This is a genomic window from Altibacter sp. (assembly GCF_019913785.1).
Classification (GTDB): domain Bacteria; phylum Bacteroidota; class Bacteroidia; order Flavobacteriales; family Flavobacteriaceae; genus Altibacter.
Window position 1 is genome coordinate 1 of sequence record NZ_JAIOHK010000072.1, and the last position, 57,671, is coordinate 57,671.

At 40.1% G+C, this 57,671-nt stretch carries 45 protein-coding genes (1 of these 45 running past the window's edge); 5 read left to right on the forward strand and 40 right to left on the reverse strand.

The features are described from left to right. Positions 1-654 (forward strand): hypothetical protein (locus K8F54_RS12605; protein ID WP_290791489.1); only part of this gene is annotated, 654 nt, incomplete at its 5' end. Here K8F54_RS12605 and tsaB read toward each other — a convergent pair. From tsaB to cyoE, 11 genes are all read right to left on the reverse strand, one after another. Next, on the reverse strand, positions 641-1,297 hold the full coding sequence (gene tsaB / locus K8F54_RS12610) for a tRNA (adenosine(37)-N6)-threonylcarbamoyltransferase complex dimerization subunit type 1 TsaB (RefSeq protein WP_290791491.1): 657 nt from the start codon (positions 1,295-1,297) through the stop codon (positions 641-643). The two genes, K8F54_RS12605 and tsaB, sit on opposite strands and share 14 nt — an antisense overlap. After that, on the reverse strand, positions 1,297-2,589 hold the full coding sequence (locus tag K8F54_RS12615; protein WP_290791493.1) for an efflux RND transporter periplasmic adaptor subunit: 1,293 nt from the start codon (positions 2,587-2,589) through the stop codon (positions 1,297-1,299). The genes tsaB and K8F54_RS12615 overlap by 1 nt, the downstream gene beginning before the upstream one ends. 2 nt (positions 2,590-2,591) lie before the next feature. Then, entirely contained in the window at positions 2,592-3,917 is a 1,326-nt protein-coding gene (locus K8F54_RS12620) for a TolC family protein (RefSeq protein ID WP_290791495.1), read from the reverse strand. Between the two features lie 92 nt (positions 3,918-4,009). Continuing rightward, positions 4,010-4,237, reverse strand: a complete 228-nt coding sequence (locus tag K8F54_RS12625) for a hypothetical protein (protein ID WP_290791497.1) — start codon at positions 4,235-4,237, stop codon at positions 4,010-4,012. Between the two features lie 4 nt (positions 4,238-4,241). Beyond that, the gene (locus K8F54_RS12630) at positions 4,242-4,772 is read right to left on the reverse strand and encodes a DUF420 domain-containing protein (RefSeq protein ID WP_290791499.1); all 531 of its coding nucleotides are present in this window, start codon (positions 4,770-4,772) and stop codon (positions 4,242-4,244) included. A 2-nt stretch (positions 4,773-4,774) separates the two neighbouring features. Beyond that, positions 4,775-5,395, reverse strand: a complete 621-nt coding sequence (locus K8F54_RS12635; RefSeq protein ID WP_290791501.1) for an SCO family protein — start codon at positions 5,393-5,395, stop codon at positions 4,775-4,777. Positions 5,396-5,404: 9 nt separating this feature from the next. Then, positions 5,405-6,070: a hypothetical protein gene (locus K8F54_RS12640; protein WP_290791503.1), complete on the reverse strand. Its 666-nt coding sequence runs from the start codon at positions 6,068-6,070 to the stop codon at positions 5,405-5,407. Positions 6,071-6,189: 119 nt separating this feature from the next. Further along, positions 6,190-6,573, reverse strand: coding sequence for a cytochrome C oxidase subunit IV family protein (locus K8F54_RS12645; protein WP_290791505.1), 384 nt, complete (start codon positions 6,571-6,573; stop codon positions 6,190-6,192). A gap of 16 nt (positions 6,574-6,589) precedes the next feature. Continuing rightward, positions 6,590-7,570, reverse strand: a complete 981-nt coding sequence (locus tag K8F54_RS12650) for a cytochrome c oxidase subunit 3 (protein ID WP_290791507.1) — start codon at positions 7,568-7,570, stop codon at positions 6,590-6,592. A 135-nt stretch (positions 7,571-7,705) separates the two neighbouring features. Beyond that, positions 7,706-8,287, reverse strand: coding sequence for a cytochrome c oxidase subunit 3 (locus tag K8F54_RS12655; protein ID WP_290791509.1), 582 nt, complete (start codon positions 8,285-8,287; stop codon positions 7,706-7,708). Next, positions 8,287-9,186: a heme o synthase gene (gene cyoE / locus K8F54_RS12660; protein WP_290791511.1), complete on the reverse strand. Its 900-nt coding sequence runs from the start codon at positions 9,184-9,186 to the stop codon at positions 8,287-8,289. The genes K8F54_RS12655 and cyoE overlap by 1 nt, the downstream gene beginning before the upstream one ends. 118 nt (positions 9,187-9,304) lie before the next feature. Between cyoE and K8F54_RS12665 the strand changes: the two genes are divergently transcribed. After that, entirely contained in the window at positions 9,305-10,288 is a 984-nt protein-coding gene (locus K8F54_RS12665; RefSeq protein WP_290791513.1) for an MBL fold metallo-hydrolase, read from the forward strand. Between the two features lie 18 nt (positions 10,289-10,306). On the opposite strand, the gene K8F54_RS12670 is transcribed toward K8F54_RS12665, so the two are convergent. The 20 genes from K8F54_RS12670 to K8F54_RS12760 all read right to left on the reverse strand — a co-directional run bounded on the left by K8F54_RS12670 (position 10,307) and on the right by K8F54_RS12760 (position 41,225). After that, positions 10,307-12,472 (reverse strand): gliding motility protein RemB, encoded by a 2,166-nt coding sequence (locus K8F54_RS12670; protein ID WP_363299825.1) that lies wholly within the window; start codon positions 12,470-12,472, stop codon positions 10,307-10,309. Between the two features lie 40 nt (positions 12,473-12,512). Further along, on the reverse strand, positions 12,513-13,310 hold the full coding sequence (locus tag K8F54_RS12675; protein WP_290791515.1) for an energy transducer TonB: 798 nt from the start codon (positions 13,308-13,310) through the stop codon (positions 12,513-12,515). Positions 13,311-13,416: 106 nt separating this feature from the next. Further along, on the reverse strand, positions 13,417-14,133 hold the full coding sequence (locus K8F54_RS12680) for an energy transducer TonB (protein ID WP_290791517.1): 717 nt from the start codon (positions 14,131-14,133) through the stop codon (positions 13,417-13,419). Between the two features lie 238 nt (positions 14,134-14,371). Further along, a complete protein-coding gene (locus tag K8F54_RS12685) occupies positions 14,372-15,106 on the reverse strand; it encodes an energy transducer TonB (RefSeq protein ID WP_290791519.1) in 735 nt (244 codons plus the stop codon). Then, positions 15,078-15,521 (reverse strand): VanZ family protein, encoded by a 444-nt coding sequence (locus tag K8F54_RS13960; protein WP_363299828.1) that lies wholly within the window; start codon positions 15,519-15,521, stop codon positions 15,078-15,080. The genes K8F54_RS12685 and K8F54_RS13960 overlap by 29 nt, the downstream gene beginning before the upstream one ends. Next, positions 15,487-15,867: a glycine cleavage system protein GcvH gene (gene gcvH, locus K8F54_RS12690; protein WP_290791521.1), complete on the reverse strand. Its 381-nt coding sequence runs from the start codon at positions 15,865-15,867 to the stop codon at positions 15,487-15,489. The genes K8F54_RS13960 and gcvH overlap by 35 nt, the downstream gene beginning before the upstream one ends. A gap of 27 nt (positions 15,868-15,894) precedes the next feature. Then, on the reverse strand, positions 15,895-23,076 hold the full coding sequence (gene sprA, locus K8F54_RS12695; protein WP_290791659.1) for a cell surface protein SprA: 7,182 nt from the start codon (positions 23,074-23,076) through the stop codon (positions 15,895-15,897). Between the two features lie 66 nt (positions 23,077-23,142). Beyond that, positions 23,143-23,724, reverse strand: a complete 582-nt coding sequence (gene ruvA / locus K8F54_RS12700) for a Holliday junction branch migration protein RuvA (protein WP_290791523.1) — start codon at positions 23,722-23,724, stop codon at positions 23,143-23,145. A gap of 77 nt (positions 23,725-23,801) precedes the next feature. Further along, complete coding sequence (locus K8F54_RS12705) at positions 23,802-26,102, reverse strand: NADP-dependent malic enzyme (RefSeq protein WP_290791525.1); 2,301 nt, start codon at positions 26,100-26,102, stop codon at positions 23,802-23,804. Positions 26,103-26,163: 61 nt separating this feature from the next. Further along, complete coding sequence (gene queG, locus K8F54_RS12710; protein ID WP_290791661.1) at positions 26,164-27,087, reverse strand: tRNA epoxyqueuosine(34) reductase QueG; 924 nt, start codon at positions 27,085-27,087, stop codon at positions 26,164-26,166. A 70-nt stretch (positions 27,088-27,157) separates the two neighbouring features. Next, on the reverse strand, positions 27,158-28,405 hold the full coding sequence (locus tag K8F54_RS12715) for a hypothetical protein (protein WP_290791527.1): 1,248 nt from the start codon (positions 28,403-28,405) through the stop codon (positions 27,158-27,160). A 221-nt stretch (positions 28,406-28,626) separates the two neighbouring features. Further along, positions 28,627-29,649, reverse strand: coding sequence for a Holliday junction branch migration DNA helicase RuvB (ruvB, locus tag K8F54_RS12720; protein ID WP_290791529.1), 1,023 nt, complete (start codon positions 29,647-29,649; stop codon positions 28,627-28,629). Between the two features lie 249 nt (positions 29,650-29,898). Continuing rightward, the gene (locus tag K8F54_RS12725) at positions 29,899-31,725 is read right to left on the reverse strand and encodes a cbb3-type cytochrome c oxidase subunit I (RefSeq protein ID WP_290791531.1); all 1,827 of its coding nucleotides are present in this window, start codon (positions 31,723-31,725) and stop codon (positions 29,899-29,901) included. An 18-nt stretch (positions 31,726-31,743) separates the two neighbouring features. After that, positions 31,744-32,805 carry a cytochrome c oxidase subunit II gene (locus tag K8F54_RS12730; RefSeq protein WP_290791533.1) on the reverse strand — a complete coding sequence of 354 codons (1,062 nt, stop codon included), beginning with the start codon at positions 32,803-32,805 and terminating at the stop codon, positions 31,744-31,746. Between the two features lie 23 nt (positions 32,806-32,828). Continuing rightward, complete coding sequence (locus tag K8F54_RS12735; protein WP_290791535.1) at positions 32,829-34,166, reverse strand: quinol:cytochrome C oxidoreductase; 1,338 nt, start codon at positions 34,164-34,166, stop codon at positions 32,829-32,831. A 28-nt stretch (positions 34,167-34,194) separates the two neighbouring features. Further along, positions 34,195-34,851 carry a cytochrome c gene (locus K8F54_RS12740; RefSeq protein WP_290791537.1) on the reverse strand — a complete coding sequence of 219 codons (657 nt, stop codon included), beginning with the start codon at positions 34,849-34,851 and terminating at the stop codon, positions 34,195-34,197. A gap of 1 nt (position 34,852) precedes the next feature. Continuing rightward, entirely contained in the window at positions 34,853-35,389 is a 537-nt protein-coding gene (locus K8F54_RS12745) for a DUF3341 domain-containing protein (RefSeq protein WP_290791539.1), read from the reverse strand. 1 nt (position 35,390) lies between these two features. Continuing rightward, entirely contained in the window at positions 35,391-36,839 is a 1,449-nt protein-coding gene (nrfD, locus tag K8F54_RS12750; protein WP_290791541.1) for an NrfD/PsrC family molybdoenzyme membrane anchor subunit, read from the reverse strand. 25 nt (positions 36,840-36,864) lie between these two features. Beyond that, on the reverse strand, positions 36,865-39,921 hold the full coding sequence (locus K8F54_RS12755) for a TAT-variant-translocated molybdopterin oxidoreductase (RefSeq protein WP_290791543.1): 3,057 nt from the start codon (positions 39,919-39,921) through the stop codon (positions 36,865-36,867). A 26-nt stretch (positions 39,922-39,947) separates the two neighbouring features. Then, positions 39,948-41,225 (reverse strand): c-type cytochrome, encoded by a 1,278-nt coding sequence (locus K8F54_RS12760; protein WP_290791545.1) that lies wholly within the window; start codon positions 41,223-41,225, stop codon positions 39,948-39,950. Positions 41,226-41,438: 213 nt separating this feature from the next. Between K8F54_RS12760 and K8F54_RS12765 the strand changes: the two genes are divergently transcribed. Further along, on the forward strand, positions 41,439-41,834 hold the full coding sequence (locus K8F54_RS12765; RefSeq protein ID WP_290791547.1) for an SPOR domain-containing protein: 396 nt from the start codon (positions 41,439-41,441) through the stop codon (positions 41,832-41,834). A gap of 53 nt (positions 41,835-41,887) precedes the next feature. Here the strand turns inward: K8F54_RS12765 and infB are convergent, their stop codons facing one another. Genes infB through rimP form a run of 3 tightly spaced genes read right to left on the reverse strand, consistent with a single transcriptional unit; the run spans position 41,888 to position 46,355 of the window. Then, positions 41,888-44,587 (reverse strand): translation initiation factor IF-2, encoded by a 2,700-nt coding sequence (infB, locus tag K8F54_RS12770; RefSeq protein WP_290791549.1) that lies wholly within the window; start codon positions 44,585-44,587, stop codon positions 41,888-41,890. A gap of 58 nt (positions 44,588-44,645) precedes the next feature. Next, on the reverse strand, positions 44,646-45,878 hold the full coding sequence (gene nusA / locus K8F54_RS12775) for a transcription termination factor NusA (protein ID WP_290791551.1): 1,233 nt from the start codon (positions 45,876-45,878) through the stop codon (positions 44,646-44,648). Between the two features lie 9 nt (positions 45,879-45,887). Then, positions 45,888-46,355, reverse strand: coding sequence for a ribosome assembly cofactor RimP (gene rimP, locus K8F54_RS12780; protein WP_290791553.1), 468 nt, complete (start codon positions 46,353-46,355; stop codon positions 45,888-45,890). Between the two features lie 159 nt (positions 46,356-46,514). On the opposite strand from rimP, the gene K8F54_RS12785 reads away from it, so the two are divergent. Together K8F54_RS12785 and K8F54_RS12790 are read left to right on the forward strand one after the other, a co-directional pair. Then, positions 46,515-47,339, forward strand: coding sequence for a universal stress protein (locus K8F54_RS12785; RefSeq protein WP_290791555.1), 825 nt, complete (start codon positions 46,515-46,517; stop codon positions 47,337-47,339). Then, on the forward strand, positions 47,336-47,935 hold the full coding sequence (locus tag K8F54_RS12790) for a hypothetical protein (RefSeq protein WP_290791557.1): 600 nt from the start codon (positions 47,336-47,338) through the stop codon (positions 47,933-47,935). Before K8F54_RS12785 ends, K8F54_RS12790 begins: the two co-directional genes overlap by 4 nt. Positions 47,936-47,959: 24 nt before the next feature. On the opposite strand, the gene K8F54_RS12795 is transcribed toward K8F54_RS12790, so the two are convergent. The 6 genes in view from K8F54_RS12795 to K8F54_RS12820 are tightly spaced (at most 43 nt apart) and all read right to left on the reverse strand, a layout consistent with a single transcriptional unit that may run on beyond the window. Beyond that, positions 47,960-49,276 carry an AMP-binding protein gene (locus tag K8F54_RS12795; protein ID WP_290791559.1) on the reverse strand — a complete coding sequence of 439 codons (1,317 nt, stop codon included), beginning with the start codon at positions 49,274-49,276 and terminating at the stop codon, positions 47,960-47,962. Next, positions 49,273-50,958, reverse strand: a complete 1,686-nt coding sequence (locus K8F54_RS12800; RefSeq protein ID WP_290791561.1) for a C45 family autoproteolytic acyltransferase/hydolase — start codon at positions 50,956-50,958, stop codon at positions 49,273-49,275. The genes K8F54_RS12795 and K8F54_RS12800 overlap by 4 nt, the downstream gene beginning before the upstream one ends. Then, the gene (locus K8F54_RS12805; RefSeq protein ID WP_290791563.1) at positions 50,939-51,835 is read right to left on the reverse strand and encodes a cupin-like domain-containing protein; all 897 of its coding nucleotides are present in this window, start codon (positions 51,833-51,835) and stop codon (positions 50,939-50,941) included. The genes K8F54_RS12800 and K8F54_RS12805 overlap by 20 nt, the downstream gene beginning before the upstream one ends. A gap of 4 nt (positions 51,836-51,839) precedes the next feature. Beyond that, on the reverse strand, positions 51,840-53,387 hold the full coding sequence (locus K8F54_RS12810; protein ID WP_290791565.1) for an NAD(P)/FAD-dependent oxidoreductase: 1,548 nt from the start codon (positions 53,385-53,387) through the stop codon (positions 51,840-51,842). Continuing rightward, positions 53,384-56,968, reverse strand: coding sequence for a 1-acyl-sn-glycerol-3-phosphate acyltransferase (locus K8F54_RS12815; protein ID WP_290791567.1), 3,585 nt, complete (start codon positions 56,966-56,968; stop codon positions 53,384-53,386). The genes K8F54_RS12810 and K8F54_RS12815 overlap by 4 nt, the downstream gene beginning before the upstream one ends. A gap of 43 nt (positions 56,969-57,011) precedes the next feature. Beyond that, positions 57,012-57,671, reverse strand: partial view of a DUF2062 domain-containing protein gene (locus K8F54_RS12820; protein WP_290791569.1) — the 3' portion only. It continues 537 nt past the right edge of the window; the window shows 660 of its 1,197 coding nt (coding positions 538-1,197); the start codon falls outside the window, past its right edge; it ends in the stop codon at positions 57,012-57,014.

Here is a 57,671-nt window from a genome sequence, read left to right on the forward strand (position 1 = left end):
CAAGTAGAGTATTATCAATACAAAGCGAATGAACCAAATGTAGCTGTTGATATTGATCGATATCATGTTGGCACAGATATTTATATGCCGGACAATACCAACGGAACTCCGTTTCACAATGAAACATTCCAAGCTGGTGTATTATATGAAGACAATAAGATAATCTCTACAAGTCTTTTCTTTCGATATAATGCCGTGAATGATCATATTGAAGTAAAAGAAAACATTGCGGCTGAAGATACTGAAAGCCAGATCTTAATTAAAGATCCAACCGTATATGTAAAAATTGCAAATGACCTATTGATTTATAATAAGGCCTCGGAGGGTTATTTTCAAATTTTGATTCTCGGAAATAATTTCAAACTTTATAAAAAACTAACGAAAAAATACTATCCGCCCCGACTTGCCAAAAGTTCATTTGAAAAGGAGGTACTCGCAACATTTAAGGATGAGGCTATCTACTTTATAGTTACAAAAAATGAAGAATTCTACGAAATTCCCGCGACAAAAAACAAGAGAGAAAATTTCTTTGCTTCAAAAAAAATAGAACTGAAAAAATTTATTGAAAAGAGTGAACTGGATTTAAATGAAGAGAAAGACCTGATACGTGTTTTTCGATATTTTGACTCCTTTGAAGATATTAATTTGAAATAAAATCCTTCAGGTAATACGGTTCAAAATAGGCGACATCCTCGGTATCGTTTTTTTTATACTTGCTTTCCGCCAATAAAGTCATTTCTCGCGCAGATGGAAACTTTTCCTCCAAAAAAATTGCATTTGAATGGGTGCAAAGTGTTTTAAATTTTTCAACTCCATCTCCAATAAATACCACCTTTCCTTTTTCGAGGTATTCTGAAAAAGAGCCATCATTTAGGATCTCAGCCTCTGTTGTGCGAATTTCTTTCCCTTTAGAAAAAACAGCAGCATACACTTCCATTCTTCGAGCATCCAGCATAGGAACTACATAGATGGCATTCGTGATTGCTTGAAGTGCCAACGACTCTAAGGTAGGAATTGAAATTAAGGGAATGTCCAATGCAAAGCAAATACCCTTTGCTGCCGAAACCCCAATTCGAAGCCCTGTAAAAGACCCGGGGCCCTTACTTACAGCAACCGCATCAAGTGCTTCCATTTTAATGTTTGCATCTGCTAGTACTTGCGTTATAAATGGATGAAGCATTTCGGCATGTGAGTAATTTTTACTAACATCTTCTTGTATAGCAATAGCGCTCCCGTTTACCGAAAGCGCTACCGAACAATTTGTTGTTGCCGTTTCAAGGCATAGGATGCTTGCCATTAGTTTTCTTCTTCCGTATTATCCTTTTCCTCTTTTGGGACGGCGACCTCTACCTTATCACCTGACTTTAAGGTCTTGGTTACCGTATTATAAGGTCCTGTGATGACCACATCATCTTCGGAAAGACCTGAAGTAATTTCAATATTCGAATCATCCTGTATACCCGTCGTAATAACCCGAAGCTTGGCTTCGTCCCCAACCTTCACAAAAACACATTCAAACTTCTCTTCTGAAGAAGAGGTTGTTTCCTTTACAGTCAACTTCTTCGTTGCACTCGTATCCGTCTTTATAACGATTGCGCTAATTGGCACTCCAATTACTTTTTCCTTCCTGTTCGTTATAATATCAACCGTGGCGGTCATTCCGGGTCTAAAGGGAGAATAATAGTCGGGTTTCCCTTCTACAAGATCTTTGTATGATTTGGGAAGGATTCTCACTTTTACTTTAAAGTTGGTGACTTGATCTGCAGATAGCGCAGTTTGTGCCGAATTGGCTATTTCAGTAACAACTCCTTTGAACTCTCTTTTTAGATAGGCATCTACTTCAACGATGGTAGAATCACCGAGGGCAACCTTTACAATATCATTCTCATTCACATCCACCTCTACTTCCATATTGTTTAGATTAGCTACGCGAACAATCTCGGTTCCGGCCATTTGAGCAGTTCCTACAACACGTTCGCCCAACTCCACCGAAAGTTTGCTAATTGTACCACTCATGGGTGCATAAATAGAGGTTCTGGTCAAGTTGTCTTGAGATTGTTTTACGTTGGCCAATGCACTTTGCACATTGTAGAAGGCAGACTGTCTGTTGGCCTGTGCTATTTCATAATCGGCTTCAGATCGTTCCCAGTCTGCTTTCGAAATAACACCTTTTTCAAACAGTGATTTGTTCCGATTATAGACCAGTTCGGCATTTTTCAAACTGGCTTCCGCCTGAGATAACTGAGCACGAATATTTTGTAACCCCGCCTGTGACTGACTTAAGGCTGATTGTATAAGATCCGGATTGATCTTTACTAATAGATCTCCTTTTTCGACCTGTTGCCCTTCCTTAATAGGAAGTTCAATAATTTCCCCTGATACTTCCGAAGATAACATCACTTCTACTTCGGGCTGAATCTTACCTGTAGCCGCAACTGTTTCAATTATATCAATAGGTTCGATCTTAGAAATCTCTACTTCCTTAAATTGCCCACTATTGCCAAACCATCCGGCTTTTTTGCCTGCGATTAACAAAATGACTAGTACTATTACTACACTTACAATGATGATGAGTGTTTTTTTCTTCATAACTAAAATTTTAGTTCGGTTGCGGGTATTCCAAAGTACAATTCCAATACCTTAAGTTTAAAAATATATTCGAATTTCGCACGGTTCAATTCAATTTGTGTATTGTCGTATCTCAATTTTGACTGACTAAAATCGAAGGCATTGGTCAGGCCCACATCATAGCGGTCTTTTGCATATTGAAATGCTAATTCTTGTGATTCTAAGGCTGCCTGAGCCGCTTCGTATGATTTTAAAGCGCCTTTTGTATCGACATATGCCTGATAGACATTGGATTCCAGATCCAATTTTGCCTGTTCGAGCAAATATTCATTTCGCAGTAAACCAATCTTACTGCGCTGCACATTGTTTCGAACGCTTAATCCATTCAAAAAAGGTACATTGAGACGTAATCCGTAATTGATCCCATCGTTGGTATACAATTGGTCAATAAAGTCTAAAGGGTCGGTATCTGCAAAGCGAGTGTCGTATCCAAAAAAAGCGGAAAGTGTTGGATAATAAGCGCCTCTGGCTATTTGGAGGTCTTTTTTAGAAAGTTCAAGATTTTGCTCTGCTATTTTTACTTCGGAACGATTCTCTTTGGCGGCATTTATAATTTCTGAAACATCCATGGCTGAAATACCTTCGTCAATAATAGCGAATTCTTCATCGGCTATGTCAAAATTTGCATAGTCGGTTACCAATAATAGCTGTGCTAAACTAATTTTAGATATGGTGAGCGCGTTCTCTGCAATTGCGATTTGCTGAAGCTCACTCGAATTAGCAGCTTTGATTTCCAATAAATCACCACGTGGTAAAACACCCGATTCCACCAATTGATTGGTGCGCTCTATTTGCTGTAATGTTACTTCATTCTGCGCCAAAACGGCTTCCAAATTTGCCCTATTCAGTAAGATTTGTAAATAACCATTCGCAACAAATAAAGTAATATCGTCGGTCATTTTGGTAAGTCTATATTGACCTGCCAGTTTGGATATCTTAGCTCTTTGCACCTGTCTGAAATTCCGCAGACCGTCAAATATGGTATACCCGGCACTTAATCCTCCTGAAGCAGATAGCAAGGTAGTTGTTTCGGCATTTCCGGTAGTAGGGTTAAAACTTAATCCGGTACTTTTTGAAATGCTGGCACTTCCGTTAAGGGAGGGTAAAAAATTACCGTTGGCATCCCGCATTTCAATTTCAGCCAGCTCAATATCCAAGGCGCTTTGCTTTACCGAAATATTGTTTTCCAATGCGTACTGTACACATTCCTTTAGCGTCCACTTTTTACCTTGTGCGGTAATTGACAGACCAATAAAAAGGAAAAAAAGTAAGGCGGTTATTTTCTTCATACGGTTGGTAATTGCTAATTTGTCTAGTGAATTCCAAATGTGTTACAAAGTTGGGGAAAATAATCCTTAGGCACAAAAAGCTGACTAATTGTTTACTCTTGATTTCTAGCCTTTTGCCTGCTTCTATAAATGGCATAACCAATTCCACCAATTAAAAGGTAGGGGAAGATCATTAAATACAGAATCCCATTATTGATACCCTTCGCGGCTTGGCCTCCATCTTCACTTTCTAATACCGCACGACACATGGCACATTGTGCTTCCGCAGGAAGAGCTGTCCATAGCAGTACCAATAGTATAAAAAGTAGTTTTAACTTCATACAATTAATAATAAGGAGCAATCATCAAATAAACTACCACCCCAGTTATTGCCACATACAGCCAAAGTGGGAAGGTAATTTTTGCAATTTTTTTATGTGCCGTAAAATTCCCTGAAATGGCTCTTACATAGGTGATAAGCACAAAGGGTATAACCAGTATGGACAATAGAATATGGGTTATCAAAATGAAATAATACACATACTTTATAGCTCCTTCCCCTCCAAATTTGGTGGAATCTGAAGTCATATGGTAGGTGACATACATCGCCAAGAACAACACAGACAATACAATGGCTGTTTTCATGAGGCGCTCATGGGTTTTTCTATTTCCTTTTTTAATCTGAATAACAGCAATAATAAGTAGCAATGCCGTAATACCGTTAATGGTGGCATAAATTGGAGGTAAGAATCCCATGCGCTCCACACCCGGAATCCGAACCGAAAACAATACACCAACTGCCACGGGAATTAGAATGGAAAGTATCCAAACCCATACCGTATATTTTTTAGGAGTTTCCGAAAGCTGTTTTCCCATTTTTAAAGCAATTCTTTTATATCCTCTATGATCATTTGTATGCCTTCGGCTTCAAGGCCATCATAATAGATTACCGGGTTTCCGTTTTCGTCTATCCTAGAGCGAATATTGCCGTCCTGATCTATTAATGCAAAAAACCCCGAATGTTCAAATCCACCTTCCACCTGTGGTGCATCTCCAACGTATAAATTAAATCCTTGGTTTGCCAAGCTGTGAATTTTTTGTTTGTCTCCCGTTAGCAAATGCCAATTCGGATTGGTGATTTTATAGCTTTTCGCGTATTCCTTCAAGATTTTAGGAGTGTCGTACTCGGGATCGATGCTAAAAGAAGCAATAGCCACATTGGGATTGCCGTAGAATTCATTCTGAATTTTCACCATATTCTCGTTCATAATGGGGCAGATCGAGGGGCAGGTTGTGAAGAAAAATTCAACAACGTAAACCTTTCCTTTATAGTCTTCATTGGTGATGGTCTTCTCGTCTTGATTGGTAAAGCTGAAATTGGGAACCTTGCCGATGGTTGCCAGCTCTGCACCGGAAAAATGATCGACTATTTTAGGAACGGCCCAAATTCCAAATAAAAGAATAATAAAAGATATTCCTATGTACGAATAATTTTTCATCTCAGCTCCTTATATTTCTCGTTTTCCCTTTTTATATTTTTTTAATTCCATTCTATATTCAGCCAAGATCACTTTGATATCATCGCTCATTTTATTGTTGATCTCGGCCACATCTCGTGCATCAAAACCGAAAAGCAAGCCCACATCTTCATCATCATCCCTGCCTCGCAGGTTAACTTCCTTGTCAATGATAAAAACATACGGAGTGCTATAATCTGCATCTAAAGTGATATTTGATTGCAGCGACTGAAATACCTCCTCTATGGCTTCGGTACTTCCGAAAGCGAATTTCCATTTTTGAGTATCGGTTATTTCGCTCAACTTAGTTTTAAGGCTAGCTGCCTGGGACTCACTCCCCTCCGGAAGTAAAAAAACAAACTGAAAATCGGAAAATCCATGGTTCTTTTGATAGACCTTATGTGTTAGGTTATACGCGTTGGCATCTTTAGAAGTAGGGTTACTTCCGAAGAAACCCAAAACCGTTATCTTATCCTTAAATTGAACCGCAGTTCCATCTAAAGCTTTAAAAGAAGTAAGCTCCGAAACTGACGGGGTTAATACGGGAAGTTTAGCAAAGTTGTTAACTCCTGAAGCAAAAAAAATATACACGGTAATAGGCAATAAGAACAGCACGCCTAATACGACAAACTTCTTTATTTGATTGGGTTTATTCACGCTGCAAAAATACAGTCTAATTTGGGCATGACCAACCTTTGAAAGTTAATTTTTTTTGAATAGAAATGATATAAAAAAACCCTGTGTAAACAGGGTTTTAAAATAGTTCTTAGGAGCTGTTAAAAATTAAATTTTACATATCCGCTCTTATACACGTCGAAGATATAATCGCCCTCTATCAACAGAATTATAACTAAATAGCAGATCAAGAATACGGCGGTCCAAACTACAGCTCGACGCAATGATTTCTTTTCGTCGCGCATATGCATGAAATCCCATGTAATATAATATGCCTTTACCAGTGTTAATACAATGAATATCCAGTTAAGAAGTTTCATCGCTAAGAAGCGGTTTCCGGTCAATACTTCAGGCTTTATAATTCCCAACGCAACTTCTATTACAGTAACAACCGAAAGGAAGGCAAAAACCCCCCAAATCTTTGCTTCATTCGACTTGAATTTAATAAGTCCTCTAAAAATTTCTAATTTATGATCGTGTGCCATTTCCTGTTAATTATGCTTATACAAGGTAAAAGAAGGTAAATACAAATACCCAAACTAAATCTACAAAGTGCCAATAAAGCCCTACTTTTTCAACCATTTCGTAGCTTCCTCGCCGTTCGTAGGTACCAATAATAACATTAAAGAATATAATGATATTGAAAATAACTCCTGAGAATACGTGAAAACCGTGGAATCCTGTTATAAAGAAGAAGAAATCGGCAAATAATGGTGTACCGTATTCATTGTGTTTCAAATTGGCTCCTTCAACGACCAACTTTCCGTCGTTTACTACCTTATCAATAGACTCTGCTCTAGACAATACAGTTGGATGTCCGTGTTCATCAAGGTACTGCGTTCTAACTAACAAATTATCATTGGCCAAGAATCCGGCTTTTACTTCTTCGAAGGTGAAAGAGGTTTGCGTATCTTCTTGCATATACCAAACGCCGTTGCCTTCAACATGCGATTCTTTGGTAGAAGGCAATTCTATGGCAAAGTCGGCAATCGCTACACGCTCTCCATCTGTATTTAAAAACTGTACTATTTTTCCTCCTTTGGTTTCGATAGCACCGTAATCTCCTTTAATAAAGGTAGCCCATTCCCAAGCTTGAGATCCCACAAAAATCGCTCCCCCAATAATGGTAAAGAACAAATACCAGATCACTTTATTCTTCTGCATTTTATGCCCTGCATCCACGGCTAGTACCATGGTTACCGAGGAGAAAATAAGAATAAATGTCATAAACGCCACATAGTACATAGGGGCATCTACTCCGTGTAAAAACGGAAAGTGGGTAAATACTTGGTCGGCAATTGGCCAGGCATCAATAAACTTGAATCTTGAAAAGCCGTAAGAGGCTAGAAATCCTGAAAAGGTTAAGGCATCTGAAACGATGAAAAACCACATCATCATTTTTCCGTAGCTGGCGTTTAAAGGTCGGTTTCCTCCACTCCAGGTTTTTTCTTCGGTACCTGTTTTAGCAACAGTAGCTTCCATACAAAGAATTTGGTTTTAAGTAAAGCACAAAAATAGGTATTATTTTTATCTAACGAAACATCCTTAATTAATTTATCAAAATACGATCGGATTATGTCTCAATGAAGTAGGGTTAGTTCTTCAAAAATCAACATATTATCGCACAAAATAGAAAAATAAAAACAGATAAATCCACAGAATATCAACAAAATGCCAGAAAGTTGCAGCTAGTTCTATTCCAAGGGTTTTACCTTCCATATACTTTAGTTTATAATGATTATAAATTACAACAAGTAAGGATATTAAGCCCGCACCTATATGTGCCATGTGCATTAATACCACCAAATAAATAAATGAAGTGGTAATGGTACTCTCGCTACCTGTAAAGTAATAACCGTTTTCAATGATTTGGGAAAAACCTAAGAATTGAAGGTAAATAAAAATAATACCTAATACCAAGGTGGCTACCATTAGCGCCATTCCCTTTGAATTTTGTTCGCGCTGCACAGCAACCTTGGCAAAATGCACTGTGATACTACTTAAAAGAATTACCGCCAAACTTATAAAAAAGGCTTGTGGAATTTCGAAATCGGTGAGCCAGTCTGGACGTTCCTTACTCACCACATAGCCACTCGTGATACCCGCAAAGCTCATGGAGAGGCTTATAATTCCAAACCAGAGCATCATTTTTTTTGCGCGTCTTATTTTAAGCTCTTCTGTTTTATTAGTATCCTTCATTATCTTAAAAATTTATCAAGCACAAAAATTACCTGAAGTAGTGTAATATAGCTCACGCTTGCCAGCATAAGTTGTTTTGCCACTTTTTCGGTCTTCAATCGATAAAGGCGTATGGCATAATAGATAAATCCAACCCCTAATAGACCAATAATTACAGCCGATACAGGAGTAATGTACAAATTGCCGGTAACGCCCGCGGCTGGGATTAAAGACGCCAAGACCGTCCAAACAGCATAAAGTACAATCTGCAATGCTGTTCCTTTATCTCTTTTCCCATTGGGAAGCATATAGAACCCTCCTTTTTTATAATCTTCGAACAAAAACCAGCCAATAGCCCAAAAGTGAGGAAATTGCCAAAAGAACTGAATCATAAACAAGGTGCCCGGCTCAATCCCAAAATGGTTGGTAGCGGCCACCCATCCCAACATAAAAGGAATGGCTCCAGGGAATGCCCCTACAAATACAGAAAGGGGGGTTCTCGTCTTTAAAGGCGTATACAGGCTCACATACATAAAGATAGAAATAGCACCAAACATTGCCGTTTGTGGGTTAATGATATACAATACGGCAATACCTATAAGTGTCAGTACACTCGCTAAAACAAAAGCACTGGACACAGTCATTCTCCCTGCCGGAAGTGGCCTATCCTTAGTGCGATCCATCAGCCCATCCACATCGCGTTCAATGATTTGATTGTACACATTTGAAGCTCCTACCATACAATAGCCTCCTATACACAGCAATAATAGGATATAGAAATCTATCGTTTCTGCGCCCAACAAATAACCGGCCACCGAAGAGAACACCACACTTACTGAAAGGCGTACTTTTGTGATCTCAGTAAAATTTCTGATAATCGATTGTGGCACAGATTGATTTTGGCTAATTGACAAGCTCATTTTTTTAGTGCTGCAAAGATACACCTCCCACTTATTTATTCACAATTTATATTCTATATTCTTGTTATTTTATTTCAGCTTTTTTAGTAATTTGAACCCTCTAAAAAAACATACTCTCATGCGCTTAAAATCACTCATATCTATTTCGTTTTTATTCTCATTCTTTTTTATAACTGCTCAAAATGACGGAGGCGAAAAGGACGGAGTCCGACTCATTCAAGTTAAAGATAACATCTATATGATCGAAGGAAAAGGAGGAAATATAGGTCTTAGCTTCGGAAATGATGGCGTCTTTATGATCGATGACAAATTCGCAGAAGATTCCGAAGATATTTTAAAAGAAATCAAAAAGAAGGACAAGAATTTGGTTCAGTTCTTAATCAATACGCACCATCATGGCGATCACACAGGAGGAAATGCAAACATGAAAGAAGCGGGTGCTACCATAGTAGCTCATGAAAATGTACGGAAACGCCTGACCGAATCTTTTAAAAATGCGTCTAGCAAGGCAGAAGGAGATACTCGAAAGTTACCTACTATTACCTTTACTGAAGACATGACCTTTCACTATAATGGAGAAGAGATCATGATCTTTCATGTACATGATGCACATACAGACGGCGATGCTATTGTCTATTTTACAGGAAGTAATGTTATCCATACAGGAGATGTCCTTTTTAATGGCAAATATCCATTTATCGACCTTGATAACGGTGGCAGTGTGATGGGATCCATTAGAGCCTTAGAAAAAATAGCCATGTTAGCCGATGAAAATACGATAATCATACCCGGCCATGGGAATATTGCATCAAAAAACGATCTTGAAGCTACTGCAAGTATGCTTAGCGTATTATACAGGCGAGTTTCGTATCATTACGTGAATAAGAAATCGGAGGCCGAAATTATTGCGATGCGTGATTTTACGAAGCGGTATGACGAAAAAGGCTTCGGAAATGGATTTATTAGTACCGAAAAAATGCTACAAACCCTTTATAATGATGTAAAGAAAAGTCGTGGGGCAATCGATAAACGAACCTTAGAAGAGCAGCTTCAAGACAAAGTCCGTCAACAGAAGGAAAAACTAGAGAAAGATAAAAATTAATCTTCTTTCTAAAACGACTTAGAAGTCGTAGTACCAGTTAAACAAATCTGTTCTAATTCCGAAATTCACCCAAGTAGTTTGATTTTCGAATACCTGCTCCGTATCGATAGTGGGTTTAAAATCTCTAAAGATCACACTTCCGTATACTTTTAAATTGGTTGCCGGATTCAGTAAATATCCAACCTGAAGTTCGGCATGAAGAAAATCGGTGGTATTCCCTTGGGCAATTTCATTTCCTAAATCATTAACACGATTATCTTCATCACCGTAAATATCGCTACCGTAAAAGAAGGAATCTTCAGCAGTGTTAAATTCAAATCCGCGCTTGGCAACAACTATTTTTGCATCTCCAAAGATCCTTCCTCTTTGATATCTCGCTATGGCAATAAATTCAGAAAAATTTGCTCCTAAGGTATGCGCCATGGATTGATTGTTATGCCCGTAGTTTAGTACAATGGTATTGTGCGAGTAGGTAAAGGGACGAACTCTGTTATACTCACCCTGAAGATATAGATTTTTTATTCCGAAGGCATCATAGTATTTGGCGCCTATCTGATATCCTGTCTTGTTCTTATAGCTGCCATCACCGCCTAACACATCGCTGGATGAAAATTCATCGATAATCAGCTGGGCATACGCGTTCACGCGGTCTGTGAATTTAAACTTAGCACTTAGACCGATCAATGCATTCCCTCCTCTCGATCCTGTGGAAAATTCAATAGCTCGGTAAAAAATAATGGGATTGATATAATTGAAATCGAAACCACGATCATTATCGTTTTCCCATAATACCGATTCGAACAAACCGATATTTAGTCGCTTGGTGATATTGTAACTCAAATAATGATTCGCCAAGTACTTGGTGCGAAAGGAACCGTCCTGAGTCACATCCGACCGTACATCCCGCAAGGACATCCAGGTATTGGTGTATTTCAATTTCCAAAAAGTGGTATTTATTTTAAAGAAGGGATATGGACTCGCGTTATCACTCATTAACAAAGACCTATAACCATCTCCTATGAATTGTTTACCGTGTCCCAATTGGATATTAAAATAGGAAGAAGGGGTGTATGAAACATGCCCGGTCGCGATAGGATAATCGTATGAATCGGTTTTAAAGGTCTTTGCGATGCCTCGCCCGGGAATAATTGCAGGATTTCCTCCATCCGGATTGATAGATTCGGCGTATCGATTAAAATAATCTGCAAAACGGCCCTGACTTTCATAGATCACGGCAAAAAAGCTGATGTCTTTGCCAATACCTCCCTGGGTATAGACCAGTCGTGTATTGTTATAGGTGTCAATTTCTGCGTCTGTATCTTTTCCAACTTGTAAATCCACTCCGGGATCGAGCGTTAACCAATAGCCTTTCCCCTTTAGTGTCACCATGTGTTCGTTCCACCATTTTCGACCAAACCAGGAGGTCTTATTCTTTAGCAACTTTTGGTTTTCAGCCTCAAAATTATAGTACTTATTCACTTCGCTATAAATAAATGGCTTTTGTGCTGTGTGGTTATTTTGACCCACTCTGTTTAAGGCAGGATCAAACAGGCTATAGTTGTGATGTGAAAGCGGAATGTTAATATTACTGACATATTCTTCATTTGAATACGGCAGGTTTTCGATGGCATCGTATTCATTTTTTAAGGCGGCTACTGTTTCTTCCTCCGAAAGTGCCTTCGTCTTTTGTACTGTTCCTTCTGAAAAGGCTTCAAGCGCCGGTTTCTGTAATGGAATTCGAATGGGCAGTGTAAACTGCACATAGGCCGGATTACCATTATACGTTGCGGGCTTTATCTTTGGCAAGCTTTCAAAAACGCGTTTTGCTTCGTCCTTTAGCTCGTTGTAGATTCCGTCGACATACAATACCTTAAATTCCCCCTCTTTATTTACTTCAAAAAAAACGGAAAGGTTTCCGGTGTAATTTTCACTAAACACTATGTCTGGTGTTTTAAAATTGGAATAAACAAATTGTTGCAAGGTATGATTAAAACAATTCTCAAGGGCCCCTATAGATACTTCGGCGCATTCCGGAAAGACGGGATATTTTTCAAAGCTCGAAGAATTGGTTTGAGCTATTGTTATGCTAGAAATCAATAAAATCAGGAAGTGAGTCGTTTTCTTCATCGGATAGTGACATGATTTGGTGATGGAAAGATACGTTTTTTTTAGTATGTCACTCATCAAAAAAACCGCCTCTTTTTAGGAGGCGGCTGTAGCAATCTTATTCTATAATCACTGTAATGGGGACTCGGTAAAGCACTTCAACATTTCTACCTCCCTGACGCCCCGGTTGCATTTTAGGTAATTTATTCACCACGCGTGCTGCTTCTTCCGCCAAGTTCTCATCTTTTGCACGTGCCATAATATCGGTTACATTTCCAGAAGCATCGATCTTAAATTCAACATCGATCCGTTGCGGTTTCCCTGAATTATTATCTGAAGAAGTATCAATATTAAATCGGTTTCCGATAAACTTTTTGATCTTTTCAGACATACAGGCTATCTTCTCGTGGTTGGTAGCTAAGGCTTCACATCCCGGGAAAACGGGCACAAACTCTACTCCAATTATTGACTTTGGTTTATTATCCAATGGCGGAATTGCAGTCGTATTAGTTAGTGATGTGTCCACTGGAGGCGTGTCGGTAGAAGCTGTTGGGCTCTCGGTCACATTTGTAGTTAAATCACTTATCGATTTTATTTTTGTGAGGGACGTAACTTGCTTAATAGGCTGTCTTTCCAGAGGCTTTACGGGTGTCACAACAGGTTTAGGTGTTTCATCCATAATCACAATGTTATGAAAGCTTGGTTCTTCCAAATAGAAATCCTTCTTGGCAACATATGTACCGGAAGAAAAACCAATCGTACTCTCCATGACAAGAAATACTGCAAGTAGGCTAATGATGACTCCTAACTGGAAGAAAAGTCGGGAATTCCATGCAATGTTAATACGCTTTTTATCCTCTCTCTTTGAAAGCATTTTTGGTCGGTTGCTTTTAAAAATGTTTACAGATGGTTTCATAACATTTGTATTAAGGATTCATAATATCTTTATAATACAAGTGTTATGCCAAAAAAAGACCCCGAGCATTTTGCTCGGGGTCTTTATATCCTATTTTATCTAAAAACTATTCTACTTGGAATTTAATTGGCAAAGAGTACAACACCCCAACCGACTTTCCGCGTTGTTTACCAGGTGTCATTTTAGGAAGTCGCTTTATAACTCGAACCGCTTCCTCCTCTAATTTAGGGTGTGGAGCACGTGCCTGTACATCGACCACGTTTCCATTTTTGTCAATTTTAAATCGAACAAAGATTCGTTGAATTCCTTCCAATCCAAGATCCCCTGCTAAATCTCCATTGAACTCCTTTCTAACAAATTTATCAATTTGCTCAGACATGCACGCTTTCTTGGCGTTGTTACCACTTGCACTTTCACAACCCGGGTAAATTGGTACGTTTTCAATAACTGCAAATGGAACATCTGCGATTTCTTCTTCAATTGCTTCCTCGATCTCTTCGATCTCAACAATTTCTTCCTCCTGACTGGTTTCAGTAGACTCAATGATCGTCTCTTCAACTTCGTCTTCATCTTCAACAACTTCTATAACTTCAGGAGCCGGTGGCGGAGGTGGTGGAGGTGGTGGAGGTGTGATTTGTTGTGTAATTGGAATTTCTTCCTCTAACTCGTCACTCACGGCCAGGGTATCTGTCTCCAAGGACCTGTCATATGTTTTATATTCAATGGCGCCCCATGCAAGAAGGAGCATAAGGATCATCCCTAATTGAAAGAAAAGCATACTTCTTCGACTTAGATCTGCTTTTGGATTTTTCTTCGGTTCCATAATAGTGTTTTATTGTAGTTGCTAAAATATATAAAAGTATTGTAATATAAAACGAAATTTCCTTTTTAACCTATAACTATTTTCTGTCTTAGAGAAAAAAGATAAAGGCACATTAAAAAATAAAAGGCCGTCGAAAATAATCAATACAACAATTCACAAAACGCGATTGCATATGATAGTAAGACACAATTATTATGCCATAGAAAAGGTATAAGGCGATATATGACTGGGTAATTCCTTAGTTAGTTTCCACATTGAAAACAATAGGCAGTGCATACAGAACTCCCACAGGAACGCCTCGCTGCATTCCGGGAGTCATTTTAGGAAGTGATTTTACAACCCGGACGGCTTCCTCTTCCAATTTCGGATGAGGTGCGCGTGCGTGTACGTCTACCACATTTCCGTTCTTATTAATTTGAAACTTGACATAAATTCGTTGCCGACCTTCTAGTCCGAGTTCACTAGCAAAATTGGTGTTAAACGAATTTTTTACAAAATCTTCAATTTTTTGTGACATACACTGTTTTCTGGCTTCATTGTCACTTGCGCTTTCACATCCGGGATATACAGGCACATTTTCGATTACCGCAAACGGCACATTCACAATTTCTTCCTCCTCTACTTCCTCTTCAATAATATCTTCGACATCCAATATCTCGGCGTTTTGGCTCGTCTCGGTAGATTCGATAACCGATTCTTCTATTTCGGATTCATCTTCTACCGCAACAATTACAACCGGCACTATTGTAGGGGGAGGAGGAGGCGGGGGAGGTGTATTAATGGGATCTGTGATTGGAATAATTTCCTCAAGGGTCTTAGATACATCGACCCAATCTGTTTCAAGACTTGATCTATCGACTGATTTCCATTCTAAGACCTGCCATGTGATGAGCAACATCACAATCATACCTATTTGAAAAAAAAGGATACTTTTTTTCCCTAAGTCATAATTCGGGTTCTTTTTGATTTCCATTTGTAGATTGTTTAGGCATAATGGAAATTCTGTTCTGAAGTTTCCAAAACACAAACAGCCCCAGTAAACTACCAACCCCATTTGCAACTACATCGAACAGGTCGAAAGTTCGAGTTAGTGTAAACCAGTGCTGAAATGCTTCTATCACTACACCGTAGCAAAAGCATGCTATTAAAACTACAAATACAATTCTGGAAGAAATATGATTTTTGTCATATCTGAAACCATACCACAGCCAAACAAAACACAATAGCCCATGTATAGCAACATGCGCTATTTTGTCGAAAAAAAGAATATCTAATTTAGGAATTTCGGAAGCCGGCGTAAAAAAAATCGCCGTGATGCACAGGGTATAACAAATCCCTATCCACAACAGGTTCCTAGGCTCCGATAATTTTTTTATAATCGGCATCATTCAAAAGATCCGCTATCTCGTCTGGGTTGGAAATTTTCATTTTGATCATCCAACCGTCCCCATACGGATCTGAATTTACTTTTTCCGGTTCCGACTCAAGGCTTTCGTTAAATTCAATAATTTCGCCCGATAAAGGCAAGAATAGATCAGAAACTGTTTTAACCGCTTCAACAGTGCCAAAAACGGCCTCCCTATCTAAGGTTTCATCAACAGTTTCTACTTCAACATATACAATATCACCCAATTCTCCTTGGGCAAATTCGGTGATTCCAATGGTGGCAATATCACCATCTATACTAATCCATTCATGGTCTTTTGTATATTTTAAGTTTGAAGGTACACTCATAGCTAATTAATTAATAAGGTTGTTTATTTAGTTTCCGAAGTTATAACGAAGGGTTAGTCCGCTTCTAATCGTGGTTTGTGGAAATGCCGTCGAAATGGCATATTCTGAGAACGTATGATCGTAATAGAACAAGGCCGTTAGATTTTTGCTCAAGGCATAGTCTGCCGAAAACTGAAGCCCATAAATGGTCTGCCCAGCAGTTGTTTGATTGTTCGCAATATCCAGATAGCGAATAATGGTTTTATTATCTCTTCTCGAAAGATCTATTTTAAAGTTTAAATCGCTCTTAAGTATCTTCTTTTTACCACCAAAATTAGTTCCTACTTTTAGGTCTTTAATTCGATAGCCTAAGCCTAATACAATTTCGTTTCCTTGAATTTCGGTCATCAAATTATTGGCAAAGCTCAACGAGAGCGCTCTGTCCTTTCTCAATTCGGCCAATATTTTAACCGAATTTTTCATTTCGAAATCAATTCGGATTAAAGGTGAAAATTGCTCGGTAAGGTTTACGTTACTCAAGAACACTTCACTTTTGAAATTTCCAGATTGATCGACCTCTTCGGGATTGTTAGGGTCGTAATCCAAATTGGTTTGGAATTGGTTTACGGTGTAATTAGCTCTATAACCATGTTGTACAGAAAAACGCTTAAATCGTTTTTTAAACCAATCCAAATTCATTAGACCTGTATACTTGACATCCCAGTTTGGTAAGGGAACGTCTCTAAAAATACCTGTTTTCTCGTTGGAAGCATCACTCCCTCTGTAGGCCGAAATAAAGGCCGGCAACAATACATTTTGACTCGTTTTCCCGAAGCCAATCGGATAACCGTCTTCATCTCTTGCAAAGCCGGTTCCGTTATAGAATTTTTCAGCCAAGCGATTTGCTATTATCAATCTATTTGTTCTGAAATCGTCAAATGGAGCCGAATTGGTTTCATCACTTGAAGAAAAGGCCGTTTTAATAAGCAAGGTAGAAATGTTGAAATTCCCGAAAGTGCTTGGCGTCAAGGAACGGTATAATCCATCCTCAACTATGTAGTTTTCGGCATAGTTTTCAGAATAAATTCTACTTCCGTTTAAATCGATCTTTAAATCGGAGATCAATTCGATATTTACCTGTGCATCCAATTGTTTACTTTCTACCTCGGTATATTGTTCATTAAATTCAGGATAGATCGTTAACCAACCCTTTCGAGCTGCCAAGTCTCTAATCTCAGCCTGACTACCGAAGGTGAAGCCGGCTGTTGGTTTTAAGGTTCCCGCAAATCCAACGGATGGTGTATATCCGGGTAAGAATATCCCTTGATTTTCCTGATAATTTAGCTGTATTTTCTTTATAGAAGTAACGAGTCCAATAAGTGTATTTACCGCTTTATCCCCGCCACTTAACGACCCAGAGTTTGCGCCCGCACCTGTATTTCCAGCATTTCCTGCACGTCCTCCTAATGCGCTCTCTTCATTCTTAGACTCCTTCTCCTTTTCTTCGGCACCACCTTTTCCTGCCTTTATTTCGGCACCTGTTTTTACATCTTGGCCGCCGGAACCTCCACGACTTCCTGCCGTAATTTTGGTAAGACCCACATACTTGTAGAAGTTATTCATATCAAGGGTCGAGTTAATTCGATGCGTACTTGCATTCTGTACCGAATTACCTAAGTTGTAATTTTGAGTGGTCCCGTCACTAATAGTAATTGGGATATTATTGAACAGATCACTTCCATCCTCCCATTGGAAATCTCCAGTATATGAATAGGTAGCACGGATAAACTTTAAGAATGGAAACTTACTAAACGGCAAGTCATAATTTACCTGAAGTGATTGGAAATGTTGGTTGGGTTCTCCAACATCAAAGAAACCGTCCCAAATACCAATACTATCATCGGCAAGACCTTCGCTGTCAATATAGTTCGTTACAATTCTATTATTAGAAGAGTTAAAATTGAAACGAAGTGATTTTGTTAAATTATAATTTAGAGAATATTGCCAATCAAACAAGAAGTTTCTCTGATACAATGTGGGCAATCCAATATTACCAGGAAGCAAGTTCAACTCTCTAAATTTCTGTTCGTTGTACTGTCGAATAATATTTGAACTAGCCGTAATATTAGTTGGTAAGACGCTGAAATTCAGGTCTTTTAAAAATTGCCAGTATTTTCCATTGAACAAGGAATCATTCTTTTTGAACGGCTCAAAATTAACCGGAGCAAAGTTGAAATTATAGGTTCCGCCTACCCGTACGTTTTGATCTAAAGCCTCTTCAATCTCAAAGTCATGGTGATCTACCTGATTGTACGAATACGAGAAGGTAAAGTTCTCAATATCATAGGGCATTGGCTTTCCTTCTCCGGTACGATCTTTACGCACTCCTATAAAATTCACACTTTGTCGCTTGGTATAATCTACAGATTGTTCTTTGATTTGATCTTTTTCAGCTTGATCTTCTGTATTATCGATACGTGTATCCAATTCGATATCTTGGAATTCAGGGTCGTATTGCGGTGTAATCAGTTCTTCAGCACGACCATAGTTAAACGGTAGTTGAATACCCCATTTAGGAGGTAACAGTTGTCCTAAATTCACATTGGTGACTACATCATATTGTTGAATATCTTCTCTACTGCGTTGGTTAGGTCCCTGTTCAATTGAACCAAACCCTATTGTACTTCTTCCGGCAGTTGCACTTACGGTAGCAAAATCGGCAACGTTGGCGTCCATATTAACAACGGCTGCCCAGCCTCCTTGATTCTTTAATTCTGAAAGGCGTAATTCGTTGAACCAAACTTCACCACAAATTTCATTTGTGGTTGGATTTTTAAGTCCTAACATAATGGTTCTAACATTTCCAAAACTCGGATTCCCTTTAATTCCAATTCGCAAGTCATTTTCCGGACCTGCTGCAGAGCTAGGATCCAAATCGGCTTGATCGAAATACGTGATTTGTGTTGGATCTACATTGGGGTCTCCTAACACCTGCGTTTTTACTTCTTGCAGTAAACGCAATGGTAAATTAAGTCTATTCTCAATAGGCCAAACCGTCTCAGGATTGAGTGACTGAGGCGATATATTCAACGGAATTTCAACTTCGTAAAAGTTCTGTTCTAAGTCAGTTCCCAATCGAATAAATGCAACAAGCTCCCCATCGGCAGGCACTGTTTCATTGTCTAATGCTTCGGCATGAATAAACATTTCGAGGTTTTCATACTGTCGCATATCCACATTGAAATTTTTGTATACCGCACGACCATCTCCGCCTTCCAATCCACAAACACGCAGTAATAAGGACTGTTCGTTCTCACGAATAATATTATTGTTGTTGTTCAATTCTTCTCGAATTACTCCTGGAGGTAATACGTACGAACCACTATTCTCCTCTATACTTACCGTTTCTACTTCAAATAAGGTATCGTCCATGTCAGGATCCTCACCAGTTATATCAAGTGTTTTTGCAAAACGTCTGTAATCACCTCGCACCAATTCCAACACTCCAAAACGCAAGATGGTAGGTTCTCTAAACCCGGTCATATACATTCGCATGAAGCGAATAGATCTTAGATCGGAAATACCGCCAATGGCTGCATCGGCTTGATCTATTGGCACTTTAAATTGTACCCATCGCACATCCACCGTCGAATTGTCCGGCATGGTAATTCCGGTCAATATCTTTTCATCGGCAATAAATTCATTATTATTGCCATTCATATCCCTAGAAATAGGAATCTTGTACTCGTAATAACTGTTTACCGTGTTCATGGTATTGTCACGGTTAATATCTTCAACATCGGGCTGAGCCGTAGAACCTCTGTTGTCATTGGAAACAATTTCTGGCGAGTTTCCTTCGGTCCCATTGTACTGTCGATATCGCTGAACTATATCTCCTTCTGCTTGCAAAAAATACTGGTAGTTATCCCGAGCAGGATCTCCAGTTCCTGCAAATGCAGGGAACATGACCGCTTCGGTAGCATCATTGATACCATCGTAACCGATATCCTGGTTGGTTCGTTCCTGACCTTGGGTATCGAAGGTGTAGACCAGTGATTGGTTGGTTGGTACTTTTCCGTAAATAGTGGGTGTGGTGTTCAGGTCACCACCATCTCTTGGCAATCCATTCTCGTATTGTTTTCTTCCGTCCTTTAAAATATCTTCTGAAATATTACCAAGGTTAAAATATAACTCCCCACTATCATTAATAGACGGATCGTGATAATAGGGATCCATAATCCAAAATTGGATATACTCCACATTAGAACGTTCAAAATCGGTAGTGGTCAATTGCCGCATAATTCCTCCAAAACGTGTCTCCGGATTGGGAAGTGTATTCCCGCCATTGGCCTCCGGATTATAGTTGTAAGGACCGCGTTCACCCGGGTAATATGAGAGATCTAAGGTAAACAACGCCTGTGTCTGTCCTTGTATGATATCCTGTTCGGGGAATATCTCATCTCTAAACACGCGACGTGTGAAGGGTGTAGAAATATCCTCATCGGTAATACCTCCTGGACGCTGACTACTATAGAAAATGGGGTCGATGGTATACCAGTCTAATTTTGCTCTGTTGTAATTGTAAGATAAGTTTGTATTGTCTGCATTGTTATCGAAACGAACCGGTGTACTTGACAAGAACCAAGATAACGGGCTACCCACATCCAATGCGGTTTGAGAGGCTTCAAAATCATCTACATAAACCGTTGCCTTACCGTTGAAATCGGATACTTTAGGAGCGCCCGGCATGAGGTAGGCAAATTCTCCACGGATAGAAAGATTGGATTCAACATCGGTATCGATATTCGGAAGTTTATTCACCAATCTGGTTAAAAAAGGAACTTCGGTTGAATAGATCGCATTGAAACCAAAAACGGTATTATTAATGGGCTCTACGTTGTAGGATGATTTTTGAGTTAGCGGTCGTTCGTTCAGGTTTAAATAAGTGGCTCCAATCTGAAATTTCTTGCTGAATTTATGCTCTACATTCAATCCCGTAAAACGCTTGGTCTGTTGCCCGAATAAGGCGTTGTTTTCAGTTGTAATACTTATAGGTGTGTTCGAATTCAATAAGGCAGGATCCAATATTTGAACACGACCCAATTGGTAGTTTACGGTATAGTCTACTCCTTCAACCAAGGTTCTTCCGTTAGCAGTAACAGTTACCGATCCGGGAGGGATGTTAAAGGCCCCAATTGGAATTCCATCAGCACCAGTCGATTTATAACTTCCCTTTAATTGGAAGAAATTCTTGTCGCTATCTTCTTGCTCCGCTTCGGTTTTGGTCGTCTTATAAAGCGATCTGAAAACGTACTTATTCTGGTTGGCGTTATAGGTAGATGGGTTGTTATAATCTTCCGGACCGCCTTCAGTAAGGTCTAATTTATCAAATAAATATTCTCCGAAAGGCTCAACACTTGTAAATATTATGCGTCCGTTTTGGGTATCGACGGTGACTCCGGGTAGGAAATCGAAGAATCCATCTCCGCCTGTTTGTGGATCGTTGTTAAAATTCAATCTATCCAAATTGAACACTTTCAATAAAACCGTTTGATCCACATCTTCCGGCAAAGCAACTGCCGGGAATTCCTGAGATCCCGGAGCTGGTGTAATATAATTGAGTGGTGACGGACTTGTATACAAAATATTTAATCTGAAATCTTGCTGCTCCAACTGAAAAGCACCTAGGGGGTAGATGTTTTTCATCATCAAATCCCAAATAGGCTCATTGACACTCGTAATATTACTCTTCAATAATTTTACAACAAGGTTCTGCGGAATTCCCTGAATAGGATCTGCATTTGGATCAGGATTTCCGGGATCGCCCCCGTTGATTACCCCTCCTGAAGCTTCTACCCCATCGTTTGAAAACTCCCCTACCTGGTACACTTTTCCATTGACCGTAAACTGAAAGGCAATTGCCAAGACTTCATCGTTGTTCAATCGTTGATTTAAGGAAATATAACCAAGCTGTGAGTTCAATTGATATTCACTTTGTGTAAGCTGTCTGGCATTTTCCAATGTTACGTAGTCCAAACCTTCATTCACAGGAACCCCGCTAAAACCGGCTTGTACCGATGCAATATCACGAATAGCCTCGTTTAAAATAGTTTGCTGAGTTGGGTTGTTGATTCCAAAAGGGTTAAAATCGTTGTTTCCATTATCCGGGAACGAATTACGAGGTCTGTTGATAAATCCACCCGGCGGTACATTCAATCCAATATTCGTTGGATCGGATTCTCCAATATCCTGAATAGCCACTATGTTTCGCACATTTTCGGTACGGTTGGTACGATTGGTGATCCATACTTCCGATCTCGTAATTTGCACATTCGAATTTATAAACGGATACTGGGTTAGGGCTCGGTTATAATTATCTCTAAAATAATGTGCCAAGAAGAAGTGACGGTTCTCGTCATATTCAGAAGCATACAATTCAAAATCTGTTACCGTGGCACCTCCTTCGGCGACTACCGAACGTGTTTCCGATTTTTGTTCAGAAAAAACACCTGTTATTGTTGTCTTTCCAAACTGAAGCTGTGTTTTTACTCCAAATAGGCTTTGTGCACCCTGTATCAACGAACTGTTGAGCGGCATACTAACGTTACCCACCTCGATCTTTTGAATGATATCGTCCTCGGTAGGGGTGTACTCCAGTTTGATTTGATTCTGAAAATCGAACGTAGATTGTGTGTCGTAATTCGCAGTTACTTGCAATCTTGTCCCAACTTTTCCCAGTAAACTTAAGCTAATCCGCTGGTCGAAATCGAAGGATAAATTCTTCCGGTTTCTGGGCGAGAAGGCCGGATTGTCTTGTTTTGTGAAAAGCAACCCTAAATCCATTTCAACGCTACCTTGAGGAATTACCTCAATCGTATTTCCGCCGAAAACAGATTCGAAGAAATTTGAATTGACATAAAAAGTAGGTAATAAGTTTTTCTGTGCTTCTTCACTGCCGTCTTTTCTTCCGTCAGCAGCATCAATTTTTTCCTTAAAATAGGCCTTCATTTGCTCCTTCATGATCAAGTCCTGATATTCGGCAGGAGTAAGGATGATAGGATAGGAAATATTAAAACCTCCCAAGGTTTGGGTATAGATATATCTGTCTGTAATAGGATCGTAAGTATAGAGATCCTGTATACTTTGTGGATTGGGAAGATCTAATCGTCCCATCACCGAACCGGTAGCAGTGGAGTCCTGTGCAACTGCAAGGTTGTAACTGCCAAAAATAATACTTAGAACTAAGAAAAGCTTATTAAAGCTATGGATGTAATCGTAATTTTTTGCGCCCAATTTTTACAAATTTTTTAAAGCTTGTTTTATAATCATTTCCACTGTCGCGTCCGGGTTTTGCTGCACAATCTTGTCGCACACCTTTTCGACTTGTTTTCGAGCAAAGCCTAATGTCTCCAAAGCAGATAACGCTTCATTTTTATTCGTATTGCTCGAAACGGCAGAAACATCTTCCAAACCGTATACTTTTAAAATTTTATCTTTTAAGTCCAAAATTACACGTTGTGCTGTCTTTAGACCTATCCCTTTTACTGACTGAATTGTCACTACATCGTCTGCGGCAATTGCTTCGGTAACTTGTTGGGGTGAAAGAGACGATAGCATTGTTCTCGCCGTACTCGCTCCAACCCCAGAAACCGAGATCAATAATCTAAATATTTCACGCTCCGTAGGACTTGAAAACCCGTACAATGTATGAGCATCTTCACGAACCTGCAAATGCGTGTATAATTTTACATTTTCGCTAGTGGGGAGTTTGGAAAATGTATGCAACGAAATATGTATCAAATAACCTACACCATTACAGTCTATAACTACATCCGTTGGATTCTTCTCTACCAGTCTGCCCTGAATGTGGGTTATCATTCGTTAATAAAAAGTTAATGGCTCAAATATAGCATAATTATTTGTAGTCGCCACCCTTCAAAATATGAAAATATCGACTACTTCTTAGCCTTTGCCAACTCTCGTTCTCTTTTCTCCTTTTGCTGTGCATCTACTACCGAAACAGCTGCCATATTCACAATTTCTTCTACACTCGCACCTAATTGAAGGATATGAACCGGTTTACGCATCCCTAACATGATAGGCCCAATGGATTCTACATTATTTAGCTCTTTCAATAATTTATAGTTGCTATTCGCCGAATCCAAATTCGGAAATATTAATGCATTCACCTTTTTACCCGCTAACTTGGAGAAAGGAAACTTTTGTCGGAGCATTTCAGGATTCAACGCAAAATCGGTCTGCAATTCACCGTCAAGTATCATATCGGGATTCGATTTATGAAGTAATTCGACCGCCTCCCTCACCTTAGTGGCATGGGGATCTTTAGACGATCCAAAATTTCCATAGGAAATCATTGCGATCACAGGTTCAAGGCCAAACATCTTCATCGTATAGTTGGTCATTTGGGCAATTTTGGCCAATTCCTTAGCAGTTGGGTCAATATTAATAGAGGTATCCGAAAGGAACAAAGGACCTCTTTTGGTCAGCATCAAGTTGGTGGTAGCGACTTTGTTTACACCTTCAAATCTGCCAATCGTTTCCAAGACAGGACGCACTACCGATGGGTATGATCGGGAATAGCCGGAGATCATGGTATCGGCATCGCCAACGTTCAACATCATGGCCGCAAAATAATTTCGTTCACGCATTAACCGCTGGGCCGAATACAAGGTAATGCCGCTTCGTCTTCGACTTTTCCAAAATAGTTCGGCATAGGCATTCAATTTCTCGAGATTCTCATCACTTTTAGGATCGATAATCTCAACTTCGGCTTCATAATCGATCTGTTCCATGAGTTCATGGATAACATCTTTTCTTCCCAATAAAATTGGTTTTCCAATGCCTTCTTCCTGGACAATCTGGGCTGCTTTCAATACGTCCAGATGATCGGCTTCTGCAAAAACAATACGCTTGGGATTGGTTTTGGCCCGATTAATCAATAAGCGAACAATCTTGTTATCGCTCCCCATACGATTGTATAAATCGTCTTCATATTTTTCCCAATCTGAAATCGGCTCGGTGGCAACGCCACTATCCATAGCAGCTTTTGCTACTGCTGGAGGCACCGCGGCAATTAATCTTGGATCGAACGGTTTCGGAATTATATAGTCTTTCCCAAAGTTTAATTTGGTCTCTCCATAGGCAATATTTACCTGTTCCGGAACAGGTTGTTTCGCTAGATTCGCCAAGGCCTTTACCGCAGCCATTTTCATAGCTTCGTTGATCTTGGTCGCACGAACATCTAAGGCACCTCTGAAAATAAACGGAAAACCAAGAACGTTATTTACCTGATTGGGATGATCACTCCGTCCCGTCGCCATAATAATATCATCCCGGGTTTTTACAGCCAACTCGTATTCAATTTCAGGATCCGGATTTGCCATGGCAAAGACTATGGGGTTTTTCGCCATGCTTTTGAGCATTGGAGGGGTTACAATATTTGCTACCGAAAGTCCTACAAAGACATCGGCCTTTTTCATGGCCTGAGCTAATGTGTCTATTTTTCGCGCCGTGGCAAATTCTGCTTTTTCTTCTGAAAGTCCTTCACGGTCTTTTCGGATCACCCCGGTGCTGTCCAACATCACAATATTTTCAGCTTTAGCTCCAAAGGCTTTGTATAAACGTGTGCAGGAAACAGCGGCAGCACCTGCGCCACTTATCACTATGGAAACATCCTTTATTTTCTTTTTTGTTATTTCAAGAGCATTCAACAAAGCTGCTGCCGAAATAATAGCCGTCCCATGCTGATCGTCGTGCATGACGGGTATATCCAATTCGTTTTTAAGTCTACGCTCAATTTCGAAAGCTTCGGGCGCCTTTATATCTTCCAAATTGATACCGCCAAAGGTGGGTGCTATATTTTTTACAGTAGCGACAAATTCATCTATATTTTCGGTATTCACCTCAATATCAAAAACGTCTATATCGGCAAAAATCTTAAACAGCAAGCCCTTGCCCTCCATTACAGGTTTAGAAGCCTCAGGACCAATATTTCCGAGACCCAACACCGCAGTACCATTTGAGATAACCGCTACAAGATTTCCTTTGGCCGTATATTTATAGACATTCTTAACATCTTTCGCAATCTCCAAACAGGGTTCTGCCACGCCGGGGGAATAGGCTAAGGAAAGATCTCTTTGGGTAGCATATTTTTTGGTAGGTACTACCTGTATCTTACCCGGTTTAGGCTTTGCGTGATAAAGTAATGCTTCGCGACGTCTGCTTTGTTTGCTCATAGTAGTGATTAATCGTAATTACAAAGGTAAAAGGATCGCTGAAATGAAGAAATTTTCCCCGTTAATCTTTCAGGAAGTTTATGTTTCGTTGTAGGCCTGAAAATTTAGTTCTCTTCACAGGGCTTTTCTGAAATAATCGCTGAAAAACATCCTCGGTGATCTCTTCCCAATCTTTTTTAACCAAGGAAAGTAATTCGGGCTTTGGATTGAACAGTGGTTCGTTATGTGTTTTGCTGAAACGATTCCACGGACATACATCTTGGCAGATATCACAGCCAAACATCCAGTCGTCAAATTGTCCTCGAACGTCCGAAGGTATCTCATTTTTTAACTCAATGGTAAAATAGCTGATGCATTTACTGCCATCTACCACATAGGGAGCTACGATCGCTTCGGTGGGGCAGGCGTCGATACAGGCGGTACAGCCCCCACAATGATCGGTTACCGGACTGTCGTATTCCAGATCCAAATCTAGGATCAATTCGGCTATAAAATAAAAGGATCCCACCTGTTTGGTGAGTAAGTTGCTGTGTTTTCCTATCCAACCGAGCCCACTTTTTGCTGCCCAGGCCTTATCTAATACAGGAGCCGAATCGACAAAGGCACGTCCATGAACCTCCCCTATTTCTTCGGAAATAAATTCCATCAAGTGTTTCAACTTGTCTTTGATCACAAAATGGTAGTCGGTTCCGTAGGCGTATTTTGAAATTTTATAACTGTTTTCAGTTTGGGTTTCTGAAGGAAAATAATTCAGCAACAAGGAAATTACACTTTTCGAATCGGGAACCAGTTTTGTGGGATCCAACCGCTTGTCGAAGTGGTTTTCCATATATAGCATTTCCCCGTGCATTTGTCGTTCTAACCATTGCTCCAAGCGAGGAGCTTCTTCTTCTAAAAATTCAGCTTTGCTAATGCCACAGGAAAGAAATCCGAGGCGTTTGGCTTCGGATTTTATAAGTTGGGTATGTTCTTCTTTTAAGCTGATGGCGTAAAATTACTAAAACAAGCAATACCCAATTCAACTTTCCTAAAATATCGACAAATTATGAGAATCATTATTCAAACATCCAAACATCATTCTTTAAGGCAGAGCCCACTTTGCCGCCTGTGAGCCAAATTTTATCTTTATATACCGTTACTTCAAATCCGGTACGATCTAATAAAGCGGGAGAATTGGCAACGGCCACGTTCCAGATAACCCCATCTTCACTGTACCAAATGGACGGCACTGGTGTTGTGGAATCATCCGATCCCCCGAAAAGCCAGAGCTTTCCATCGTATTGTACAACTATATGCCCAAAACGAGGCCCAAAGGCTGCTGAAGAGGTTTCCTCTAGCCAAGAAATACCATCAGAACTTGACCAAACATCTTGAAATGCTAATGACGGTAGTCCACCGCCAATGACCCATAATTTATTTTTAAAAGATACCAATTGGTGTAAGGCTCGAGCCGTAAAGGCTGCATTCTGAGTAGCAACATTCCATGTTCCCCCATCTTGGCTTACCCAAGCATCGTTAAAAAAAGAAGTGTTATAGCCCCCTACGACCCAAATTTTATCGTCTAAGGTGGCGCTTTCCGTAATCCGAGGCCCAAAAGGTGCATTATTGAGCAACTGAGTCCAACCAACCCCATCATTGGAAAACCATACATCATCAGACACCCCATTGGAGGAGTTGCCACCAATGAGATACATTTTATCATTTAATTCTACTAGTGAAAAACTATCTCCCTTTCCAAAAGCTGCTGCCGGGGTTTCGTTGACCCACAATGCCCCGTCCTGGGTGGACCATACATCGTTATATTGGTCGCTAAAATCCAGACCCCCCAACAAAAACAATTTGTTCTGGAAAGTAAAGGTTGCGTGAAAGCCCCTTGGCGCAAAACCAGCTGCGGGATTCACTTGCTGGCCTAGGGTAATATTGCGAGTTGTAAAAAAGAAAGGCAATGTAGCGGTTTCACCGCCTTTGCCGTCCTTGGCCACCACGTACCATGAATATTCTTGAATAAGCGAAAGAAGTGTCGTCAACTGAAATTCAGTAGTTGGAAGATTATCAGCAATTAATTGATCTTCTTCCGAAAGCTTTTGTAAGTACAATGAATACGTAACCGCATCTCCGTCTGGATCAATGGCAGCTTCCCAACTGAGCTGTGGCATTCTGTCCACATTCTCCGATTGGTTTGCTACTGTTAGAAGGGCAAAATCATTGGGTGGGTAATTCCCCGAACTACCTCCGTCGTCGTTTCCGCCACAGCCTAGCAGGGCTGAGGTTCCCAACGTAAGTGAAATAATTAATTTTTTCATGGCTTTGCTATTAATGGATGAGACCGAAATTTCATTCAAGTTTATACCATTAAAAATAAGCTATATTTTTGTTTTCTAATAAGTTACTCCATTTTTTAACTTAGAAAAATCAAGGTGCTTGGCTTCGTTTTAAATGACGGCTATTTTTGCAATTACACATGATTATTGAAGAATTTAAATCTATAAAGTTTGTAAGGTCATTGTGGAACCCACCTAGAGGGTTAAAAAAGTCCGCCCTGAGTTGGGCCTTTTAATTTGCCAAGGTGTTTATAAGCTGCTTCGGTTACTTCACGACCACGCGGGGTTCGCATAATAAAACCTTGTTGAATCAAAAAAGGTTCGTATACCTCTTCAATGGTTTCCGCACTTTCAGAAACGGCCGTGGCAAGGGTGGTTATTCCTACCGGGCCACCTTTAAACTTATCGATGATGGTAGATAGGATCTTGTTATCCATTTCATCTAAGCCATGTGCATCTACTTGTAAGGCTTCTAAACCAAATTTCGCAATTTTAATATCGATCTCTCCATTGCTTTTTATTTGAGCGAAGTCACGAACACGCCTTAGTAAAGCATTTGCAATTCGAGGGGTTCCTCTGCTTCGCCCCGCTATCTCAATAGCCGCTTCCATGGAGATAGGAACTTTCAATATTCCGGCACTTCGCTGAACAATTGTAGTCAACAATTCGGTGGTATAGTATTGTAATCTCGATGAAATTCCAAATCGCGCTCGCATAGGTGCCGTTAGCAAGCCGGAACGTGTTGTTGCTCCTACTAAGGTAAATGGTGCCAAATTGATCTGTACCGAACGAGCATTCGGACCTGACTCAATCATAATATCGATCTTGTAATCCTCCATGGCCGAATACAAATATTCTTCGACAATGGGGCTCAAACGGTGGATTTCATCAATGAAGAGTACATCGCGTTCATCGAGGTTGGTGAGCAGCCCGGCCAAATCGCCCGGTTTATCCAAAACTGGTCCGGAAGTAACCTTGATACCCACTTGCAATTCGTTTGCAAGAATATAGGCTAGAGTCGTTTTCCCTAAACCGGGAGGTCCGTGGAACAAGGTATGATCTAATGCTTCGTCACGTTGGTTAGCAGCTTGTACAAACACCTGCAGGTTTTCCAATGCCTGGTCCTGACCCGTAAAATCATCGAAGCTAAGAGGTCGCAGTTTTTGCTCTATTTCGAGTTCTTGAGGAGTTAACTCGTCTCCGCTTGCATCTAGGTGTTCGTTCATATCACAAATATACGAATCGAATCGCTACACTCGAATAGAATTTTAAATGCGATTCAAAAACAAAAAACTGCTTCTGTAGCACTATTATCTCTATTGCTTTTCGTTCTCTCTTACCGGTAAAATTTTAACTGTTAAAAAAATTTCGATTAGGTAAATATCCTGAATGTGAACCCTCGATTCCTACTAGTTTTTCCGTACAAAAAAACCCTTTCAGTGATGAAAGGGTTTTTTAGGATAAATTTTTCAAGTTTAATGATGTAATTCTTCTTCGTTTTCCTGCAACGGAATATGTTGTGGTACAAAATCTTGCCCAGGAATTACATAATCGGTTTCGTCTTTGTTCATCTTACTATAGTCATAAGACCAGCGGTGTACATGCGGAATTGGACCGTCCCAGTTTCCGTGAATGTGTTTGATCTCTGCAGTCCATTCGAGGGTGTTAGAGTTCCATGGGTTTTTAGGCCCTTTCTTTCCGTAGAACATAGAGTGGATGAAATTGTATAAGAAGACCAACTGTGCGGCGGCTGTAATAATGGCAAAGATAGTAATCACTACATTCACATCGGCTAGATCGTCAAAATAGGGGAAATTGGTATTGGTATAATAACGTCTTGGCAAACCAGCCATTCCAATGAAGTGCATCGGGAAGAAAATTCCGTAGGCACCGATAGCCGTTATCCAGAAGTGTACATAGCCTAATTTCTTATTCATCATTCTACTCTCGAACATTTTCGGGAACCAGTGATATACCCCTGCAAAAAGGCCATACAGCGCCGAAATACCCATTACCAAGTGGAAGTGAGCTACAACGAAATACGTATCGTGAACGTTTATATCTAATGCACTATCTCCTAGGATAATTCCGGTAAGACCCCCGGAAATAAAGGTAGAAACAAAGCCAATTGAAAACAGCATGGCCGTGTTCATTTGGAGGTTTCCTTTCCATAAGGTAGTTATCCAGTTAAAGGCTTTTACTGCTGAAGGAATTGCAATTAATAAGGTGGTAAATGTAAATACCGAACCTAAGAACGGATTCATCCCTGTAACAAACATATGGTGTCCCCATACTATGGTCGAAAGAAATGCAATCGCCAAAATTGAAGCTACCATTGCCCTATAACCAAAGATGGGTTTTCGGGAATTGGTTGCCATAATTTCAGAAACGAGACCCATCGCCGGAAGAATAACAATATAAACTTCGGGATGTCCCAAGAACCAAAATAGGTGTTCGAACAAAACCGGAGATCCCCCTTGATTGTGCAACACCTCTCCTGCTATGTATATATCGGAAAGGAAAAAGGAAGTTCCAAAACTCCTATCCATAATCAACATTAACGCAGCCGAAAGTAGTACCGGGAAGGACACTACCCCAATGATTGCCGTAACAAAAAACGCCCAAATAGTAAGTGGAAGTCGTGTCATGGACATTCCTTTAGTACGTAGGTTCAATACCGTAACAATATAGTTTAATGCTCCTAATAAAGAAGAAGCAATAAAAATAGCCATAGACACCAACCATAAGGTCATTCCTGCACCCGATCCGGGAATAGCTTGCGGTAAGGCACTTAAAGGTGGGTAAATGGTCCATCCTGCTGATGCCGGACCTGCCTCTACGAATAGCGACAATACCATAAATACACTCGAAAGGAAGAACAACCAGTAAGAGATCATGTTCAAGAAGCCGGATGCCATATCACGTGCTCCAATTTGAAGTGGAATTAACAGGTTACTGAACGTACCACTTAAACCTGCAGTAAGTACGAAAAACACCATAATTGTACCGTGAATCGTAACCAAGGCCAAATAGACGCTTGGATCCATCACGCCTCCTTCACCCCATTTACCTAAAAGTATTTCGTAAATTGTAAATTGGTGATCAGGCCAAGCCAATTGCAATCTAAATAAAAGCGACATGGCAATACCTATGATTCCCATGAACAAACCGGTGATGAGGTATTGCTTGGAAATCATTTTGTGATCTTGGCTAAAGATATATTTAGTTACAAATGTCTCTTTGTGATGATGCCCGTGATCGTCGTGGTGATCTTCTGCGTGGTCGTGTTCGTGTGCTGACATATCTTTTAAGCTATTTTATTATTGTTTTAGGGTTTGGGCCAAGGTAGCTTGACCGGCCATCCAAGCTTTGTAATCTTCTTCCGATTCAACTATAATTTTCATTTGCATATTATAGTGGTTGGTTCCACAAATCTTATTACACAGTAACATATAATCAAACTCGTAAGGTTCTAAAGGCTCTTCGCCCTTTGCCGCTAAATCGACATTTTTCTTTTGACGTAATTCATTGATATTAGCAACTTTAGCAACAATATGGTCATTTTGGCGCATCTCTTCCGTAGTGATTGTTGGTGTGTATGCAAATTGCGTTATCATCCCGGGGACACAGTTCATTTGTGCCCGAAAGTGAGGCATATATGCTGAATGTAATACATCCTGAGATCTCATTTTGAAAACTACTTTCCTACCTACCGGTAAATGCAATTCGTTTACGATAACATCATCTTGTGCGTTGGGGTCGGAAGCATCCACTCCTAATTGATTTACTCCTTCAATCAAACGAACATTGGCTTCGCCTAAGGTATTATCATTTCCACCGTAACGCGCACGCCAATCGAATTGATAGGCATATAATTCGACTACCAGTGGATCGTCATCGGTATCAATGTTCATAATATCTGACCACGTAAACAATCCATAGATAATTAATCCCGCTAATACGATTACCGGAATGATGGTCCAGATAAATTCTAATTTGTCGTTATCGGCATAGAACAAAGCCTTTTTATTCTTTTCTCCTTTGTATTTAAAGGCAAAATAATGCAATAACCACTGTGTAATGATACCTACAAAAAAGATAAGGATCATAGAGACCAGCATGAGGTTATCAATTCCAACCCCATGTTCAGAAGCAGAATCAGGCAGCAATACATCGAACCATTTCCAGAAGCAAATGGCAAGTATCAAATAAATTAACAGGACAAAGCCCAACATTAACCATCCGTTAATGTTATTGTCTTTATCGGAGGCTATTTCGGAGGTATTTGATTGCTTGGCTTTGGACATTTCGAATATCTTGCCCATTTGCCAAATGGCAACTCCAAAAAGAATGATTACTAATACAACTAAAAATGCGGTCATCGTTATCTATCTCTAACTATTAATTAATAATGAAAATTCTTGCTCTCCTTTACAAACGGATTGTTTTTCACTAATAATGGTGCTTTTGTAAGTGCTGTAAATACAACAAATACAAAGAGACCAAAGAAAAACAATACGGAACTTATTTCAGGAATTCCAATATTCCATGAAGTACCTACCGTTCCAGGAGTGATCATTAAATAAACATCTATATAGTGTCCCGCCAAGATCACGATTCCGGCGAGGATCACAAACCAATTAACTCGTTTATAATCACTGTTCATTAATAACAAAACTGGGAATACGAAGTTCATGGCTACCATTCCGAAGAAAGGTAATTTAAAGTCTTCAATTCGCGTTACGAAATACGTCACTTCTTCAGGAATATTTGCATACCAAATCAACATAAATTGTGAGAACCACAAATACGTCCAGAAGATACTGAAAGCAAACATGTATTTTGCCAGATCATGAATATGACTGTTGTTTACAAACTCTAAATATCCTTTAGATTTTAAGTAGATAGTTATCATGGCTATTACCGTGATAGCACAAACAAACATACCGGCGAATACATACCATCCAAATAGGGTACTGAACCAGTGTGGGTCGAAACTCATTATCCAATCCCACGACATGACAGATTCAGTATAGATAAAGAACACCAAAAATCCTGCTGATATCTTAAAATTTTTCTTGAACAACCTGTTGTCGGTTGCGTCGTCCATTTTTCTTGAATTCTTAACTGCAAAATGACGATACAACATCCACCCGCCAAGGAAGATGGCCGCTCTAATAAGCATCCCTGTACCATTTAGCCAGCCGGCTTTTCCTTGCAATAATTTGTCATGTGCCACTACTTCGGGATCTGCCCAAACAAACAGGTGATTTATATGCAATCCGGAAAGGGCTAACAAAACAAACATAATAATACCTCCCGGCACTAAATACGCTGTGATGGCTTCCATTACTCTAAAGAGCACCGGTGACCATCCTGCTTGTGATGCCCATTGGATTGCATAAAATGCCAAACAACCCAAGGCAATCATAAAAAAGAAAAAGCAGGCGATATATAGCGCAGACCAAGGTTTGTTTTGCAATTGGTGCAGCGTATGCAATAAGTGAGCTTCTTCACTATCGACAGCCGCCTCTTCATGATTACCTGCGGCTTCAGCATTAACAGCATGCGTATCTCCATCTTGTTCGGCAATTTCACCGTGACTATCGCCGTGCGCAGCCATCATTTCTTTAACCTCGGCAGTGGTGCTTGGAGTAGTAAGAAATCCTGAAATGATACCAATGGCACCAACCACCATAAAAATGATCGCAAACAGTTTTAATTTATTTGGTAGCGTATACATATCTTTAGCTATTCTCTTTATTCTTTAATTAATCTTGTTCTGAACCTGTTGTTTCAGTCATCGTATTTTCGGTCGCCGTAAGCGTATTGGCCTGTGCTGAATCCATCACTTGAGTCATCAATCCCGGCTCGCCTTTCAGGGCTGCCTTTAAATTTAGCACATGCTGGCCAATTTGCCAACGTTCTAATTCATTGGTCTGAGATGCATGTGATCCCATGGCATTAAGGCCGTACATTTGAACGTGGTAAATCCCCCCTTCGGTAATATTTCTACCGGGGTCCGCATAACTTGGAATTCCTAAGAACTTTTCGCGCTGCGATAAAATCCCCTGACCATCACCTGTCTTTCCATGACACACAGCACAATAAATCGCATATAATTGTTCGCCGGCTAGTAAGTTTGCTTCCGTTACAGGAATTGGACTTTTCAATTCGGCTTTGGCCAATTCTAATCCTGCGGTTGAATTTTCATAATTATAGGGTTGCCATCCTCTTGGAATAGATCCATCTACAGGCAACATGGCTGCCATCCCATCTGGGAAAATTTCGTAATCTCCGTAGGTTTCGTATCCAACCGGCTCATACATATTAGGCATGTACTGATAATTAGGGCTATTATTGTTAAAACAAGAAACCAATAGCACCGAAGCAACTAAAGCAATACCTATGTTTATACTATTTCTCATATTAGTGGTCTTCTTCTTTTTCAATTATACTAATTTCCAACGCTCCTGTATCGTATAAGAATTTTGATAGGGCATCCACATCGTGTTGTCCTGCGTCGATTGCCATTAAGAAATGGTCATCGGTTGTTCTTACATCCGGGTTTTCGGCTTTTTTGAATGGCCAAAGTTTGCTTCGCATATAGAAGGTAATTACCATAAGGTGTGCTGCAAAGAAAACGGTCATTTCAAACATAATTGGCACAAAAGCCGGCATGTTTGCTATATAACTAAAGCTCGGTTTTCCTCCAATATCCTGTGGCCAATCTTGTATCATGATATAATCCATCATCACAATGGATACAGCAAGTCCTACGAGTCCATAAAGAAACGAGGTGATTGCAATACGTGTATCGGCCAAGCCCATTGCTTTTTCTAGCCCATGCACCGGAAAAGGTGTATAAATTTCCTCAATATGGTAGTGCTCATTACGTACCTGTTTTACGGCGTGTAATAAGATATCATCGTCGTTATAAATAGCGTGAATCACTTTCGATGCCATATTATTCGTTGTTTTTAGATGTTGATCCTTTTTTCCCTGCTTCATCATAATGATTCGCATCATCTCCCTGCTCTGCTCTTAGTTTCTTGTATTTGCTTCCGGAGGATTTCATAATTGATTTTACTTCAGCCTGAGCAATTACCGGGAACGTTCTTGAGTACAATAGGAATAATACAAAGAAGAATCCAATAGTTCCTATAAATATACCTATATCTACAAAGGTAGGCGAGAACATCGTCCAAGAAGATGGCAGATAATCTCGGTGTAGCGATGTAACAATAATAACAAAACGCTCAAACCACATTCCAATGTTTACAACAATCGAAATAAAGAACGAGAACATGATACTTGTCCGCAGTTTCTTAAACCACATAAACTGAGGCGAGAATACGTTACAGGTCATCATGGCCCAGTACGCCCACCAATAAGGACCCGTAGCACGATTTAAAAAAGCATATTGTTCATATTCAACACCCGAATACCAAGCGATGAATAATTCGGTCATATAGGCTACCCCCACAATAGAACCCGTAATCATAATTACGATGTTCATTAATTCGATATGCTGTACGGTAATATAATCTTCCAAATTCGACACCTTACGCATAATAATAAGTAAGGTGTTTACCATCGCAAATCCTGAAAATACTGCCCCGGCAACAAAGTAAGGCGGGAAGATGGTAGTATGCCATCCCGGAATCACCGATGTAGCAAAGTCAAAGGATACAATGGTGTGTACCGAAAGTACCAGCGGTGTAGCCAAACCTGCCAAAACCAAAGAAACTTCTTCGAAACGTTGCCAGTCTTTTGCTCGTCCACTCCATCCGAAGGATAAAATGCTATACACACGCTTTGTAAACGGTGTGATTGCACGGTCACGGATCATGGCAAAGTCGGGTAGCAATCCAGTCCACCAGAATACTAAGGATACCGATAGATAGGTAGAAATTGCAAATACGTCCCAAAGCAATGGTGAGTTAAAGTTCACCCATAGCGAACCAAACTGGTTAGGAATGGGTAAAACCCAATACGCCAACCAAGGACGACCCATGTGAATAATAGGAAATAAACCTGCTTGGATCACCGAGAAGATAGTCATCGCCTCCGCCGAACGGTTAACTCCCATTCTCCATTTTTGTCGGAAGAGTAAGAGTACTGCCGAGATCAGCGTCCCTGCGTGTCCAATACCTACCCACCAAACAAAGTTAGTAATATCCCAAGCCCAGTTGACGGTCTTGTTCAAACCCCAAACCCCAATTCCAGTGGAAACGGTATAAATAATACATCCTATACCCCATAGCAGGGCAACAAGGGCGATTGTAAATACAATCCACCAGGATCTATTGGCCTTGCCTTCTACAGGTCTGGCCACATCCACAGTAACATCGTGATAGGATTTATCTCCCGTAACTAAGGGTCTTCTTATAGGTGCTTCGTAATGCGACGCCATATCTTATTTACTATTTCTTAGTTATTTAAACTTCTTTTGAATTTCTTATTTTGGCCTGGTACATAACATTTGGTTTTGTTCCCACGGCTTCCAATAAGTGATACATTCTATTATCTTTTGTCTTTTCGAATACTAAACTATCGTAATCATTTACATCACCAAATACCATAGCGCCTTTGTCACAAGCCGAAGAACAAGCCGTCTGGAACTCTCCATCCTTTATCTGTCTTCCATCGCGTTTCGCATCTAAGATTGTTTTTTGTGTTTTCTGAATACACATAGAACATTTCTCCATAACTCCTCTGGATCGAACCACAACATCCGGATTCAATACCATACGCCCAAGATCATTGTTCATATTGTAATCAAACTCATCGTTTTCGGCATACAAGAACCAGTTGAAACGACGTACTTTATACGGACAGTTGTTTGCACAGTAACGTGTTCCCACACAACGGTTATACGCCATATGGTTTTGACCTTGACGTCCGTGTGATGTTGCCGCTACCGGACATACTGTTTCACAAGGTGCATGATTACAATGCTGACACATTACCGGCTGGAACGCAACTTGAGGGTTGTCTGCAGGGTTTTCCATTTCACTATACTCTGAAAGTGAACTTCCCAATCCGGAAATACTTTCCTTTTTAACGGCATCACCTTCGAAAGATTCTTCACTCGAGTAATACCGATCTATACGAAGCCAGTGCATATCACGACTCATGCGTACTTCTTTTTTACCCACTACAGGCACATTGTTCTCTGCATGACATGCGATAACACAGGCTCCACAACCCGTACATGCATTTAAATCGATCGACAGGTTAAAATGATGCCCAACTGAACGATCAAATGATTCCCAAAGATCTGCATCTGGTGAGGTCACAGGAATTTCCTTATGATCTTTAGATACCATTGGCATGGCATTCCATACTTCAGGCTTTTCCGCTTTAAATATTTCGAGGGAAGTTTCACGAATGATATCTCTTCCCATCATGGTATTGTGTAGCTGAACACAGGCAAACTCGTGCATGCCTCCTGCTTTTTCAAGGCTTACATTCTGAACCGATGAAAAATTCTGATACAAGGCATAGGCGTTTACTCCTGTCTGCATCTCCTCCTGTATGCTATCCGTTTTTCCGTAACCTAGTGCTAAGCCAATTGTTCCTTTTGCCTGACCCGGCTGGATCAAGGCGGGAATTTTTTCAATCACAATATCGCCCATCATTAAATTGACGTAACTTCCGTTCAATCCACCATTGGCAACATGAACGTTCTCTATGCCCATATCGGCTGCATCGTTTGCCGAAATGGCAACATAGTTATCCCAGGTAGTTCTGGTAATTGGATCCGGCATTTCTTGCAACCAAGGGTTGTTCGCCTGAGATCCATCACCCATTGCGGTTTTGGTATAAAGGGTAAGTGCAAATCCTCCTTCTTGAATAGATGAAGAAAGTGCTCCATTCGCCGTATTGCTTTCTAAAGAAACAGTTCCTTCGGAAGCGGGTGTCGGCTCCATAGATACTTCAGCATCACTCAACAACACTCCATCGTGTAAGGCTTGGCTCCATGAAGTACCGCCTAAAACGGCCGCCCAGGTTTCTTTAATATAATCGTAGTAATTTTTTGAGTTTCCAGTCCATTTCAATAAGGTATCCTGAAATTGTCTTGTATTGAATAAGGGACGAATCGTGGGTTGCATTAAACTGAAAACACCTTTTTTCATTTGAAGATCTCCCCAAGCTTCTAGGTAATGAGGCGTAGCCGCCACCATTTTTGCAGCTGAAGCTGTAGCATCCAATCTCATAGAGAACGCAAGGGACATATCAAGATTTGCATAGGCTTCGGCAAATGCGGTATTTGGGAAAGAATACACCGGGTCAACACCTACTGTAATCAATCCTTTAACTGTTCCGGCAATAACTCCGTTCATCACGCCAATGACTTCAGCAGTATTCCCCATACGGGTCATCCTAGGCTTATCAGTATCCATGACCGCACTTCCTTCGTTGCATTCCAACGCCATTTTTTGAGCGTCTACATCGGGTAGTCCGGTAATTACAACACCTTTATTTCCTGCCGCCTTTAGTTGTGCTTTTGCATTTTCAACCGCAGTCATGATATGCTCAGGTAAGCCTGTTGCACTTCCTCCGGTCAACGCTTTTAAAATCTCTTTTTGCTGAGCAGGAGTTGCCGGCACTCTTTTATCGGCATTGGCTCCTGAAAGGCTCATATTTGCTTCAAACTGAATGTGGCGAGACATCTTGCCCTCCTTCGGAACACGACCTTGCGCATATCCTGCATCGTAGCCACCCCCTTGCCAATCACCTAAGAAATCGGCTCCCACAGAAACAATTACTTCGGCTTTTGAAAAATCGTAATCGGCCAAGCCTCTTGAGCCATATTTAGCTTGAAAAGCATCCAATGCTTCGGAAGCAGATACGGTATCGTATACTACATGGCGAACATTAGGGTACTTGGCTGTAAATTCAGCAATCAATTTCGAAGTTGAAGGACTCGCAAACGTTTGTGTTAGCAAGACAATTTCTTGCCCCTTCATCGCTTCTAGTTTCGCAGCCACCTCAGCATCAAATTCGTCCCAGGTCATTTCGTTGCCGTCAACAAGTGGTACCGGCAATCTGTTCTTGTCATAAAGAGATAATACAGAAGCCTGTACACGTGCATTTACACCTCCTAATTTGGAGAGTTCATTTCGCTCTATTTTAATAGGGCGGCCTTCACGAGTTTTAACCAAAACATTTGCAAAGTCGAAACCATCTGCTATCGAAGTAGCGTAGTAATTTGCTACACCAGGAACAATTTCATCTGGTGCCACTACATAAGGAATGGATTTAATCACCGGACCTTCACAGGCTGCCAAAGAAGCTGCCGCCGTTGTAAATCCAACATATTTTAAGAAATCGCGACGTGTTGTTGAAGAAGCTTCTAAGGCCTCCTTATCCCCTAAAAATTCATCGGTAGGGATCTGTTCTACAAACTCATTCTGTTGTAGCGTCTCAACAATCGAGCTGTTTTCGTTTAGCTCTTCAACACTTTTCCAGTATTTCTTGTTTGATGCCATATTGTTACTGTAATTATCTTTTGTTTTTAATAGTGACATTTACCGCATTCCAATCCACCCATTTGAGCGATTGTTAACTTGTCAACTCCGTATTTTTTTGAAAGTTCTTCGTGCATTTTGGTATAGTATTCGTTGCTCTCCAAATTCACGTTGGTCTCTCTGTGGCAATTAATACACCAGCCCATGGTAAGCGGGGCAAACTGCTCCATCACTTCCATTTCTTCGACAGGACCATGACAGGTCTGACATTCGACTCCTGCTACGGTAACGTGTTGTGAGTGATTGAAATAGGCAAAATCTGGTAGGTTGTGAATTCGCAACCATTTAACAGGCTGTGTTTTCCCCGTATAGGCTTGCGTGTCTTCATCCCAGCCTACAGCTGCGTATAATTTTTTAATTTCCTGATTGTAATCTACTCCAAATTCGGCTCCTTCGGCTTGTGTTTCCGGGGCTACCTCCGCTATATTCTTGTGACAGTTCATACACACATTCAAGGATGGAATCCCCGATGTCTTGCTCTTTCTTGCCGAACTATGGCAATAATTACAATCTATTTGATTGTCACCGGCATGTATTCTGTGTGAATAATGAATAGGTTGCACCGGAGCATATCCTTGATCTACACCAACTTGCATCATCCATCCATAAGCGAAATATCCTGCAGCGAGCAATAAGAAGATGCTGGTTGTTAATACCAGAAATTGATTCTGTGCGAATGCTTTCCAGACAGGTAGTTGCTTTTCTTTCTTTTCGAATTCAACACCATTGGCTTCGGCTATTCTCTTAAGTGTGTTTCTCACCAAGAAGAGCATTACAACTAGTAGTAAAAATAACAGTGTTAAGGCCCCAAGAATAATATCATTTGAAACATTACCTCCTTCATTTCCCCCACCACCAGTTGGCACTTCCGCTACTACAGGTTCAGGTTTTGGCTGACTTGTGTAGGCTAAAATATTATCGATATCTGTATCGGACAATGCAGGGAAAGGGGTCATTACCGAGTTATTGTTTTCGGTAAAAAGTTTAACCGCGAGTGCATCGCCTGCCTTTACGAGTTCTTGACTATTTCTTATCCATTTGCGCAACCATTCCTTCTCATATTTTTGAGCTACACCTCGAAGTTCCGGACCCGTTGCCTTTTTGTCGAGTTTATGACAGGCAGCACAATTTGCCTTAAACAATGCTTCTCCGGCAGCAACGTCACCTGTGTCCTGTGCGATAATAGTAGTTGAAAAAGTTAGCAAACAAGCTAACAAAAGAAGCGACAATTGAGAGGGTAGATTTCGGTAATTCACCTTTTTCATACTAATGGTTAAATTATTGTCTATAGTTTGGCGCGTATTTGGTTACCTCAATATGTTGGTTACGTACCATAAATAACGGCACAAAAGTACGGTTTAAAGTCGATTTCCAAAATGCAAATAAAGTGTTAATGATTAATTTATATTTATTCTAAATAATATTTTTACACTTCTAAAAGTTATTATGGTTTACATTTGCATTAAAGACAAAATTACATGAAACTACCATCAAGGTTTAACCTATTTGTTTTCAGTTTATTAGTGATTTTTTTTTCTGAATTTGCGCTAGCGCAGCAGGCAACAGTCACCGTTCATCAAGACGCAAAAATTCCGCAGTTATTGGAGTTAAAAAAGTCGCTTGAAAAGGAAAATAAGTTGTCTGAAGGCTATACCATTCAATTGTATTACGGTGAATTAAATCAGGCGAATTCGATCATTAGAAAGTATCGCGGCATCTATGGAACATGGCCTGCATCCATAGAATATGAAACGCCTAATTATAAGGTCTGGGTGGGTAGTTACGGCTCGCGTATTGAAGCGGATCGAGCCCTAATTGAAATTCAAAAAAACTTCCCTTCGGCTTTTATCTTAAAACCGGAACGCAGAAAATAAGACATTAAAAAACCCACTAAAGAGTGGGTTTTTTAATTTATAGTTGCTTCTATTTATTTTAGCTTTTTCTTTACGGCTACTTCCTGGAAGGCTTCAATAATATCCCCTTCTTTAATATCGTTGTAATTTTTCACCTGGATACCACAATCGTATCCTTTGGCTACTTCTTTTACGTCATCTTTAAATCGCTTTAACGAGTCCAATTCTCCCGTAAATACAACAACTCCTTCGCGTATCAATCGTATACCTGAATTTCTGAATATCTTTCCGCTTAAGACCATACAACCAGCAATAGTTCCCACTTTCGAGATCTTGAACGTCTCACGGATTTCAGCGGTACCACTAATCTCTTCTTTCATTTCAGGAGATAACATTCCTTCCATCGCATCCTTCAGATCGTTGATCGCATCGTAAATAATAGAATAAGTACGGATATCTATTTCTTCCTTGTCGGCTATTTGACGTGCATTCCCCATTGGGCGTACATTAAATCCAATGATAATTGCATCGGAAGCAGAAGCCAGCAATACGTCACTTTCGGTGATAGGTCCAACTGCTTTATGAATGATATTCACCTGAATTTCTTCCGTAGATAGTTTTTGGAACGAATCTGTCAATGCTTCCACCGAACCATCCACGTCACCTTTCAGAATAATATTCAATTCTTTAAAGTCGCCTAAAGCAATACGTCTTCCAATCTCATCTAAGGTAATATGACGTTGCGTTCTAACCGATTGCTCGCGTTGTAACTGCGTACGTTTGGTTGCCACAGCCTTGGCTTCACGCTCATCTTCAAAAACGTTAAACTTGTCACCTGCCTGAGGTGCTCCATCCAGCCCTAAAATAGACACTGGTGTTGAAGGACCGGCTTCTTTTACATTCTTGCCACGCTCGTCGTGCATCGCTTTTACTTTTCCACTATTCTTTCCGGCCAGGACATAGTCCCCAACTCTTAGGGTTCCGCCCTGCACTAAAATAGTAGATACATATCCTCTTCCCTTGTCTAAGAATGCTTCCACCACAGTACCGTAGGCACCGCGATCGGGATTTGCTTTCAATTCTAGGATTTCGGCTTCCAGCAATACTTTTTCAAGTAATTCGGGGACTCCTTCTCCTGTTTTTGCAGAAATATCGTGTGATTGAATCTTTCCACCCCAATCCTCAACCAAAAGATTCATCTGTGCTAAACCTTCCTTAATCTTTTCGGGATTTGCGGTTGGTTTATCAATTTTATTGATAGCAAATACAATAGGAACTCCCGCCGCTTGCGCATGGCTTATTGCCTCCTTGGTTTGAGGCATAATATCGTCATCGGCAGCTACTACAATAATGGCAAGATCGGTCACTTGCGCACCTCTCGCTCGCATCGCTGTAAAGGCCTCGTGCCCAGGTGTATCTAAGAAGGCGATCTTTTGGCCATTCTCCAATTGCACCCCATAGGCACCAATATGTTGTGTAATCCCTCCGGATTCTCCAGCAATTACATTTTCTTCTCGAATATAATCCAGCAAGGACGTTTTTCCGTGATCCACGTGACCCATTACGGTAACGATTGGGGCTCTTGGCTTTAAATCCTCGGGCGCATCTTCAATCTCTTGAACCGCTTCTTCAATATCGGCTGTTACGAACTCAACTTCGAAACCAAATTCATCGGCTACGATCGATAAGGTCTCCGCATCCAGACGCTGGTTCATGGTTACCATCATCCCCAATGACATACAGGCAGAAATTACCTGAGTTACGGGAACGTCCATCATTGTAGCCACCTCACTAACCGTAACAAATTCGGTTAATTTCAGCAACTTATTGTCTGCTTCCTGTTGTGCTAGTTCATCTTCCGATTTTTGACGGTGGCTATCTCTTTTCTCTCTACGATACTTGGCGCCTTTCCCTTTGGAAGATTTTCCTTGAAGTTTTTCTAAGGTCTCACGCACTTGTTTTTGTACTTCTTCTTCGCTTGGTTCTTCTTTTGGGACATTAGTGCGTCCAGTGCCTTTTCGGCCTGCACCTCTGTTGTCTCTGAAGTTCCCGCTTTTTGGAGCTTCCTTACTTATACGACGTCTGCGTCCTTTCTTTTCAGCAGACGACTTATCGTCTTTCTTTTCAACCTTTTTCTTTTCCGGTTTTTTAAATTGGGTAAGATCAATTTTCTTACCGGTGAAGTTTGGTCCGTCTAATTTTTTATAATTGGTTTCAACCACCTTGGATGCTTTAGGCGCTTCCGTTTCAACTTCTGGAGTTTCTTCTTTAGCGACAATTTCTTCCTTGGGTTTTTCCTTTACAGGTTCTTCCTTCTTCACTTCGGCAACTACCTTTTCTTCAACAGTGGGTTTTACCTCTTCTACTACTTTTTCTTCAGCAACTACTGGTGGTGCCGGTTTTTCTTCTTTCTTGGCTTTTTTAGCCTCCAAATCGATTTTTCCAACTTGCTTTGGACCGTCCAGTTTTACCTCGGCCTTTATAACACGAGAGGCTTCTTTTTTCTCCTTTTCTTCCATCTCACGTTCCCGTGCCATACGAAGCTCTTCCTTCTCTTTACGCTTTTCCTCACCCACTTCTTTGGACTCCATCTTCTTACTCTTGTCGGTTTGGAATTCCTCAAAAAGTATTTCATATTCTTCATTGGAAATCTTGGTGGTAGGTCGTGCCTCCACCTCATGGCCCTTGGAACTCAAAAATTCCACGGCGCGATCCAGCGAGATATTGAATTCGCGTAATACTTTGTTAAGCCTAATCGATTTTACTTCAGCCATAAATATGCTTTCTCCTGTTATTCTCTTTAATATATGATAAAAGTAGTTAAACTTCTAACTACTCTTCAAATTCTTCTCTTAATATGTTAATAACCTCTTGAATTGTCTCTTCCTCAAGATCGGTACGCTTCACCAAATCATTGATATCGTGTTCCAAGACACTTTTTGCCGTATCCAATCCAATTTTATGAAATTCGGCGATGATCCACTCTTCGATCTCATCGGAGAATTCACGCAATTCTACATCTTCTTCAGCGCCTTCACGCAATACATCGATCTCATATCCGGTAAGTTGTCCCGCCAATCGGATATTGTGTCCACCACGTCCAATTGCTTTTGAAACTTCTTCCGGTTTTAAGATCACTTCGGCTCTTTTCTTCACTTCATCGATCTTGATAGAGGTTACTTTTGCAGGACTAAGCGCACGTGTAATAAATAAATTCAGATTGTTGGTATAATTGATCACATCAATATTTTCGTTACCCAGTTCACGAACGATTCCGTGGATACGCGATCCCTTCATTCCTACACAGGCTCCTACTGGATCGATACGATCGTCATACGAATCTACCGCCACTTTTGCCTTTTCTCCTGGAATTCGCACTACTTTCTTTACAGTAATTAAGCCGTCGAAAACTTCGGGAATTTCTTGTTCAAACAATTTTTCAAGAAATAACGGACTTGCACGTGACATCAAAATGGTTGGTTTGTTTCCTTTGAGCTCAACACTTTCTATAATTCCACGTACGTTATCTCCCTTTCTGAAAAAGTCAGAAGGAATTTGTTTGTCCTTTGGCAGGATAATTTCATTTCCATCATCATCCAATAAAATAACAGCACGGTGACGAATATGATGTACCTCAGCGGTATAAATTTCGCCTTCCAATTCTTTAAATTGCTTATAGATATTGGTATTGTCGTGTTCGTGAATTTTTGAAATAAGGTTTTGGCGTAATGCCAAGATGGAACGACGTCCCAGATCGATTAATTTTACCTCTTCCGAAACATCTTCACCAATTTCAAAATCGGGTTCAATTTTACGAGCAGCAGACAAGGAGATCTCTTCATTTTCATCTTCCACTTCACCATCGGCTACCACTATACGGTTTCGCCAAATCTCTAAATCGCCTTTATCGGGATTTATGATAATATCGAAATTATCATCACTTCCGTATTTCTTTTTTAACGCATTTCTAAAAACGTCTTCCAGTATCGCCATAAGCGTTACTCTGTCTATCAGTTTATCGTCCTTAAATTCCGAAAAAGAATCGATCAACGCTAAATTTTCCATATCATGCTATTAATTAAATGTTATCATCACTTTTGCTTCAACAATATTTGAATACGCCACAACCGCCTCTTTTTGTACGGTCACTTTTCCTTTACCAACCGGTTTGGGCTCTCTGGCCTTCCACTGAAGGGTAATCGCGGTATCGGTTGCCTTTGTCAATTCGGCCTCAATTGCTTCTCCTTCATGGGTCTTTACCTTCAGTGTTCTGCCAATATTCTTCTTGTACTGACGTGGTATTTCCAAAGGTTCAGATACTCCTGCCGACATTACCTCTAAAGAAAAATCGAGCTCCTCCCTGTCTAGATTGTGTTCAATTTCGCGACTTACAGCAATACAATCTTCCACGGTCACTCCTGTATCTCCGTCCAAAATTACTCTAATGTGATTGGCTTCAGAAATAGATAAATCAATTAAAAAGAGAGATTTGTTTTTGTCTAAAGCTTGCCCCAGCAGTTGTATTACCTGTTCCCGCATCAATTTAAGCTATAAAAAGAGGGGACTTTATTGTCCCCTCAGCTAGTTACATATCAAATTCGGTGCAAATATACTACATTTTTTTTATTTTAAAAAAGAGAGGTGCTACCGATTTATTTTTGTATTTTAATACTGACAAATCAACCAAATAGTTCCAACCATATGAAACGAATTCTAGTCCCTACCGATTTTTCCAAACAAGCTGAAAACGCCTTGCAGGTTGCTGTACAAATGGCTAAGAAGCACGACAGTGAAATATATTTAATACACTCGTTAGAAATGCCATTGCATTTAGGAAATTCGGGCGCGACCGGAAGTTTACCCGAATCATTGTACTTTATAAAGTTAGCCGAAAAGAATTTCGAAGACCTTTTTAAGAAACCGTATTTAAAAGGAGTTAAAATAAGAGAGGCCATTGGTCATGCCGAAATTTATGAGGACATCAAAGAAGCGGTCGAAAAGAATAAGTTGGATCTTGTAGTAATGGGATCACATGGCGCTAGTGGATTTAAGGAAATGTTTATTGGCAGTAACACCGAGAAAGTAGTGCGTACTTCTAAAATTCCGGTTTTGGTGATCAAGAACCACCACGTGGATTTTAAAATAAACGATTTTGTATTTGCAACCGATTTTTCTGAAGAATGTCGCGATAGCTTTAAGGAAGCACAAAAATTTGCCAAAGCTGCCGGAGCGCAACTCCATTTACTCTACATTAATACGCCAAATGACTTTAGAACAAGCGCCGAAGCCAACACCATGATGTTGAAATTTATCACCGGGTCTGGTCTTGAAAATTTCAGTCTGAATGTCTATAACGATACCTCTGTCGAAAAGGGGATTCTCAATTTTGCAAAAGATATGAAAGCCCAACTCATAGGGATGAGTACACATGGCCGTAAAGGCCTATCACACTTCTTCAACGGAAGTATAAGTGAAGACATGGTGAATCATGCGAATATGCCTGTGATCACTTTCAAAATTAAATGATACGACATCGTCTGTTTTTACTTTACTTTTTTATACTGGGCTGTGGCGGCACCGAGTATCAAAAACCGAACGAAGTGACTGTTGTAGATACCCTGCAAGTGCAGCATTCTATCGATCTGGAAATTAATGAACCTACCACACCAACAGGAGCTATTACTGCTAATTTTAACGAAGAAGCTATTCCGTTTTACGCCTATATTGAAGAAACAGACACCACCGAAGCCATTACACAAATTGCCTTTCAGAAAACTGAAATTCCCAATATAACCATCCCCGATTCCTACGGTGCCAGTCTTTCGTATTTGCGATTCCCTGAATTTGACCAGGATCTGCTTTTGGTAACCGCAAAAATTAAAGATACCAGCTTCAACAAATACTATCTGTACCAATATCAAAATAATACTTGGCAACTGGTTGTAAATCGGTTTGCAATTCACAAAAATCATGTGGCAGATACCCTAATTCCTATTCAGGTGGACCCAAAAAATCCTGAAAATATGTTGCGTTATTATTCGGTATTCGATTTGGATAGAGAAAGTGATTTGGGGTATACTTGGCGCTTATTACAAGAAAGCATCCCTATTTTAACTAAGTAAACCAACCTGCATGAATCTGCCTGTTTAGGCCTTCTTAGCTTCGGAAGTACTGACCGATCTTTTATCGATGATATTCTTGGGTTTTCTACTCAAGAGTGGGTTTTGAAGTGCTTCGATTACATCTTTTTCATGAAATTCAATTTTAGGACTTACCCTTAATTTGGCTCTAAAGTGATCCTTTATATTTTGCAATAAGTCCTCAGATTGATTTTTTGAAGCGATCTTTACCAGAATCTCGTCCGTCCCCAATTCGTTGTGATAGATCTCAAACACATAGCCCTCAATTTCTTCGAAATGGCTAAGTACATTAAACATGGCAGGTGGGTACAGGGTCGTTCCCTTGTATTTGATCATGTGTTTCTTTCTGCCCACCACGGCTCCCAATCGAAGTGTATTTCGTCCACAATCGCATGGGGTTGTATGCGCCTGTACCATATCACCGGTCTTGAATCTCAGGAGCGGCATGGCCTCAACGCCCAAGGTAGTAATGACAAGTTCCCCGACTTCTCCTTCAGCAACAGGCTCATTGGCTTCGTCCAGTATTTCAGCAATAATCAATTCCGGGTGATGATGCCCACCTACATGGAACTTACATTCATTAAAGGCTGTACTCATTTCGGTAGAGGCATAGGTGCTAAACAGCTCAATATCCCATTCAGCCAAAATTTTACGAGCCAATGTATTGTATGAAAAATCCTGTTCGCGGATAGGTTCGCCTATGCAAATTGCTCCTTTAACGCCGGCTTTGTTTAGGTCGATATCATTCAAATAAGCATATTCTATTAACTTCAGTAAAAAAGACGGCACTACAATAAGGTAGGTAGGATTGAATTTTTTTATGGAATCCCATTGTAATTCGGGTACCCCTGAGCCTACACGAATAATGCCGGCTCCAAGTTCTCTCGCGCCCAAAAAATACGCCATCCCCGCCATAAAACGCCTGTCTATCGTGGTCATAAGTTGCAACACATCTTCGTGAGTCACCCCCGAACATGCAAAACTAATGGCTTCATTATAGGCCAATCGATCCAAATCATTGTTTGTTAGTGCCAGCATCACCGGCTCTCCCAATGTCCCGGACGTGGTAACAAAATCGATGATCCTATTTCTAGCAACACAGATAAAATCGTCATTATACTGTTGTAATTGTTCTTTGGTGGTTACGGGTACGCTTCGAAGTGCTTCCAAGGAATTAATTGTCTCCGCTTCAATTTGGTGTTGTTCAAAAACGCGGCGGTAATAAGGCGAATTATTAAACACATAGGAGATGAGTTCTTTCAGTTTTTTTTCCTGAAATAATTTGATTTCACCCAGGGTCGCTTTTTCAATATCCGGAATCATTTCTTCAATTTTCTTCTAAGTTTCTTACGTTCTTTTTCCACCTTTTCACGATCGGGAACCGTAGTAATTTCTAAGGTAATTGCCTTTTCAAATGCTTTGAGCGCAGCAGCTTTATAATTGTTTTGAAGATAATACATTCCCGCTAAATAATAGGCCTTCCAATAGTTGGGATTTAAGTTCTGTAATTTTACTAACTGCGACGCGGATACTGTATTTTTATTTTCGATGGCAGCTTCAATTTCCCTTTCCAAAAGGCGATAGGCCTCATAATTGCGAAAATCTTTGGTCGAAGCAAAGGAATCCTCAGCAATGGTTAGTTTTTTTTCTGAAACTGAAGTAAGTGCCGGCCTTCCCTCCCTGTTTTTGAAGACTTCATTCAGATCATACGCCACAAACTCACCTAACTGATACGGATGTGTGGACACCCATACTTTTAATTCGCTTGGTTTAAATACAATACCGTGATGCGCTAACAGTTGGTTCAAGGCTTTTTCATTTCCGAAGCCAATAGGAAGGTCATCCAAACCTTCCTTATTCCGAAGTATGAAAACCGCATCCTTAGGCACCAATACCTCCTGTTCGCCTATCAATTCTTTCATCCTCTCAAAGCGATACTGTGAATGACTTTCCTCTATTTGCTTCAAATTTCTTTTGTCTTGTGCAAAGGTATCACTTTGGAAGTGGTTGGAACAGATTAACTGACTGCTATTGGGCACTTCGTACACACCAAATCCCGAGGGAGCCATCTCGATTAAGGCTGCTCTGCCATCGGCAGCGCTTCCTATAAAAATAGATTCAGAAACAAACACTTCTTTGGTTTTTGCAATTTCCACGGCCTCCTCAATAGTGGCGGCATATTGTAAAATCTCACGTGTTACTATAGAAATGGGCGTTTTCGCCACTAAAGGAATCTTAGATTTTCCGGCATTCATGGTTACTGTCAACCCTTGATCGTTCATTCCAGAAACCACCCCTATCATCCCACCCCAGGTAACCGACATGAATTTATAGCCTTCGGAAGGGTTTACAAAGGCTACGATCTTTTCTTGAGCAAAATCGTCTCCGGCATAGAAATCAAAATTTCGTCCTATGAGTAATTTTCCATCTGGGGTCTTATCGCCCCAAACGGCAAATGAGGAACATCCCACCAAGGCCAGATCCTGTAGTGCATGCCCTATATCGTGTGCCCCATGCAAGTACAGCAGTCTTAAATAAGGAGGCGCAATATGATTGTATTTTTGGGATGAAAATTGAGAAAGTCCATAAATTTCGGCTTTGTATTCCTCGGGAATATGAAGGTACATTTTCCTGTTGAACCATGCCAAAAATTTTCGAAGGAAGGCCTGTTTTCCTTTTGACGGAACAATTTCTTCTACCTTATCCAAGAAAACAGCCTCTTGTTGCTGCATGAGTTCCTGAGTTAAAAGACCGGTGGCTATTCCTCGTTCTAAAGGATCGCCTTCTACATACAATTCCCAAAGCCCGTACTCGTTTTTTGTCAAAAAATTATTTCCGGCTGTGAATACAGTATCCGAAATCACTATGCGCTCGGGAACTGCAATATTATAGGCACTCAAATCAGGCTTGTCCTGTAATGACTTGGAAATCCCGCAAGAAGTAAGGAGTGATGCTACGAATAGCAAAATAAAATAATATTTCAATCTACTGTGGTAACGCTCCATTATTTCTAGATTTTGCCATTTTCTTGTTTGTTCGCGTTAGCACTCTCTTTTCTTTATAATTTACCCATCGTTCGCCCCATAATTTTCGCATGACATTTTCAAACGGACGCATTGCAAAGACATTGGCCAACATTTTAACAAATCGCACCGGATGGCGTGGAAGTGAACGCAATGTGATTGAAAATCCGCCGTCCAGATATTTAATGTAATGCCAGTATCCGCTTGGCATATACAAGGCATCTCCATGCTTCATTTCGGCGTAGATTCCCTGCGCTTTTTGAAGTGCCGGATATTTTGAAAAATCGGGATTATCCATATCAATAGCCTCCAAATTGTGAACTGCAAAAGGTACTTTGTACAAATATTTGGTTTGTTTGGGTGAAAAAAGGGTGACTGCCTTATGCCCGTGAAAATGAAAATGTACTAAATCTGACAAATCCATATCGTAATGTGGCAAAACACGAGAGCCGCCTCCGCCAAAAAACATCACCGGTAAGCGTTTAAAGAATTTCAGTCCGATATCGGGATATTTTATGTCCTTTAAAAGTTCGGGCATATTATCTAAGATATTATAGAAGAATATTCGAAGATCTGTAGGTTGCGATTTGAGAAGCTCCAAATAGTCGTATAACTTCATTGTCTTCACGGGTGCTGCCGAATTTTGCTTGCCTTTGGTTGGTTCGCTATTGTACAGAGGGACCTTTTGATCGCCTGCATGTTCTTGAAAATAGTCAAGGTTCCATTTTTCGTAGGCATCCCAATCCTTGGCTAATTTCTCGATAAGTACCGGCCGCTGTGGTTTATAGTACTTCTCAATAAATTCCTGCTTAGATATGTTTTTTACTCTTTCAACCGCTATGGTTGTAATTTGCCCCATACAGTTAGCTTTTTACTTCTTCTTTTAAGTTGGCTTCTTTTATTTTATCCAATAGATACTCACTTCCTAGTATGACCGAACAAGTAACGATGCCACTAATAGTCACGCCTAAAATTCCATGCATGTTTAAACTTTGACCGGTAAAATACAGGTTTCTAATTTTGGTTCTAGCTGAAATAAAAGATTTTAACGAATTATTCGCATCCTTTACATAGCCGTACATAGAGCCTCGATTACAACCAATATAATCTCGGTATGATAAAGGAGTGGAGGAATAAACCGCTTGGATGCACTGCCTGATATTCGGAAACTTTTTCTCGATTTCTACTAAAAACTGTTCTTCTTTTTGTGCTTTAAAGTCCTCATAGGTTTGTCCCCTGTCGTTCTTTTTGGCAGCAGTATTAAACGTCCCTACCCAGGGAGCCATTTCATCAAAATTCATATAGGTCATGGCCGCCATATTATCTGCGTATCCATCGAAATTCTTCTTGATACCCATCGAAATCATATATGCTCTTGGCCAGTCCTCCTTGGTGTAATTTTGCGCATCCCAAATACCTTCATGGCTTTTATAGTGATAGTAATTTTTATTGATGTATTTAAAAGTTCCGGGTTTTAATACTAAGTATAAGGTAAAGGCTGCGATGGTACTTTCGATATTTTCAATTCGGGAAACATAGGACTTTCTAAAATTTTCCTTCCCAACCATTTTTATGGTTAATTTAGGTTCAATATTCGAAATAAAAAGATCGCCCTTTACCAGATTTCCACTTTCTGTTCGAGCCGCACATATTAAACCGTCTTCAAGTTCAAAATCCACAACTTCCTGACGTTTGTATGCCTCTCCTCCCGCTTCTCGCAATCGGTTGAGCAGAGCCTTCGTTATCTGACTCCCGCCGTTGACAACTCTGTAGGCACTTTCTATATAACTGTTTACGGAAAGGGCATGCACGTAAAAAGGTGTGCGATCTGCCTCTCCCGCATATAGCAGGTTGCTTCCGCCTAATACAGCGCGCAATTTTTTGTTCGAAGTAATCGAATCGATATACTCTTTGGCATATAATTCAAAAACTTCGGTGTCGTCATAATAAGGCTTTCCAAGCTTTACCTTGTAGAGAGGGAATTTACTACAGGTCTCCTTCAGTTTGTCGCAATAAGCGATAATGGCCGCCTTTTCTTCAGGAAAATCTGAAACTAGGCCCTTTATAAAATTATCGTAGCCCTGTCCGTGTTTGTATTCTAATTTATCATCGTCAAAGGAGATGATATCAAATCCATCCTCATCTAATTTCTGAAGTTCAATATCATCCATAATCCCTAAATACTTGAAATATTGATAGAGATTTTGACCTTCTGAAAGTCCCCCGATATAATGCACCCCAGTATCGAAGATTGTTTTGTTACGCACAAATGTTTGCAAATTACCCCCAAACTGATTGTTCTTTTCGAGCACACACACACTGCGACCTTCCTTTGCAAGAATGATAGCCGAAACCAGACCACCTAAGCCGCTTCCAACAATTACAACATCATATTTCTCTTTTAATTTCAAGTATTTTCCTTTTGTTTAAAGATAATAAGTTTGTCGTCCTTATAGACAATCTTAGGCTTCAAAAAGTGTTTATTTTCTGAATTGTTTGCTTGAAAGGCTGATTCTTCTGAAGCATTAATAATAAATGTATCGGCAGCATGAGCCAGTGCCTCTTCTTTATTGTTCAGAAGTTGAATTCTATTGTAGTGTGAGAAGATAAAACTATTCCTCACAATACTTCTGTTTGTTTCATCTTCGATATAGCTGTATATTTTTCGTTCTGCACTATCCAAAAGAAGTAGAAAATCTAATTGCCCGAAACCATCGGATAAGTTGACGATCGAACTCTTTTTACCAACGACATCCACAATTTTTGCATAGGCAAGCTTGCGTTCATTTAAGTCTTTCTTTACACGACTATAAAGCCCATCTCCCTTATAGCGATAGTCATTTTTTATCACTGAATGAAAATAAGTTTCATCCTCGATCTCATTTCTTAATTTTTCGAATTGAGATCTGAAAAACGCCCCAATACTTTTTGTTTGTTCCTTATATGATGCCCCATAGGAAATGTCTTCAGAAGAAATACGATGCAGAATTTTTATAGTAATACTTCCATCGCGAATCACAAAACTGCCTTTAGGAAGCACTTCAGAATTTCCGTGAATTAATACCGGAATAAGATCCAAGTTCAGTTTTTCAGCAAGAAAAAACGCCCCCTTATGAAAACGTCTTATCTTATTGGTAGTAGATCTCGTCCCCTCCGGAAAGGCCATTAACGAATACCCTTGCGCAACCTTTTGACGCAGTTGTTCTACTCCGTTTTCAATGCCTCCCGAAACCGGATAAAAACCAGCCATTTGTACCGCTTTTCCAAAAATTGGCGAATTATACACCCAGTCATTTACCAAGAAAATAATTTTGGGATGAAGCATGCCCACTGCAAGGATATCCAAAAAAGAAGTGTGATTCGCAATGATAATTCCGGGTTTTGTAAACGTCTCTCCGCCCGTATTAATAATACGTTTTTTTACAAAGGGATTGGTGTATAAAACCGATTTCATAAATTTTGAAATAACCTTATGAAACACACGCATTTTTACTTTTTTACGCAGTGGTATTATTGGCATGAAAAGCGCACTAAAAACAGAAAGACACAGGCCTCCCAGACCGTAATAAGTAAACGAAAGAACTGAATGCACAAGAAGCCTCAAAGATATAGGTCGTTTGGTTTTACTTCCAATAAACAATATAAACAGCAGGGGTTGGATCGTAAAAGAAACAAACATCGCCGAAAATATTCCTATGATAGAAACTACAGAAATGGAATACAGGGCGGGGTGTTGGGCAAAGATTAAGACTCCAACGCCCAATATTGTTGTGATTACAGAAAGGATTATCGAAGTTTTATGAGTTGCAAGCGTTTTTTCTCCGGTCCTATATTCCTTGAGCATACCTGTTGTCACAAAGATGCTGTAATCGATCCCCAGACCAAATATAAATGTTGAAATTATAATATTGAAGATATTAAACTCCAGGCCTACCAAGCCCATAACGCCAATGGTGATTACCCAGGTAAGAAGTATGGGAATTGCAGTGACCAGTGTGAGCGAAAAACTTCGGAAAAACAACAGTAGTAGTATCAACACCGCAAGGATGGAATATCCAATCAGGCTATTAAAATCATTTTTAAGATTTCCCAACAGCGTTTCATTCATCTCCTGTCTATCTATGACCAGCGTCTGCGGCCTTTTCTTAAAAGCTTGTTTCACTGCTTTCGCATTTCCATCATCCACCTTCACCAAACTTGTCACCGTTGTTAAATCAGTTTCCTCATTGACAAAATCGTCTATCGAAAAGGTGTCAAAAGCCTTGTAATCTTCCAAATTCATAGGACTGAAATCGGACCCTAAAAGAGCGTAAAACGAATTGAATGTAGTTGGTTTAAAACCAAAGGTTGCTCCACTTTCAATGAGATGGGTTTTGGTCTGCTCAACGACTTCAGGATTCCAAAATTCCTTCCAGGTTGCAATCTGTTTTCTCTGAATTTCTTCGGAATGAATTAATGCTCCAACCGAGCTAAAACTAATTATCGCTCCTTCTTCTTTTAACTCCTGTAGCTTCCTAAAAACACTGTCGTTCTCCAAAAGCGCTTCTTCTGTATTTTTTCCGAAGCTGGCCAGATAAATGGATTTAGATTCTAAATTGGTAAGCGCATCTAAATTTGCCCTTGCTTGAGTAGCGGTGGCAGGTTCAAAATTTAATTTTGAGATATCTTTGTTGAAGACAGTATTCTTATATGTAAATGCACTAATCGCCACCAGAACAGTAACGAGCCCAATAAGCCACTTGTTTTTGTGAAAATTGTATGCAGAAATTCTATCCAACACAGTGGCCTTAACCGATTTACTTCCACCACCTTTATAGACAAGCGGAATAAATATCAAGGCAAAGACCGAAGCGCCTATTACACTTACCGCTGCAAAAATTCCCAAATCCTGCAAGGCTTGTGATTCTAAAAAAAGTAGGCATAAAAATGCCAAGGCAGTCGTTAAACTGCTCATTAAAATGGGCTTGGTAATTTCGCTATAGAGTCGTTCGATGGATTCGTTGTTTCGAATGTGCGTTAGAATATGCAGGGAATAATCTAGGGTAACTCCAAGAAGCACCGATCCTATACCCAGAGACACGGCAGATATTTCTGTTCTTACCAGATTAAGAAAAGCCACCGATAGCAATCCTCCAAAAATTGTTGGGGTAAAAAGTATAAGAGGAATTGTAAGTTTTCTATAAAAAACAATAAAAATAAGCATGAGCATTGTGAGCGCTATTCCTACTGTGAATTGTATATCTTTTTTGATCTGTTGCGCATTTGCCACCGCAATCAATGCCGCACCAAAATATTCGCTATAGGCCCTACTTTCAAACGAAGTATTTAGCTGTTCCTGAATTGTATTTAACTTTTCAGCAAATACCGAATTCTGCGATGTTTCACTGGATGGAAAGCTTGGAGTTATAAAAATCAAGAGATTCTTTTCGTCCTTACTCAATAAAAATCCGTCTCTTAAGGTAAATTGATCACCAATGGCCAATTGCCGCATTTTTTGCATGGCCATAAAAGAAATCCCCAGTGGATCTCTTAACAGTGATTTTTTTGCAATAATTCCCGAAGGACTTATAAGTGTCTTGTAATTGGTCTCGGTGATCTGTGCAATACTGTCTTTGGAAAGTTTATTTTCAATGGTTTTATAATCGGTTTCATCGAGAAAAAGAGGCGCATTTTGATATAATAAATCGAGTGTAGTTTCTATAGACGGATCGTCTACTTTTCCCTGAATGTCTTTTATATACGTCGCTGCATGCGTGTCAATGCTGTCGAGAAAGTCCTGCGCATATTTAACGAGGTCATCAGGAGTTCCTCCCTCACGACTTTGAATATTTACGATAATCTTGTCGGTGAAATTAACCGATTTCAATATTCGCTGAATGTTTTGTGTCTTGCTATTTGAAGGAATGAGCTTAGAAATATCCTCTTCAAACCGAATTTTTGATGCGAAAAACCCCAGCGCACTTACCAAAAGCAAGACGCAAATAAGAGACAAGACCTTATTTTTAGATATGAAACGATATGCGCTGTAGCACCAACTATTCATTTACCACTATTTTTTGCTTTCCATTAAACAGCATTAAGATAAGATATCCCAGAAGCCCGAGAACGATAGACGATAGAATTGCCAGAGAGAAGCTACCCACTATATAGGTTTTAAGGTGTTTCATTACTTCAAAATTCTGGGTCATTTCTTCCATGGTATAGGAATATGTTTCACCCAGTACAAACTGTCCCATTTTGGAGCTGGCATAAAGAACAAACGGAATAAACGGAGGTAGGCTAACGTTGGAGAAGGTAAATGCGATCGCTTTATTCAGCTTAAAAAGTATGGCAAGAAAGATCACGATGATGGTGTGAAAACCCCAAAAAGGCGTTAATCCAATAAATACACCAAGGGCGATGGAGAGTGCTTTTTTTTTGGGAGCATCTTTATTTCCCAAAAAATCTTCCATGATAAATCTTTTAAAACCCTTCTTTTTCAGTTTTTTGATAATATCCCTAGGCAGAATGTAGATAAAGGTCAAAATGACCAGACAGGTATTTAAAATACTAATTCTGGTAAAATCTTTAAAAGGCCTAAAATGAGAAACTCTTTCGGATTCGTCATAGGACACTTTTATCGGCACATTCTTCACCAAAGTACCTTGCCAGGCTGCTCTAACGATGACTTCTATTTCGAATTCAAATTTTTTGGT

Coding starts and splice junctions, on each gene's coding strand:
- nrfD (WP_290791541.1), bottom strand. CDS start 36,839: ATGGCGTCGCATTACGAAGCACCTATAAGAAGACCCTTAGTTACGGGA.
- K8F54_RS12800 (WP_290791561.1), bottom strand. CDS start 50,958: ATGGAGCGTTACCACAGTAGATTGAAATATTATTTTATTTTGCTATTC.
- K8F54_RS12625 (WP_290791497.1), bottom strand. CDS start 4,237: ATGAAGTTAAAACTACTTTTTATACTATTGGTACTGCTATGGACAGCT.
- K8F54_RS12685 (WP_290791519.1), bottom strand. CDS start 15,106: ATGGAAATCAAAAAGAACCCGAATTATGACTTAGGGAAAAAAAGTATC.
- K8F54_RS12680 (WP_290791517.1), bottom strand. CDS start 14,133: ATGGAACCGAAGAAAAATCCAAAAGCAGATCTAAGTCGAAGAAGTATG.
- gcvH (WP_290791521.1), bottom strand. CDS start 15,867: ATGAGTGTACCTTCAAACTTAAAATATACAAAAGACCATGAATGGATT.
- K8F54_RS12645 (WP_290791505.1), bottom strand. CDS start 6,573: ATGGCACACGATCATAAATTAGAAATTTTTAGAGGACTTATTAAATTC.
- K8F54_RS12760 (WP_290791545.1), bottom strand. CDS start 41,225: ATGAAAAAGGTGAATTACCGAAATCTACCCTCTCAATTGTCGCTTCTT.
- ruvA (WP_290791523.1), bottom strand. CDS start 23,724: ATGATAACCCACATTCAGGGCAGACTGGTAGAGAAGAATCCAACGGAT.
- infB (WP_290791549.1), bottom strand. CDS start 44,587: ATGGCTGAAGTAAAATCGATTAGGCTTAACAAAGTATTACGCGAATTC.
- K8F54_RS12745 (WP_290791539.1), bottom strand. CDS start 35,389: ATGGCATCGAAAGTGATTCACGCTATTTATAACGACGATGATATCTTA.
- K8F54_RS12665 (WP_290791513.1), top strand. CDS start 9,305: ATGCGCTTAAAATCACTCATATCTATTTCGTTTTTATTCTCATTCTTT.
- nusA (WP_290791551.1), bottom strand. CDS start 45,878: ATGGAAAATTTAGCGTTGATCGATTCTTTTTCGGAATTTAAGGACGAT.
- K8F54_RS12615 (WP_290791493.1), bottom strand. CDS start 2,589: ATGAAGAAAAAAACACTCATCATCATTGTAAGTGTAGTAATAGTACTA.
- K8F54_RS12795 (WP_290791559.1), bottom strand. CDS start 49,276: ATGATTCCGGATATTGAAAAAGCGACCCTGGGTGAAATCAAATTATTT.
- K8F54_RS12705 (WP_290791525.1), bottom strand. CDS start 26,102: ATGAGCAAACAAAGCAGACGTCGCGAAGCATTACTTTATCACGCAAAG.
- cyoE (WP_290791511.1), bottom strand. CDS start 9,186: ATGAGCTTGTCAATTAGCCAAAATCAATCTGTGCCACAATCGATTATC.
- tsaB (WP_290791491.1), bottom strand. CDS start 1,297: ATGGCAAGCATCCTATGCCTTGAAACGGCAACAACAAATTGTTCGGTA.
- K8F54_RS12790 (WP_290791557.1), top strand. CDS start 47,336: ATGATACGACATCGTCTGTTTTTACTTTACTTTTTTATACTGGGCTGT.
- K8F54_RS12635 (WP_290791501.1), bottom strand. CDS start 5,395: ATGAAAAATTATTCGTACATAGGAATATCTTTTATTATTCTTTTATTT.
- K8F54_RS12650 (WP_290791507.1), bottom strand. CDS start 7,570: ATGGAAGCTACTGTTGCTAAAACAGGTACCGAAGAAAAAACCTGGAGT.
- K8F54_RS12630 (WP_290791499.1), bottom strand. CDS start 4,772: ATGGGAAAACAGCTTTCGGAAACTCCTAAAAAATATACGGTATGGGTT.
- K8F54_RS12755 (WP_290791543.1), bottom strand. CDS start 39,921: ATGGCATCAAACAAGAAATACTGGAAAAGTGTTGAAGAGCTAAACGAA.
- K8F54_RS12655 (WP_290791509.1), bottom strand. CDS start 8,287: ATGAAGGATACTAATAAAACAGAAGAGCTTAAAATAAGACGCGCAAAA.
- ruvB (WP_290791529.1), bottom strand. CDS start 29,649: ATGAACGAACACCTAGATGCAAGCGGAGACGAGTTAACTCCTCAAGAA.
- K8F54_RS12805 (WP_290791563.1), bottom strand. CDS start 51,835: ATGGGGCAAATTACAACCATAGCGGTTGAAAGAGTAAAAAACATATCT.
- K8F54_RS12675 (WP_290791515.1), bottom strand. CDS start 13,310: ATGAAACCATCTGTAAACATTTTTAAAAGCAACCGACCAAAAATGCTT.
- K8F54_RS12740 (WP_290791537.1), bottom strand. CDS start 34,851: ATGAGAAATAGTATAAACATAGGTATTGCTTTAGTTGCTTCGGTGCTA.
- K8F54_RS12715 (WP_290791527.1), bottom strand. CDS start 28,405: ATGAAAAAATTAATTATTTCACTTACGTTGGGAACCTCAGCCCTGCTA.
- K8F54_RS12670 (WP_363299825.1), bottom strand. CDS start 12,472: ATGAGTGACATACTAAAAAAAACGTATCTTTCCATCACCAAATCATGT.
- K8F54_RS12730 (WP_290791533.1), bottom strand. CDS start 32,805: ATGACCGCATTTTTAGTTGTATTAGTAATCATTCTTTTTGGAGTTGCC.
- K8F54_RS12785 (WP_290791555.1), top strand. CDS start 46,515: ATGAAACGAATTCTAGTCCCTACCGATTTTTCCAAACAAGCTGAAAAC.
- K8F54_RS13960 (WP_363299828.1), bottom strand. CDS start 15,521: ATGATGCCGATTATAAAAAAATTATCGGAGCCTAGGAACCTGTTGTGG.
- K8F54_RS12735 (WP_290791535.1), bottom strand. CDS start 34,166: ATGTATACGCTACCAAATAAATTAAAACTGTTTGCGATCATTTTTATG.
- K8F54_RS12725 (WP_290791531.1), bottom strand. CDS start 31,725: ATGTCAGCACACGAACACGACCACGCAGAAGATCACCACGACGATCAC.
- K8F54_RS12620 (WP_290791495.1), bottom strand. CDS start 3,917: ATGAAGAAAATAACCGCCTTACTTTTTTTCCTTTTTATTGGTCTGTCA.
- K8F54_RS12765 (WP_290791547.1), top strand. CDS start 41,439: ATGAAACTACCATCAAGGTTTAACCTATTTGTTTTCAGTTTATTAGTG.